Here is a 49,162-nt window from a genome sequence, read left to right as displayed (position 1 = left end):
AATACTTATTATTAATTAAAAGGTACTCTTTTCTTGAACATATGCCTCTTTACGTTACTAGTATGGAGAAGCCACATGTAATACCTGCATTAATTGAATATCATGAAAAACAAACATTTGGTAATAATATAAATATCAGTAGCACCTAACAAGTTTCTTAAACGGAATAAAAAACAGTTGGCTTTGTTCGTGCCTCACAAATTATAGCAAACAATTTTTGTCAGCTTAAGCCGGGCGTTAGCAGTTTTCACATGGAGTTTGTAATTGGAATATTATAGTGAAATAGTTAAACTTCTTGGTGGAACAACAATCGTCCTAGCCGCTTTGTTTGGTTTTATTGGGAAAATCTGGTTAAGTAGAATAATTGAGAGAGATAAAAGTGAATTATCTTTAGAAATTAAGAATCTTGAACAAGAAATCATTACAGCAAATAAACGCTTAGATGCTGAATTACAACACTCAATTTTCGTATCTCAAGTTCAGTTTGACAAAGAATACAAAGTTTATGGTGAGGTGTGGGCTAATTTAGTAGAGCTTAAAATAGCAACACAACAACTCAGACCAATGTTAGACCATATAGATCCAAGTCAAACAGAAGAAGAACGAAAGACTGAACGTTATAAGAACTTCATTGCACCATTTAATGACTTCTCAACCACAATGGAAAAGAATAAACCTTTTTTCTCTTTAACCGTGTACGAAACACTCAGTGCGATTAGAAAAGCTTGCCTCAACGAAGGCATTGAATATAAGCATGGAAAATCGAGTGACCTCAAATATTATCAGAGTGCTGAGAAAAACAGTAAGGAAATAAGTGTTTTAATTGAAGCCGCATGTGACGCTATAAGGTTTAGATTGAATGAGGTTCGAGTCCAATAAATTGCTAAAAAGGCATTTAAACGAAACAAAAACAGTGGGTTACGTTTCGCTTCGCTACACATTTTAACCCACTGTTTTTGTCCGCTTAATGCGGAGTTAGCACTCAGGAGTAAAATTTGAGTAGCGATAAAATTGAATCACTATATAAATATCGTCAGGTCGATGACTTAAGTATTGATGCACTTAAGAAAGGGAAGTTGTGGTATTCAAAGCCAGCAGGGTTGAATGATCCGCACGATGTTGCTCCAAGATGGAAAAAGAATTTTACTGATAAAGAGATTTTAGAAGACTACGTCATGTTACGTGAAAATAATGAATCATCTGAAGGTAAAGGAATTGCTGAAAAGATTAAAAAAATGCTATCAAAAGGTTGGTCGCACGAGCGCGTTCTGAGAAAAATAGACCAAATTTTAATGGCCTTTGATGGGAAAACTCAAAGAGCTATGCTTCAAGACGTACTCTATTATAATGAAACCGTCTTTGCTGGAATAGGCGTTTTAAGTCTATCAGAAGATCCGAAACACCCAGTAATGTGGGGAGCGTATGGCAATTCTCATAAAGGTTTTTGTTTAGGCTTTGAGTATCATGAAACAAATGTTCTTGGGCAATATGCAAATACAATTAATTACATAAATAAAATGCCTAAGCCCAGTATCAGACTTCTTGCTCATGACACTGGTGATGATGCCATTTATCAAATTGCATTTACTAAGTCGTTGGAGTGGGAATATGAGAAAGAGTGGAGAGTTTTAAAGACCGAAGGTAATGGGCTGTATCCGTATCCAGGGAAACTTACAGAAGTGGTTTTAGGGCTAAACATGTCTGAAGAAGATGAAAAAAAGATAAGAAGTGCTGTCGAAGAAAGTGGCTACAAACCTGTTTTCCTCAGATTAAGAAAGTATGTAGATGAATTTGGGTATGAATTAGTGCCTAGTGATGAGTGCTAACAAGTCAATAAACAAGGACCAAATACAGTTGGCTATTTTCGTTCCTCAAATTTTAGCCAACAATATTTTTCCTGTTATTAAGGCGTTAGCATTATAAGGGGGTTAGAATGTCAATCAACAATCTTGAGGTCTTACTAAATAAGACTGGAAATACTATAGATAAACAAAGAAATAAAAACAGAATAAAATTTACCACTAAAGCAAAACTTGAAAAACTTCTTCCTAAAAATGCGGGGCTTTATTGGATAGAAACAAACATGCCTGACGATGAAATTATAAAAAACATCAAATCAACTTCTGACAAAGTCAAAAAAGTCAGAGTGACAAAGCCAGAAGGTTTTGGTTTTTGTAAAGTTCAAGAAGATGGCTGTCGAGTGATTTACAGTGGAACGCAAGCAAATATTAAAAAACGTTTATTTGAGCATTTATTTAACGATGGGAGCAAAGATACAGCTAAGTTAGGATGCAACCTTGAAAGCAAAGAATGCGAAGAATATGAGTGGTTTATTAGTTATCATGAATTAGAAGACACCACCATAAGGTACGCGATAGAATCTTGGTGGAGAATAAATATAGGTTGGCCAAAGTTTTGTATAAGGTAATGCTATAAGGCGTTCAAACGGACAAAAAATACGTTGGCTATTTTTACTCTATTCAATATTTTAGCCAACAATTTTTTGCCGCTTAACGTGGCGTTATATTTTTCGGGAGTCCTGTGCTTTTAACAAAACAATCAGGTTTATTACTTAGAGAGCCAAATTTAGTCAATGCAGACTTAAGTTCTGTTATTGATTGGATGCATAATACCTTAGGAATAAACGTTTCACCGACTCGAATAGCATTTTATAAAAAACATTTAAACTCAAAAGAAAAAATAGAAACGTTAGCGGAATATCGGAAATACATATTAATTCATAAAGAAGTTGATGATTTTTTGCGCGTTTGTAAAGTCTTTAGAGAGTATCCAAATGAAGTTATTTTTGACAAAATAAAAAAAATCGCATCTGGAACTCATTACAGAGAAAAAAATATAGAGTGTAAAGACCCATCACGAAATTATCTATATGAGCTGTCCATAGCCTCAAAATTTATTAAAGCTGGTTTTGAAGTCGATGTTTCTGGTGACTGTGATGTTGTAGTAAAAGCTTACGATAAAACAGTATTCATTGAATGCAAGCGTTTAAAGTCCGAGTCTCAATTAGCTAAAAGGATTAAATACGCCAACAAACAAATTATTAAAAGAATTGGTAGCAGTAAGAAAGATAAAATTGCCTATGTAGCGATTGATGTTACAGATTTAATTATTACTGACGATTGTGTAAAAGTTTATGAAAACGTTGAAGCTTTTGAAAAAGCTACGCAATTAGTACTTAAATCTTTTGCTCTTAAGTATAAAGAGAAAACTAAAGAATCTGTAAACAAACGAGTTTTAGGTGTTATTTTTAGCATCAGTAATATTGGGCTAATTCAATCTCAATCTGAAAATAGAGACCAGATTATTAATTGTCATTCTTTATATGTTGTTGGCTGTGAAAGAACAGAAATAGATTATTTATTTAATAATAATGTATTGAGTCAGCTAGTATAAAGAACGCAATAGAGGACACCCGCATCTTTTTGACTGAGCTTCAAGAGTAACCTATGGTTAAATAAGGCGCTGTTGTATTTGAGTGTTGGTTGCATTTTCTAGTTAATTTCAAAGTGCATATTCAACCCAGGCCTGATCGGAATGTTCTTTATTTTGTGTCATAAATCGAAACCAACTTAGATAATTCTCCAAATAGTCTGTGCCAACACCACAAAATCGCTTAAGCCAAGACTTCCAACGCATCATGTAATTGTTCAAAGTTTGAATGTGATAAACACCTTCAAAATGTTGCAATAGAGGACACCCGCATCTTTTTGACTGAGCTTCAAGAGTAATCTATGGTTAAATGAAAAACATAGATTTCCCTTGGAGGCTTTATGACACAATCCCGCGATATGTTAATTTCACTTGCTGATACCCCTTATTACCATTGTATATCCCGTTGTGTACGTCGTGCTTTTTTGTGTGGTAATGATAAATATTCAGGACAAAGTTTCGAGCACCGTCGCCAGTGGATGATAGATCGCATTCGCCACTTAACGCATGTTTTTTCAATTGAAGTGTGTGCTTATGCCATCATGTCCAATCACTACCACCTTGTTTTATATGTCAATGAAGAGGCATCGTTAACCTGCTCTGATGATGAAATATGTGTGCGTTGGAGTCAAATCTATACGCTTTCACCGCTTGTAGTGCGCTGGCAAAAAGGCGAGTTAACATCAGATATTCAAAAAGAAGCCGCGCTTGAAATTATTGCAAAGTGGCGTAAACGTTTATCGAGTATTTCTTGGTTCATGCGTTGTCTAAATGAATTTATCGCTGTCAAAGCGAATAAAGAAGATAAATGCAAGGGGCGCTTCTGGGAAGGGCGATTCAAATCTCAAGCCTTGCTTGATGAGAACGCATTATTAACCTGCATGGCGTATGTCGATTTGAATCCTATCCGCGCTAAGATGGCATCAAGTGTTGATAAATCGGAATATACCTCTGTTTTTGAACGTATTCATAACAAATCAAATGAAACAGAAAAGAGCCATGAAGTTGAAAATACGCGATTGGTAAAATTCATCGGCGCAGAGCATCAAGATGAAGCACAGGGTATTCATTTTACCTTAATCGATTACCTCGAACTTGTTGATTGGACTGGCCGCATTATTCGCGAAGGTAAGCGAGGTGCAATATCATCACAAGCGCCTGCTTTATTAATATCACTTGGGTTAGATAACGACACCTGGCTGAGTTTAGCCAATGATTTCGGTAAAGAATATCATGGTGCCGTCGGGTCATTGGAAGAACTCGCGTTGTTTGCCTCGCATACGGGTAAAAAGTGGATATCGGGTCAGAACAAGTTACGACAAATTTACCACTGATTTTTTAAGAGTAAGATTTAATAACACACATGATGAGTGCCTCACTTAAGTTTATTGTGCCTATAAATCATCAATCTCATGTATTTTCCTCATTTTATCTTCTCCCTCAATATTTTTAGTGAATAAACAGGCATTTCGTTTGTTGTTATCTATTTCAGAAAGCTATTTTTCATTAATATCGCCGAATCAAGAAAGGGATGTCCTGTTTTACTTCAGAAAGGGATGTCCTTACTTCCGGATTACGTACCAAAGGAGTGTATAATAGCTACCAGTCTGGTGGGAATTGGCAAAAAAAAGTAGCAGTACAAACCGCAGGGTTTGGATTTGGAGCCGCTGGGGCAATGGTACTGGGGGGCGCTGCTGCAAAATTTGTACTTGGTCTCGCATTAGCTTCAACACCACTTGGTTGGGTTATTGTCATTGGCGTAGGATTGTCAGCCGGTTACGCTGCTGGAGTTGCTGGTGACGCTTTCGGTCAAGGAGTTGCAAATAAAGCATATGATGTTGGCTCATTCCTGAATACTTTATAGGTGATATATGCCGGAATTAACACTTATTGATTATTTATATATAGTATCGGTTTGTGCCTTTTTTAATTGGGCAATTGCTACGTTTATTTTTAACCGTATCACAGTGCGTTTTATTGATAAAAGCATAAAGGCTGCCGGTGAAACATGCGCAGAATGGGATAAAGGGGTTGGTATGAGAGTTGTGCTTTATGCGATGACTATTGTGCAAAAAAAAGCACAAGAAGTTTCTTTAATAAACGAAGATTTGGTTAAAAAATATGCGAGAAAAAAAGATACTACATTAGCATGGTATTACTGCCTTTCATCAGTAGCTTTTTTTGCTCTTATGTTTTCTATGTATTTTATTATTGAATAGATCCGAAAATTATTACTCTGCTATATATAAAGAGCTGTATTTCAAGCTAGTGAGGACTGGATTTTAAACGTGAATTTTAAGATCTCAGATAAAATCGATAAGCTAAAAATGAGCAAAGTCCTAATTAGAATAACACTCTAATTGGTAGGTTTCTAAGTCGTAATGTGGGCGAAAGCGACTTAGCTTAGTAAGCAATTTTCGATCATAAAACCAATGAGAGAATATTGAATAGGTTCACTTCACTTCACTTCACTTCAATTCAGTGAACAGAATTTATCTTCCACAACAGCAGCAAACTAGAAAGTAAAAAGGAGCCAAAGGCTCCTTTTTTGATTTTACTGACAGCTGACAGCTCGAAGCTAAAAGCTAACTATCACCCCACATTCAAAGGTATTGCTAACAGACTACTAATACCGATGATTAACATCTGTGTGCCGATAACAGCAAGAATAAGGCCCATTAACCGCGTGACTATAGTTAATCCACCTTCGCCAAGCAGTGATAAGACTTTCGCGCTATAGATAAAGCACAGGAAGGTAACAACACATAATAATGCAAAAACACTAATAACCACAATGATATCCATAATATTACCCGATGAAGAGTAATTCATGGCAGTTGCAATTGTTCCGGGGCCAGCAAGTAGTGGCACGGCAAGCGGAGAAATAGCGATATCAGCATCGGTATTTTGCTCTGGTGAGTGCAATTTTGAGCCATTGCCGTTAAGCATGTGATAACCAATAATAAAAACTAAAATCCCTCCTGTGATACGTAATGCAGGTAAAGTGATTCCAAATAAATGAAAGATCGCTTTACCTAATAATGCAAAAGCACAGATGATAAAAAAGGTGGTGACTAGGGCTTTAGTGGCGATTTTTACTTGTTCAGTATGTGTTCGGTGGCCTGCTAAACCTGCAAAGGCGGCCGTATTTGCTATTGGGTTCATTATCGCAAAAAAGCCTAAGAATACGGTGATAATCTGAGTATAAAGTTCGTTCATGTTTTAGCCTTACTGTTGTTGAAAAGCGTTAAGTTGATTGTTTTATTCGTACGGCAAGCTAGGCCGTCACTGTTATTGCATTGTGCATCAGACAATACACTTTGTCTTGCACATATTAGTGGCTCATAGAGTATTTAAATAACGACTTCCTGCACGCTTGCCTTGATAACACTTATTTTCACTGCCTAATACAAAATCATATATTTAATGCACTGGGTATCACTATTTTTATCTGCCTGTGAACTTGGTAATAACCCCATTAAGTCTTAGAATTATTCTATAGGCTTATTATTAGTAAAAATGGCTGTGTAAAGTGGTTATATGAAGTGCGTTGAAAATGAGGGTGGTTAAGATGTTTGATTCAATCGATGAAAATGCAGATTATTCTAGTGACTTGCTAGGGCAGTGGTCTGAGACACTTAATTTAATTGCAGATATATTTAATATATCCAGCGTGTTAATTATGAAGTTAGACTGCGATAAAATTAAAGTCTTTGCTAAAAACAAAAACGATAAAAATCCTTATCAGATCGGTGATTCCGATGTCTTGCAAGGCTCTGGTTTGTATTGTGAGCGAGTGGTAAAAACCCAAGCGCTACTGGAAGTGAAAAATGCCTTAAAAGATCCTGATTGGGATAAAAATCCTGACATTAAACTTAATCAAATCTATTACCTTGGGGTGCCAATCACCAGTCGTGATGGCGAAGAGTTTGGTACGCTGTGTATACTTGATGATCATGAAAGAACGTTCGACTCAAAATACCACCAATTACTGTTTAATTTAAAAGATAATATCGTTAATCAACTGCATAGCTATGATTTACAACGACAGGTAATGAGCCAACAAAATGTAGATTGTATAGAAAAATTAATCTGTGGTATGGCGCATCAGCTGAATACACCAACGGGTATTTCGATTACAGCGACAAGCACATTAAACACTGTGTTTACTGAGCTTTCAGATAATTTACATCATAAAACGTTAACTCAAAAACAGCTGACTGAATTTGAACAAACAGCCACTTCATGCCTCGATCTGATACAGGTGAATTTAAATAAAACCGCATATTTAGTGGATCGTTTTAAACAAATATCATCACAATTTTCATCTAATATAACAGAGGTTATGATTGATATTTTTCTGCAAGGCATGGTGAATGTTTTTAAAATTCAGTACCCTAATAATGTTAAATTTATACTCAATACACCTGCAAAAATCCACTTAATCACGATTCCACATCTATTACAAAATGCGCTTACTCAGTTGGTTGATAACTCAATTGAACATGGGTTTTTAGGACGTGAATCGGATAATGAAATTGTAATTAACATAGAAAAATTGAACAATGGCATAGACATTACCTATGTAGATAATGGCTGTGGCATCGCTAAAAGTATGGCTTGTGATGTATTCATGCCATTTTCTAGTCTAGAGAAAGGAAGCAATCTAGGGTTAGGTTTAAGTGTGGTTCAAAACATTATTGTTATGCAATTAAAAGGGCAGATTAGTCTGTGCGAACATGAACATGAACATGGGGTCAAATTTAAGATACATTTGCCCAGTTTATCATTCAATGATACAAGTCATTAGCCACAGAAATTATCTGTTAAGTGAGTTAATACAGTAACGCTCACTTTAATAAAATACGTAGCACAGAGCATCAATATAAGCGTTTTTATCCTCTGTATTTGTCATTTCCTCTCTTTCGTTATTTTCAGCTTAATTTCCTAACGCTAATATCCTAAAACTAATCTCCTAACACTAGTCTCCTAACAACAAAGCCCTTAAAAACCCCTTAAATTCACGTAAAAACACTGATTAAATATAAATAAACTTGCCAATAACAGCACATTTATGTGAACTAGATCTCTTTTGTGTGTGTTACTTTGTTGATGTATAAATTTAAATGATATAGATTATCATTCCCATTTGTATTTAACGGAGTAATGATGAAAACAATTAAAATATTAGGTTTACTGGCTTTTGCGACATCAATGACGGTTGCTGCCAATAATGCCATTGTGTTCCCTGGTCCATCAAATACCGCAGTCGAAAATGCACCGGTTGTTTTTCCGGTAGATAAAACACCTGTGCCACTGGTTGGCGGTTACCAAATTGAGAATGGTATTTTAACCTCAAGCACATACAACTGCGGTATTAATATTAGCGATTTGGACATAGAAGCAAAACTGAAGTGGGATGGTGCGACACCACAATTACTGATCGTTGGTACTTATAAAGGCATCATGTGTCGTTCTGGAGTGACTGGCCCAATATCCGTTGATCTGTCAAAATTTATTCAACGCACACCGACTTATATTCTAGATAGACTGGTTGTAGCTAATCACGCGCCACTTAATCTGTAATTATCGACAAGATTGATCTCTCACCTACTGAACTCAGTGGTTATTATTGCTGGGCTCTTTAGGTGTTTTTCCTCTTAACATATAAGAAAAATACATATGAAACTAACCAATTTGATGCTTGTTTCGTCTTTGCTTTCAACGGGGGCATCGGCTTTAGGGATTTGCCAGGTAGGAGACGATCTTAATATCCTTAATAAACAATCATTCGATCATTTAAGTGAAAATAATTACCGCGCGTTTAGTGACGACATTCTTCCTGAAGATCTTTTTCCTGCAGTACCTGATCACTTCTCAAGCCTAAAACCTAGCCTAAGTGAGGCTGCTGACGTTTACGCTCAAACTGCGTCACTAGTTGGAACCGGTCCCTCTGGAGCGTTTGTATTAGAAGCGGAAGAGGCGACGCGTTTACTAACAACGATTGGTCGTACAACTGCTCGAGTGGGCAGTGTTGTGCTTGAAGCCTTAGGTCCGGTGGGAGATGCTGTTGCTGTTGGTTTTTGGGCACAGGATGTCGCCGAAACCTTCCAAGATGAATCTCGTACTTCCTACGACCGTTTTGCAACTGTGATGGAATTGGTTGATTGGTTTGGTGTTTTAAAATTACCGGAGCGCCAAATAGACCGTTATATTCTCAGTCAGCGCTGGGATAACATGGCGGCAGGGAATCATTATAGCTTTACGATTCATGACGATATTGTCTCTCAGCAAGACTTAAGAGATAAAAAACACTGGGCTGAGCTTGCCAATAAACAGCATCAAACTCTGGAATATATTGTTAAAAACTATGCTTCAGATGTCGCGTTAAAATATCAGCTTCATTACCAAGAAGTGGTTAAAGCGCAAACCATTATCACCAATGAGTTACTTAGTGCTGTTGATCAAGAGCGACAGAAAAGCATTCATTTTCAGTTAGCGATTAATAAAGATAATACACGTCTGTTTTCCTCAGATATCACGTCTATTTGTAAGGCTGAAAGTGATGCGTTATTCGCGTTATATCCTGAGTCAGCAGGCAATAATCAACGCCCACCCGAAACCCCTAGCGCACGAATTGCAAAGAATACATTATCAGCGTTGCAGCAGTGCCAGCAAACTGTGCTGAATCAGGCTGTTGTAATACTTGATGACATACGTAACGACCGACAAGTAAACCTTAATCAAGCCGCGTTAAAACAGCTTTATACTCGTACGTTGAATGCCAAAAAGATGATAGCTGAAACCGCTGATAATCATATTCGCATTATAAATAGCAAGTTACAGGATGCGATGAGAAGTGATGGCTTAGCGCTGATTAATAACCTCTTTGATTCTGGTTCCGTCAGCACGGCACATAATTTTTTCAAAGAGCAAGCCAATCGTTATGCAGTTGATGAAATGGCGCGCAGTGTGCTTTATCGACCCGCTACAGCGAGCGAACTACGCTCCAAGGTGATTGTGTTGCAAGACAGTTATCGTCGTTGTTCAAGTTTTGGCATATTAGCGGGTGATCCTAACTTTCGTGGTTGCTTGGTACATACTCGTGTTCCCGCTGAAACGCGTCGATTTGAGCCTTCACAAGATGACATTATTAATAAAATTAAAATGCCATTACGTGAAACTTATTATGCTGTGTTTAATAGTGCGCTAAATACATTAATCAATGAGGGCTGGCATGCAGAGAATGAAGAGCAGTGGCTTGAACAGCAAATTATTGATTTCTCACAACAGCAAAAGAATATTGTTCAGGGGCGAGAAATTAAAGCAAATGTGTATCGTTGGTTATTTGATGCACGAAATCAGTTAGGCAGTGAATGTACAAGTGAAATTCAATGTGCAGGTTGGGCTAAATCCTATTTAGCCAGAGAAAACTTGTCACGCAACTCATCACTTTCTGATATTGCAGCTTGGTTAGCTAATTATAGTGGCCGCGGTGCAAATGTTCATCGTCAGCGTCTTGCAAAATTGGATCAATTAATTGCGCCTGCTTTAGAAAGTGAATGGAAAGCAAAGCAAGCTACGCAGTTTTATAGTTATGCCTATCCTGGCAGTTTTGATTTACAAAAATATGCGCCTCTAATCGCAACAGCCTTACAGGATGCGCCAATTGATGTGACTAATTTATCTGGCCATATGCTCCCTTTAGCCAAAAGTATCGTTAAAGCACGTTTGCTTGAAGCCATTGAATTAGGCAAAGAGAAAGAGGCGGGGTGGTTGATTTCTCAGGTGGGCGATTTACATCGTTACGCCGCCATTGTACACGCTCAGAATACCACGCTTGGGCGCACTTCTGCCGGTATGGATGAATCATCGGTGCTATTTTCTGAGATGCTACCCGCTTATATTCTGCGCTACTTAGTGTCTGATTTAATCCCTGATAATTACGATGCACGTTTGAATAATGCAATCACGGCTTTATATAACCCCACATCTGTTTTAGGGCAAAAAATAACCCAGCTAGTCTCTGCAAATCAGACGCTTAACAGTGCGTTAAATTCAACCTGCACACTCAATTTTAGTCCGCTTAAAGAGGCCTTAGTCAATGTTGCCGCCGATGAGTCTCTTTATTGGTTATCGCCCATTTCTGATTGGTTAGATAATTTAACGCGTCAGCAATTAATGAGCCAAGCCACGATTCGCTGGGCGATGATGAAACAAGCTGAACTGGGCATTGAGTGTCGCTTGAGCACGGCGAATGATCTCAGTGTTTTATAACATGAAGCGGTTAACTATCCTGACGCTATGGTGTTTGTCGACTTTTGCATTGGCGCTACCTTTCGATGCTCTGAAACAACCCACTCGGCCTAAGATGGTGATAGACGAAGTGGCTGCTGATTTTAAGCTGTGGTCGAAAAGTAATGCCAGTTGGAAAAGAAGGTTAATCACCCATACAGAAATGGAAGCGTTGGAGGATTTTTCTATCTCAGGTTATCGCATGGCTAATCAGTATTTACATGCGTCAGAAACTAAAACCTGGGGGCAATCGGGTGAAGAAACCAAAGCTTTTGTGCGCACATTGAAATCTGGCTTGAACAAGATGCCTGTTTATAAGGGGACAACATACCGAGGTACGTGGACCAGTAAGGCGATGATCGAGCAGTTAGAAATTGGCGATATTGTCTACGAATCTGGTTTCTTGTCTACTTCTATCATTCCTGAAGTCGCTAGGGGCTTTACTATTGCACCACCTAATTCAGGTAATAGACTCGCTCGCACCCTGTTTAAAATTAAAACCAATAGGCGCAGTTTTTCAATTGCTTCTCTTTCTGATTACAGCGCAGAGGCGGAAGTGGTTATTGCTCCAAGCAGTTACTTTAAAGTAACTGCGATAGAAAAAGGATCGGCTGCTCATTATATCGCTCTAGAAACGGTATCACCCCGTGCGGTAAGCGCCGGCAGTGATCGCCTATTTAATTTATATTCAGGTGAACGTTTACCTGTTTCTCGTTGGCAACAGGTGTTTTGCCATTAATCAACTTTTTAGGAAATATACGAATGTTTAAAACTATGTTAATTGTCCTTTTCATGTTTATGTCCTTTTCATTACAAGCGGAAGATTTTTCTGAGTTTAAAGGCAGAAGTTTAAGTTTTGATCAGGAGGAGATAATTGCTGATAATTTAATGGATTGGGTTGCTGCCAATCATATTAATGCAGAAAAAAAATTACTTGCTAGCGAATACAATGCGATGAAAGATTATGGCCGCGTTGACCATGATGTGATGAATGAATTTGTAAGAGCGGGTGAACCAACGGATTTCCTGGTACCGTGGATGTACGAGGCGGTTAAAAAGAAAGTAGGAAATTTACGTAAGGCGCTAAATAAATTACCTAATTACAAAGGCACTGTTTATCGTGGTTCATCAATAAAAAATGATTTGTTAAACAAGATAAAGGTCGGTGATATTGTGCATGAGAAAGCTTTTTTATCTACCAGTACAAACTCTAATGTCGCTCGAAATTTTTCTGCTGCCGGTGTCTATCAAGATGTGTCTGCTGCGCAATTTAAAATTGATTTGAAATCATCAGGTCGTGCCATTAATAATTATACGTTTAAGGCTCAAGAAGCAGAAGTGCTTGTAAAACCTGATACTTACTTCCAGGTACAAGCAATTGAGAGGCTATCGGCTGAGAAAAACTTTATCAAGTTAAAGGAGGTGAAAAATCCTGCTCGTCATCTTCAAGCGGACCCAAGAGTTAACATTTATGATAGTTTCAGCGGGGATGAAGTTGCACTACGTTCACGCTCTTCATTGGCCTGCTGGTAATATTATCAGTTAAATATTTTAACTGATTCACTGAAAATCAGGCAAAAAAAAGGAGCCTACAGGCTCCTTTTTTAGATTTTACTGAAAGCTAATCACTACCAGCGATATCTATATTATTGATTATCTAAGAAACGCTCAGCATCTAGTGCTGCCATACAACCCGTTCCTGCAGAAGTAATCGCTTGACGATAAATATGATCGCTCACATCACCGGCTGCAAATACACCTTCGATAGTTGTTTGTGTTGCATTACCCACGCTACCAGTTTGCACTTTAAGGTAACCGTGATTCATGTCTAATTGACCTGTGAATAGGTCTGTATTTGGTTTGTGACCGATTGCGATGAACACACCCATTACTGGTAACTCTTCTGTTTTATCAGACAATGTGTCTTTTAAACGTAAACCAGTTACGCCCATTTCATCACCTAATACTTCATCAAGTGTACGATCTGTATGTAAAATGATATTGCCGTTTTTAACTTTTTCGTTTAAACGGTCTAATAGAATTTTCTCAGAACGGAAACCTGTGCGGCGGTGAATCAAGTGAACTTTTGCTGCGATGTTTGACAGGTAAAGTGCTTCTTCAACAGCAGTATTACCACCACCAACAACAGCCACTTCTTGGTTACGGTAGAAAAATCCATCACAAGTTGCACAAGCAGAAACACCACGGCCTTTAAACGCGTCTTCAGACGGTAGACCTAAGTACTGTGCTGAAGCACCTGTTGCGATGATTAGTGCATCACAAGTATACGTTTTATCACCTTTAAGCGTGAAAGGGCGTTTAGCAAGATCAACTTCATTGATATGGTCAACGATAATTTCAGCATCAAAACGTTCAACGTGTGCTTTCATATCAGCCATTAAACCAGGACCTGTCATATCCGCTGCGCCACCCGGCCAGTTTTCAACTTCAGTTGTTGTTGTTAATTGTCCACCAGGCTGAATGCCCGTTAAAATAACAGGGTTTAAATTCGCACGCGCTGCATAAACTGCTGCTGTGTAACCTGCTGGTCCTGAACCAATGATAATCAATTTGTGGTGTTGTACTTCGCTCATGGAATTTCCTTAAAAATTAATGCTATTAATCGCTGAATAATTATCGTTGTATAATAAGCGGCTTAGGTAAAAAAAACAGTAAAAAAAAACGGATATTTCAATGAAATATCCGTTTGAATTAATAGGCTTTGCCGATTAATGATTTAAAGTGATGTTTTAACTGTCACACTGCTTGCTTGGTTTGTAGCAAAACTACTACCCGCTTGTTGCGCTGACTTAGCAATTGCGCCACGTTCAGTCGCTGCAACGATTGTTAGCTCACGTGTTAGATCAAGTGGCTCACTCACTGTTTTAACGGTTACTGAACGGGCAACACGTGCTTGCGTTACAGTACCAACGGCTTTATGAGAAACCTTAACGTCTGCTTTAGCTTGTACGATTGGTTCAGCAACAGGTGCTGCAACAACCGGTGCTTCAACAACCGGTGCTTCAACAACAGGCGCTTCAACAACCGGTGCTTCAACAACCGGTGCTTCAACAACCGGTGCTTCAACAACAGGCGCTTCAACAACAGGCGCTTCAACAACAGGTGCTTCAACAACAGGTGCTTCAACAACAGGTGCTTCAACAACAGGTGCTTCAACAACAGGTGCTTCAACAACAGGCGTTTCAACAACAGGTGCTTCAACAACAGGTGCTTCTGCAACAGGCGCTTCAACAACAGGTGCTACTGCAACAGGTGCTTCAACAACAGGCGCTTCAACAACAGGTGCTTGCTGCTCAGGAAGAATTTGAGTTGCCTCTTTAATTTCTTCACTGCTTACACTTTCTTTAAGCTGTTCTGCTACTTGATGCGTATCAGTATTAACTTGGATATCGCTAATTTCGTTAGCAATCGGCGCTTCAACAGCTTGCTCTGACTCAGGGTAACGGCTGATAACAGGATCTGCTGTTTGTTCAGTCGTTACTTGATCATTGCTTTGCTTGTCTTTACGTTGACCATTACCACGAAGGTAACGAGAGCGACGACCAGGAATTGCAACAGGAGAATACTCTTCAGTTGAAGCTGCATCTACTTCTGCTTCAGTTTCTGAATCAGATTGTTCAACCTTGTTTACTTTTTTAGGAGCAGGTTTACGACGAGTCGGCTTTTTCTCTTGTACTGGCGTTTCTACTACAGCAGTCTCTTCGCTAACAACAGCGTCTTCAACAGTCACATCAGGTTTGTTTTCAATACGCACTTTTTTACGCATATTTCTGCGTTTACGGCGTACAGCAACAACTTCTTCTTTTTCAGTTACCGTTTGTTCACGTTCTTGTTTAACTGGGCGTGGTGTTTCTTTACGTGTATTACGACGCTCGTTAGTTGCACGCTCAGTTGGTTTTTTATCTTCTTGAACTTCGCTACGTACTTCATTACGGCTTTCATCGCGATTTTCAGGTTTACGATTACGGCTGTTATTATTACGGTTGCGGTTGTTATTGTTACGGTTGCGGTTGTTATTGCGAGGACGTGTTGCTTCCTCTACTTTTTTCTCCGCAGGTTGCTCTTTTGGCTGTTCTTCTTCATCACTAAAGAATGAACCGATAGCTGCAAATAAACGACCAAATAGTGAAGGTTTAACCACTGCTTGGTTTTCTTCTACTTTTTTAGCTGGTTGCTCTTGAACTTTCGCTGTTGCTGTTGCTTTGTTCGGGCTTGAGAAACCGCTTAATACAGGATCAGCTTCTTTTTTGTATTCGTCTTTAACAACATTAGGTACATAAACAGTATGTTGCTTTTCAAGCGCATCGTAGTTGATGTCTTCTTTGCCATCTTTACGTGTACGTTTGATTTCAAAATGCGGTGTTAATAAGTTTGCATTTGGAATAATGTAAACTTCACAGTTATGACGTTTTTCAATTTGAGCAACATCACCACGTTTTTCATTTAACAGGTAAGCAGCCACGGCTACTGGTACTGTTGCTTGAATTTGTACTGTGTTTTCTTTTAGACCTTCTTCTTCAATCAGGCGTAAAATTGCAAGTGCTAACGATTCGTTATCACGAATAGTACCTTGGCCATGACAGCGAGGACATACGCGTGAAGCCGATTCACCTAATGAAGGGCGAATACGTTGGCGTGACATTTCCATTAAACCAAAACGAGAGATACGTCCAAGTTGGATACGCGCTCTATCTTGACGAACAGATTCACGCATGCGGTTTTCAACTTCACGTTGATGACGCGCAGGTGTCATGTCGATAAAATCGATAACAACTAGGCCACCTAAATCACGTAAACGTAATTGGCGAGCAATTTCTTCAGCTGCTTCAAGGTTAGTATTAAACGCAGTTTCTTCGATATCGCCGCCGCGTGTAGCACGTGCCGAGTTAATATCGATAGACGTTAATGCTTCTGTAGGGTCGATAACAATTGAACCACCAGAAGGAAGACGTACTTCACGTTGGAAAGCTGATTCAATTTGGCTTTCAACTTGGTAGTGAGTGAAAAGTGGAATTTCACCTTGGTACAGTTTTAAGCGGTTAACGTAATCTGGGCGAACCATTTCGATGTGGCTTTTTGCTTGCTCGAATGTTTTCGCGTGATCAATAACAATTTCACCAATGTCACGGCGTAAATAATCACGGATAGAACGAACAATAACGTTACTTTCACGGTGAATAAGGAAGGGCGCAGATTTTGTTTCTGACGCTTCTGAGATTGCTTGCCAATGGTTTACAAGAACATTTAAATCCCATTCTAGCTCTTCAGATGTTTTACCAACACCCGCAGTACGTACGATTAAGCCCATACCGTTTGGTAATTTAAGGTGGCTTAATGCTTCTTTAAGTTCTGTACGTTCATCACCTTCGATGCGACGAGAAATACCGCCAGCACGTGGGTTGTTTGGCATCAATACTAAGTAACTACCTGCAAGACTCACAAATGTAGTTAAAGCAGCACCTTTATTACCACGTTCTTCTTTTTCAATTTGAACAATAACTTCTTGTCCTTCCTTGATCACTTCTTTGATGTTTGGACGACCTTTGAAAGAGTATCCAGCTGGGAAGTAAGTACGTGCAATTTCTTTTAATGGTAGGAAACCGTGACGGTCTGCACCGTAATCAACGAATGCGGCTTCAAGGCTTGGTTCAACGCGGGTAATTTTACCTTTGTAGATGTTTGCTTTTTTCTGTTCGTGGCCTGGGCTTTCGATATCTAGATCATACAGTTGTTGACCATCTACGAGGGCAACACGCAACTCTTCTGCTTGAGTTGCATTAATTAACATTCTTTTCATTTTAAGCTCTTTATTATAAATATTTTTATGTTTTTGGTTGTTGGCTATACATTGTTTTTACTTGACCTCGGGTCTGGTTTTGCAGTCTCTCGACTGGAAGTATGCAGAGGTGCATTAAAAAGTAAAAACAGCTTTCATTAATACAGACTTAAATAAGTCTTTTGTTATTAACGATTAAAAGGGCGCAACATTCTATTTTTCATTATTTTAATGTTTCAACTACGAGTTAAGATTGCAACTTTATACAAATGAGGGTGCAATTAAATTTTAACGAGTCGATAACCTGCTAATTCTCTCATTAATTATGTGTCACGCCAATATAAATTTTTAGATATGTCCCCATCAACGCTGAAAATGCGAAGTCAGCGCACAAGCTGAGAAAATACTGTGTAATAAATCAATGATGCGTGTTGATAATTCACCCAGTTTTACTAAGTGATTATTGTTGTATCACCTTGCCTGACAGGCTTCGCGTGTTTTTTATACAACTAGGCTGGCTAGTCGTTACTTTGATAGTAAAAGTAATAACACAGAAGAGGGGAAATAGTGATGTCTGACTTAATAACGCGACTTTTGATGATGTTTCCGCTCAAAAAATCATCATTAATCGCCTTGTTTTAGTACGTGTATTGACACTCAATAAAGCATGTTCAGGTAACAGGGGAATATCGTTTCAACACGTGATAAACTCATTAAATGGAACAAATAAATCACTTAGTACGCATGCTTGAGATTTCTCAAGAAAATGCACAGCAACGAATCGATAATTTTCTTCGTCTACATTTAAAAGGTGTGCCTAAAAGCATGATCTACCGGATCGTGCGTAAAGGCGAGGTACGTGTTAATAAAAAACGTATAAAACCTGATTATAAGCTCAAAGAGGGGGATATTGTGCGTATCCCACCTGTGCGAGTGGCCGCAGAAAATGCCTTACCTTCCCCTAAATTGAATGCGATTGCACAACTCGAATCTCGTATTGTCTATGAAGACGATGCCTTACTCATTCTTAATAAACCTTCTGGACTTGCCGTACACGGCGGCAGTGGGTTAGATTTTGGTGCGATTGAAGGCTTACGTGCCTTACGCCCAGACGCTCGTTTTTTAGAACTGGCGCATCGACTTGATAAAGCCACTTCTGGTTGTTTGTTGATCGCTAAAAAACGCAGTATGTTACGTGCATTGCATGAGCAATTACGTAATAAAACCATGAACAAACAATATCTCGCTTTAGTAAAGGGCAAGTGGGATAAAAAAGATCGCGCAGTGACTGAACCTCTGCTTAAAGATTCACAAAATTCAGTGGTTAAAGTCAGCATTGAAGGTAAAGCTTCTGAAACACGTTTCAAAATTATGCAACGTTATCAAGGTGCTACTTTAGTTGAAGCCTCTCCTGTTACTGGGCGTACGCATCAAATTCGTGTGCATACCGCTTGTAAAGGCCACAACATCGCAGGCGATGATCGTTACGGCGATAAAGAATTTAGTGCTGAAATGAAAAAGCTAGGTTTACAACGTCTGTTTTTACATGCAGCACACATCACTTTTTTCCATCCTGTTTTGGAAGAAAAGATGACTGTCAGTTCACCTCTTTGTCAGCCTTTGTCTGACTTGTTGGAAAAACTACAGAAGAGTTAATATGAAATACAAAGTGATCATATTTGATTGGGATGGCACCTTGATGGATTCAATTGATAAAATCGTCGCCTGTGTAAAAGCAGCCGCCGAAGATTGTCAGTTGATGCCTCCTTCAACACCCGCTATCCGTCATATTATTGGTTTAAGTTTAGATATCGCCATGGCTGAGCTTTTCCCTGAGACGACAGTAGATCAACAGATTGAGGTGGCCAACGCTTATCGCCATCAATATGTTAGCTCTGATCAATATGAAACACCTTTTTACCCTGGTATTAGGTCATGGTTAAATGACTTAAAAGAGCAGGGTTATATGTTAGCTGTTGCAACGGGTAAGGGCCATCATGGCCTGAACCGACTGTTAGAAAAATTTCAATTAACATCGTTTTTTGCTGTTACTTATTGCGCTGATCAAACCGCCTCTAAACCCGACCCCCTCATGCTTAATCGTATTTTAGATGACCTTGGTCTCGATGCCTCACAAGCATTGATGATCGGGGATACCAGTTACGACTTAGAAATGGCCAACAACGCCAACATGGATTGTTTAGGCGTATCTTATGGCGTGCACAGCAAAAACGTTTTAAAGCAATTTAACCCCCTTGCCATTGTTGATGATTTACCGAAGGAGTTTGCACTGCATGTTCAGTGAATATATAAAATTAACCGGTCGTGGCGAAAAAGGCCGCCGTTCGTTAACCCAAACTGAAGCCTATGATGCTTTATCTTCATACCTAAAGGGTGACGCTGAGTTATTACAACTTGCTGTGTTACTGATGTTGCAACGTGTACGTTGTGAAACTAATGAAGAAGCAGCGGGTTATATAGAAGCGTTACGTGAGCGTATTAATCCACAATGGAAATCTTTAAACGCAGATTTAGATTGGCCTTGTTTTGCGGGTAAAAAGCGTCAGCCACCTTGGCTTATCTTAGCGGCTAAAGTATTAGCAGCGCAAGGTACACGTATTGTTTTACATGGATACAACGCAGTAGATGCCATCAAATACCAAGTTGAAACAGCATGTCCATCATTGGGTATTAAACTTGCTCATACACCAGAACAAGCTAAGCAATATCTTGATGAATTTAACATTTGTTATTTACCGTTAGAAAGCTATTGCCCTGAGCTTCTACCATTGCTTGATCTGCGTGAAAAAGTTGGCTTACGTACGCCACTGAATACGGTTGCACGTAGTTTAAATCCAACACAAGCACCTTATGCGATTCATGGCGTTTTTCATAAAAGCTATGAAAAACTACATGCACAAGCTGCTCTATTAACATCGGAAACAAACATGATCGCCTTTAAAGGCGAGGGTGGCGAAAGCGAAATAAACCCACGTGTGAGTACTGATATTTGTGGCGTGCAAACTATTGCAGGTAAAACGACGTATTTTGAACAGGAATGGCCCACTTTCTTAAATGAGGCAAGTGGCGCACATACTGAAGTGTCTGCTGAGTACCTTAAAAAGGTTTGGCAAGGTGAAACACAAGATACTTATGGTGATGCTGCGGTAATTTGTACTATTGCTGTTGTCTTAAAGCAGTTTGAACCGGCTAAATCACAAAGCGATTGCTTGTTGTTAGCTGAGCAGTATTGGTTGCAACGTAACCGAGACGCTTAATTTTTATCATTCTGTAGACATAAAAAAACGATGCTATAAGCATCGTTTTTTTTGGTCTTAATTTTCAAATATCGCTATAAAATATTAAACCATTACCTTTTTAAGCAATGACTATTTAGGAATCTTACGAATTTGCACAATGATGCCTATTAAAGGATGATCAAGGTAATGTACTTCTTCACTGCGTAAACGGCGGTTTTGATCAAACAATATCTCTTTGATGACTGTCTGTTGTTCAATGTTTTTTACCGTCGCATTGTCAGTGACGGCTTCACCTTGTGTTGCAATCTGCACGCCGTTTTCATCATCAATTAACTCAACCACTTCTTCTGGCATAACCACATCTTCAGTCACTTCTTTACGGATAATTAGCTGACTATCAATGTAAAGATAATGATTTAAATACACTTTAAAGTTACCGTCAATTGCCCATTTGTCTTTGAGTACAGCAGGCATTAATATTTCAGTGGCGTCATCATTAAGCACTTCAGTATTGTCTGTTGTAACAGCGTCATCTTTTGCTAGAGTCTCTGGCTGATTTTCATTTTTCAGTGCTTGCTGACGTTTTTGGATATTAAGCGCAAGGTTTTCACCGGCAAAGAAATGAATCGGTTTTGATGCCTGAGGGCCTTTAACCGGCATGCGCCAAGCCATATGAAAAACCGGGTTAAAACTTGCGTGTTTTTCTAATTTTTCACGTTGCTTGGTTAGCTGTAAGTGCGAGCTATCTAAACGTCTAAAACTGTTACCTTGCGAATCAAATACAGAGCCATTGATCACGGTCGGATTACGTTTAGATAAACACGGCTCACCTTGCACACAGGTGCTTGTTTTAATCGGCGCTAATAAACTAATGCTATTTTCAGTATTAACCTCGATTTCCTGTGATGAAAGGTGCTCTTTGAGGTCTTGAATATCTGTATTACGTTCAAATACTAATAGCTCTACTTCGAACCAGCGTTGCTCTGCATGTACTGAAAGTGTGAAAACACTTAAAAATAATGCGACTAATGTTCTGTAATTCAACGTCTTATCCTTTTATTAAATGATCTTTAAAACTATTAAGTAATTGCGTGATCCAATTTATACGCGTGCGGCTATCTTCTAGATCCGCGCTAAACTTGAGCTTCGTAGGTCCGTCTAGTTTAAAGGTATTTCCTTGTTTTTGCAGTAAAGAAACGAGGAACATCGGATCTACGGGGGTATTGTCTGTAAATTGTACGTTACCACCATTGGCATGTGCTTCAAGTCGCTTAATGCCAAGCGGTGTACAGCGCTGTTTAACTTCGGTGACTTGAATCAGGTTTTTGGCCGCTGCTGGCAGTAAACCAAATCGGTCGATCATCTCAACTTGTAGCTCTTTTAATGCGTGTTTATCTTTGCTGTTGGCAATGCGTTTATACAGAGATAAACGTAAATTCACATCATGAATATAATCACTCGGAATTAATGCTGGAATACGTAGTTCGACTTCTGCCTGACTTGATAACAGATGTTCAAGGCTTGGCTCTCGTCCACTTTGTAGTGCCGTAACCGCTTGATTTAACATTTCCATATAGAGGTTATAACCAATACTTGAAATTTGACCTGATTGATCATCACCTAATAGTTCACCTGCACCACGAATTTCTAAATCGTGCGTTGCTAGTGTGAAACCGGCGCCTAAGGTATCTAATGATTCTATTGCTTGCAGACGTTTTTGAGCATCTTTAGTCATGAGTTTTTTAGGCGGTGTCAGTAAATAAGCATAAGCTTGGTGGTGCGAACGACCAACACGGCCACGCAGTTGATGTAACTGCGCTAAACCCAAATGATCCGCACGGTTAATAAGAATAGTATTGGCGCTAGGGATATCGATACCGGTTTCTATAATCGTGGTACACACTAATACATTTTGACGCTGGTGATAAAAGTCACTCATCACTTTTTCAAGTTGATGTTCATTCATCTGTCCATGTGCAACTGATACTTTGGCTTGTGGCAATAAGGTTTGAATGTCTTCAGCTGCTTTTTCAATGGTTTGTACATTGTTATGTAAAAAGTAAACTTGACCACCACGCATAATTTCACGTGTGATGGCATCACTGACTATTTGATCTGTTTTTTGTTGAACAAAGGTTTTTACTGCTAAGCGTTTCGCCGGCGGAGTCGCGATAATAGACAGATCACGCATGCCATTCATGGACATATTTAAGGTACGTGGAATAGGTGTTGCGGTTAATGTCAGAATATCAATTTGAGCGCGTAGGGCTTTAATTTTTTCTTTTTGGCGAACACCAAAGCGATGTTCTTCATCGATGATCAGTAAGCCTAAATCGGCAAACTTAAGGGATGTGCTTAATAGTTTGTGCGTGCCAATTAAAATATCGACTTTGCCCGCTTCGGTATCCGCTAAAATTTGTTTCTGCTCTTTGGCGGTTTTAAAACGTGACAGTACTTCAATACGCACTGGCCAGTTGGCAAACCTATCTTTAAAGTTTTCAACATGTTGCTGTGCAAGTAAGGTCGTTGGTACGAGTAATGCCACTTGGCGGGTATTGTCTGTTGCTAAAAAGGCGGCGCGCATTGCCACTTCTGTTTTACCAAAACCTACATCACCACAGACTAATCTATCCATTGGTTGTGTTGAGCACATATTACTAATAACCGCGTTAATAGACAGTGCTTGGTCGTGTGTTTCTTCAAAAGGGAAGTCATTCTTAAACAATGCGTAATTGTTTTTATTCAGTTTGTAGCTATGACCTATTTTAGCGGCACGCTGTGCATACACTTCTAATAACTCGGCGGCTACATCACGGACTTTTTCTGCAGCCCGTTTTTTAGCTTTCTGCCATGTTTCTGTACCCAGTTTACTCAGTGGTGCGTTATCAACATCGTGGCCACTGTAACGACTGATAAGGTGTAAAGCGCTCACTGGCACATAAAGTTTATCACCACGTAAGTATTCAAGTGTGAAAAATTCGGTAAGGTTTCCCGCTGTTTCAATGGTTTGTAATCCCAAATAACGTCCCACACCGTAATCGATATGGACAACAGGTTGTCCTACTTTTAATTCCGCTAAATTGGCAACGAGGTTATCGCTACTGTAGTTTTCATCGGTGCTTTCACTGCGGCGTCGGCTTTGCGTTACTTTAAAACCGAGTAATTCATTTTCGGTGATAAACGCAAAATTACTTTCACTGATGATAAAACTGTTTTCAACTTGGCTGATAGTGATACCAAGTTTCGATTTTGATTTGTTAAAATCATCGATGTTTTTGAATTCTGGTAAGGTTAATTTCAGTGGTGCGAGTAATTCAACTAAAGATTCTTTACGACCCGCAGATTGCACACTAAACAGTACTTTCCCGGTAAAGTCGCGAATAAACTCTTCGATACCTGCTAGCGGCTGTTTCTTTTTATGCTCAACTTGTATGTTATCAATTAGCGAGATATCAAAGTTTAATCGGCCTGCTTTGTCACTTGATAAAGGCGTTGGCTGTAGATAATAACGTGGCCACTGATTTATTTTCTCGAAACATTGTTCATGACGTAGGTATAACTCATTGGGTGTTAATAATGGGCGCAGTAAATCGATACTACGATCGTTATAACGTGTTTCTAACGTCTGCCAAAAATCCAATGTGGCTTGATTGATATCACCAACAATCGCTAATTTTGCATTACTCGGCAGGTAATCAAAAAGCGTCGTTGTTTGCTCAAAAAACAGCGGTAAATAATACTCAATACCCGCGGGTAAATTATATTGTGTTATTTCACTAAAGATTGAGTCTTTACTGGTTGAAAGCGATGAGGTAAATTTTTCTGAAAACTTGGTTTTGAAGCGTTTGATGGCTTCACTGTCCGTTGCAAACTCGTGGGCAGGTAATAATTTTATTTCATCAATCGCGCTTAATGAACGCTGACTTTCACTATTAAACGGACGAATTGAATCAATTTCGTCATCAAAAAAGTCCAGACGGTAAGGGCTGTCACTGCCCATTGGGAAAATATCCAGTATTGAGCCTCTGGCGCAAAACTCACCGTGGTCCATTACTTGATCAACGGCGTAATAACCCGCTTCTTCTAAATCAGCCCGTAATGTTTGTAATTCGATGACCTGGCCACTTTTAATGATCAAGGTATGCTGTTTTAAATAACTTTTGGGTGCAAGTCGTAATAACAAGGTACTAATAGGAACAATCAAAATACCTTGCTTTATAGAAGGCAATTTAAAGAGGGTTTCGATTCTTGTTGAGATGATATCTTGATGCGGTGAAAAATGGTCATAAGGTAATGTTTCCCAATCTGGGAAACTAATGAGTTCAATCTCATCATCAACAAAGTAACTGAGTTCTTGGCGTAGCTTTAATGCGCTTGGGGTATCGCTGGTAATAAGAATAAGAGGCGCTTTTTGTTGCTTAGCACATTCACTAATGGTTAATGCAAGGCTACTACCTTGAAGGTTAGCCAGAACGAGTCGGTCATTTTTGTTTTTTAGCGCAGGGATGTTTAAAAGCAGATTATTTTTCATTTTATTATCTTTTTATCTTATTTTTTAAATTGTTACAGTGAAGTACGTTGCTGAGCACGTGCTTTTAGTTGCTTTGATTGAACATGAAGCGTGGCACGAATTAATAACTCTCTATCTTCTTCGCGAATTTGTTGGTAGTGGAGTTCAACAATGTCATCGTTAATCGCAGTTACCTGCGCATAGCAGTAAATCGCAGCAGACTCTTCTGGAATAAAAATCTTAAGGCGTACGTTCTGATCCAGGCTAAAAGGCGTGGCCTGTTGTTTTAGGTAACACGCGCCAGCACTAAAAGAGGTACTTTGAAAATGGAAGTCTTTATTATCTTGTTGGCTTAATACATAAGATAACAGGGTATTAATCTTCAGGTTTTGTGCCTGTAAATAACCCCACAGTGCTTGAGTCGTTTCGTTGTTTAATTTAAGTGGCTGTAAACTGTGAGAGTCAATGTTCGCTAAGTCGCTGGCCATACGAAAGGGGGCAGGAATTTCAGATTCGAAATTGGCTTCATCGGGAATTAATTGATCACTGCCGAGTACCTCAACATTAAGGCTAAGCTGATGTTCGACGATAAAGTATTGATTATTTGACATGATTAATCCTAATTCCTGAGATGATATTGTATATAGCCAGGCAGCTTCAAAATGCAAAGTCAGCAAAGCATCTTGAGGTGACATGGGTATAAATGCGACTTTCCCTTCTACGTATAATGTACAATTGACACGTTTTTTCAGAAGGGCAATTGCAATATCCCTCGTACTCACAATAGCCTGATTTTAATATCGGGGTTGGTAACCAGTATAAAGATACATTAGAATGCAGATTAATAAAAATAAATGTAATAAAAACAGGACCTTTATGTTTTACCCACTCAGCTTATTTATTGGTTTACGTTATACAAAGTCCAAACGTAATAACAAATTTGTCTCCTTTGTTTCTCTCTTCTCCACAGGGGGTATTACCCTTGGTGTGCTAGCTCTGATCACTGTTTTGTCTGTGATGAACGGCTTTGAAGGTGAATTGAAATCACGTATTTTGGGTGCCGTGCCGCAGGCGGTCTTGAGTAATGACACTCAAACCATTAATCATTGGCAAGAAAAACTAGCCCCACTTTTGACGATTGAGAAAGTAAAAAGTGTCGAGCCTGTTGTTACCAGCGAAGCCATCATACAAAGCGCGAAGCATCTGCAAGGTATTACTTTTGAAGGTATCTACCCTGAGTATTATGCCAGTGAGATAATCGCATCAAACATTTATTCCGGTCGTTTGGACGATTTAACCTCACGCTCTTATAACATTATTATTGGCAGTTCTTTAGCGCGCACATTAAGTGTCAGTGTTGGTGATAAGGTACGTATTATTTCTGCCCGTGGTACACGTTTTACACCGCTTGGACAGCTTCCTAGTCAGCGTAACTTTACTGTATCTGGTTTATTTGAAGTGGGCTCGGATGTTGATAAATACTTAGTGCTCATGCACGCACAGGATGCCGCTCGTTTAATACGTATTAATCAGGATCAAGTCACTGGGTTACGTTTTGCCTTTGATGATCCCTTTGATGTATTGAGTTGGACACCGCCGGTATTATCCGCAGGTGAAACGATAACCGATTGGCGACGTACGCATGGTGAGTTATTTGCCGCCGTCAGAATGGAAAAAAATATGATATGGCTGTTGCTGTGTCTGATTATTGCCGTGGCTGCCTTTAATATATTGTCATCATCGGTGATGGTGGTCAGCGATAAAAGTGCTGAAGTCGCCATTTTAAAAACACTGGGTATAAACGGCAGCACCTTAAATCTCATCTTTATTATTCAAGGCGCCTGGAGCGGTATTATTGGCGCGTTAATTGGCACCGGTTTAGGATTGTTATTAAGTACCTATATTAATGAAGTGATGAGTTTTCTTGGCTTACATTTATTAGCCAATGCATCGGGAGGCGCACGTTTATTGCCTGTTGTGCATCAACCCTCGCAAATACTCATTATTATGTTTGGTGCGATGTTTTTAAGTTTACTCGCGACACTTTATCCCGCTTATCGTGCAGGAAAAGTCAGCCCCGTCGAAGCGTTAAGGTATGAATAATATTATGCAGCAAGATATGCCATTAGATACAAAAACTGAAACAGCGACAAAGACCTTACTGACTTGTTCTGATCTTGGTAAAACCTACCAAGATGGAAAATTGACTAATACGGTATTAGAACAAGTGAATTTAACGGTAAATGAAGGGGAGCTGTTAGCGATTGTTGGGAGCTCTGGATCAGGTAAAAGTACCTTGTTACATTTGCTCGGTACGTTAGATAAACCTTCAACAGGCACGGTGAGTTACCACGAAGAAGATATTCATCAGTTAAGTGATAAAAAACAAGCCGCGTGGCGAAATCAGCAACTTGGATTTGTTTATCAGTTTCATCACTTGTTATCTGAATTCAGCGCGCTTGAAAATGTAGCGATGCCGTTATTGATTGCAGGTATGAAAATCAAACAGGCGACATTAAAAGCGACCCAAATGTTGCAGCGTGTTGGACTTGAACACCGCATTACCCACAGACCCTCTGAGCTTTCGGGTGGTGAGCGTCAACGTGTTGCTATTGCGCGTGCGTTAATTAATGATCCTAAATTGGTATTAGCTGATGAGCCAACGGGCAATTTAGATGCCACCAGTGCAGAAAGCATTTATCAATTAATAAAAACATTGAACAGTGAGCTCGGTACCGCATTTGTTGTGGTGACACATGATCAACATTTAGCCAATAAACTAGATAGGCAGTTGTTAATGGTCAGTGGCATTTTACAGGGACAAAACTAATGTTTCGCCCGTTATCTTTATTTATTGGTTTACGTTATAGCCGCGCCAAACATAAGAACAGTTTTGTTTCTTTTATCTCTATCGCATCCATTTTAGGGATTTCACTGGGGGTGATGGTCTTAATTGTGGGTCTTTCAACCATGAATGGCTTTGAAAAGGCACTGCGTGACCAGCTACTCTCGGTTATTCCTCATGCTGAATTAGAAATGGTTAAAGGAACATTTAACGATATTGAAGGTAGCTTAGCCAAGGTAAAAGCGAATCCGCAGGTACTCGGCGCGACGCCTTATATTGCTTTAAGTGGATTATTACAAAAAGACACTAAGATGAAGGCACTGCAGATACGTGCCATCGCGCCAGAAACAGAAGATCAGGTGACTGATATTGGCCAATACATCAAGCAAGGTGGATGGGCGTTATTGCAACCTGGAGAGCGTCAAATTATTCTCGGTAAAAATGTCGCTACGCAGTTAGGCGTGAGCGTTGGTCAATCGTTAAAGTTACTCTTACCACAGCCGAGCAAAGGTAATAAACTAAAAGCACCCAGAGTTGTCTCGTTGAAGCTAGCTGGCCTTTTTGAAATGGGCGGGCAAGTCGATAGCACATTGGGTTTTATGCATATCGAAGATGCACAGGAGATATTAAACTTAAGCAGTGCTAATGCGATTGCATTTAAAGTGGATGATATTTTAGACGCCCAACGTATTGCGCGCGAAGTCGGTTATAGCTTAACGGACTACCTCTATATAAAAAGTTGGATCACCAGCCAAGGTTATCTCTATCAAGATATTCAAATGGTTAAGTCGCTGATGTATGTGATTTTACTTTTGGTGGTTGCGGTAGCTTGTTTTAATATCGTCTCTACCTTAGTGATGGCGGTTAATGAAAAACGCAGTGACATTGCTATTTTGAAAACAATGGGGGCATCTAATTGGAGCTTACGTTTTATCTTTATTGTCCAAGGTGCGTTTAATGGCTTAGTCGGTAGTCTTATTGGCGCGATTGCAGGTTGTTATGTGGCATTAAATTTAACCGCGATGATTAAATTATTAGAAGGACTGATTGGCCATAAAGTGCTCTCGGGTGATATTTACTTTATTGATTTTCTTCCCTCTGATTTAGATTACCAACAGGCATTAGTTGTTACCCTGTCGGCATTCATCATGAGTGTCTTAGCGACGATTTATCCAGCATGGCGTGCAAGTACCATTCAACCAGCACAAGAACTTGGTTATTCTCATTAAATTATGCTTAAGTTTTTAAAACGCCTCAAGTGAAATCAAATTTTGGTAGATTTTCTCTGCCATTTTTTGATAACCCGCTGCATTAGGATGAATTATGTCACTGTGCAGTGCGGGTTGACTAAGAATGTCTGATATCAGGTCATTATCTAAAGGCACATTCATTTTTGTCGCCACTTGCTGATACTGTTTTAACGGGGTTAATAATAAGTTAGTTTGTGGCACGGCAATTAATAACACTTGAATATCACGCTCCTGTGCCAGTTTGATCATCGCTTCAAGATTACCCGCCATTTTAGTCAAATCTCGCTTCGGTAACATATCGTTTGCGCCGTGGCAGAGTAATAACAGTTGTGGCTGATGCAAATCCAACAACGCCTCTAAGCGCATCAAACCTTCGCGACTAAGCTCACCATTAATGCCTGCATTAATCACTGTTAAATCGCTGAGTTCACTTAATACAGCAGGATAACTGTGCTCTGTGGGTGCCCCGTAACCGAATGTCAGGCTATCACCAAAAGCGAGTGTCGGTGACGATAGGTTTAGCTTATCTAGTTTAGGGCCCTCAGAGCACGCAAATAGGCTGTATAATAAAGGTAATACAAAGAGTTTGTTCATAGAGATCTCTATACCCGTCATCATTCAAGTTGCAAAGTTCAGCAAGTGATGAGGTGAACAGATTTTAGGCTGGAAGTTGAAGGTCTAACTGGTTCAATCAATACTTCCTAACAACGAAGGTGTTTGCCTCATCGCTCGCCCTACGGGTCACTAGCTCGGAAACCAATTCTGCGTTGCAACATTTGATAAGGGCTAGCCATTGTCATCATGTTGCGTCTTGCCTTGGTACCCGAGCTAGCGACTGAACAAAGCACCTTGATTGGTAACGGGTATAATATAAATCATAGGCACAAAAAAGCGCACCTAAAGTGCGCTTAATAATATTAATAATTTAACCGGTAACGGTTTAATCATTAACGACTAGTCATCTAAGATATTAAGCAGTGTTAATAAATGGATGAATAAGTTAAACAGGTTTAAATATAAAGAAACCGTTGCACGAATGTAGTTTGTTTCGCCACCATTGATGATACGGCTAGTATCAAACAAGATGAATCCAGACATGATAAGTACAACAACACTGCTAATCAGCACTTGCATCATTGGAATCTGTAGGAAAATGTTTGCAATCATCGCGATAACAACAACAATCATACCCGTCATTAAGAAACCACCCATAAATGAGAAGTCTTTTTTAGAGCTTAATGCATAAGCTGAAAGAGCAAAGAAAATAAGTGCTGTAGAGCCTAGTGCTTGCATAATTAATGCAGAGCCATTTTCCATTGCAAGATAATGGTTAAGCATGTTGCCCAGTGATGCACCCATCACACCTGTGAACATGAATACCCAGAAAAGCCCTTTACTTGTATCAGCTGTTTTTGAAACTACAAACAGTAAACCAAAACCAACTAGCATTAAAACAAGTGAGGCGATGCCACCAATGTTCATCATAGTTGCAATCGTTGCTGTTAGTGCTGAGAAAGCAAGTGTCATACCCAACAAAATATAAGTGTTTTTAAGCACTTTATTAATTGAAATTGAAGGACTACTTGTATGCGTTTTTGTAAATTGTGAGTTCATTGTATCTCCTAGAAAATAATAGTATTAACAACTCTTATAATACGCAGTTTGGGTGGAAAGACAATTTATTATTGAGCTGTTAAAAAACTGTCAATTAAACAACATGTTTTATAAAGTTATGCGCTTAGCAACATAATAATTAGTTTATTAAGAAGTATAGCAAGTTATTGTATAAAATAAGATAATTGTTGAATATTAAGCATTTAAAGGGAAATGATGATGAAAAGGATTTGTTCTGTTTTAATTTTTATATTGATAAGTAGCTTTACGTTTGCTGAGACTGAAACAAAACGTGATGAACTGATAATTGTAATTCCGGGGGATGTAAAGAGAGACTATGAGCTTTTCTTAGATGGCCGTAACCCAATAGAAATTACTGATTATAGTGGCCTAGAATCACGACGAGACGTGGTTGAGGTGATATTAATTCAACAGGCACTCGTACTAGGAGGTATTAGCGACCCAATTCGTTTTATTGTTGCTTCATCTCATGCTCGTATTATCAAACAGGTGCATTCAGGCACAGCACTCATGAGCGGTAATTCTATTTGGTACGATCTTTTAAATGATCGCGATCTGTTATACGTTTCTGAAGCGGTGATAGAAAAGGGCCAATTTGAAGCGGGTTTATACACCATACTTGAAAATCAAAAAACGTTAAGTGCCAAATCATTATTGGATGTACGCTCGTTAACCGCTGTCTCGAGTAAAGCCTGGATCATTGATTGGCAAACACTCAATTCAATGAAAATGAGTTCATTGATAAATACAGTTAAATGGTCATCCATGGTCAAGATGGTGGCGAAAGGGCGTGCTGATTTCTTGCTTGCTCCTTTCCAGCCAAGTAAAGACATGTCATTTTCACCTGAAGGCGTTCACCTTGTCCCTGTCCAAAACATTAAAATAGGTTTGCAAGGAACAAGACATTTTGCAGTGTCTAAGCGTCATCCTAAAGGCAAAGAGGCTATCAAAGCCTTAGACGCAGGTATTCTGTTACTTAAGGAGCAAGGGATAATTAACAAGGCTTACAGTGAATCTGGATTTTTTAATGAAGCAGTAAAAGATTGGAAGAAAATTATTTAGCTAGTAAGAACAACTATATTATGTCCTTCTATTAAGTTAATGAATTGAAGTTAGATAGGTAAAAAGGGTAAGTTTAGATGCACGTTTTAACAAGTGAGGTTGATTAGTTAATTAGCGGAATTGCTATTACTTGGTGATGAATTTACAGCGGATACAAAAAAGGCGCACTATCTAGATAGTGCGCCTTTTTTAGTTTCTGGTTTTAAAAAAGGGCTTATTTAGCGCCTTCAATGATACCAACAAACTCTTCAACCATAAGTGCAGCACCACCAACTAAACCACCGTCGATGTCAGCTTGTGCAAATAGCTCTTTAGCAGATGCTGCTTTAACGCTGCCGCCGTAAAGGATTTGAACTTTCTCTGCAACAACTTCGCTTTGTGCTTTAAGCCAGTTACGGATATGAGCGTGAACTTCTTGAGCTTGCTCAGAAGTTGCAACTTTACCAGTACCGATAGCCCAAACAGGTTCGTATGCGATAACACAGTTTTCAAGTGCATCAATACCAGCTAGGTCGATAACAGCTTTAAGTTGTGTTTCAACAACTGTAGTTGTTACGTTTGATTCACGTTCTTCAAGTGTTTCACCGATACAAAGTACTGGCACTAAACCATGTGCTTGGATAGCAACGAATTTAGCTGCAACAACTGCATCTGTTTCGTTGTGGTATTGACGACGCTCAGAGTGACCTACTAAGCTGTATTTAGCGCCAAACTCTTTAACCATTACAGGAGAAGTCTCACCAGTGTATGCGCCAGCAACGTTTGTGCTTACGTCTTGTGCACCAATTTCAATGCTGTTGTTTGCTGTTAAAGCAGCAACTTGCTCAATGAAAATAGCTGGCGGACATACTGCTACTTCAACGTTAGTTGCTGAATCAGCAGCCGCTTCTAGACCTTTAATAAGTGCAGAAACAGATTCTTTTGTTCCGTTTAATTTCCAGTTACCCATTACAAGAGGTGTTCTCATGGTGTTCTCCATTTTATTTAAGTTAAATTGTTAAAACTGCGTTGATTATAAATGACTATTTGCTTAAACCTATTACTTTTTTACCTTTTCTGTAATTAAATTACAGAAAAGAACAAAAAAATGATTTAAGACAACCTTAAGTTAGTTCTTTAATCACTAAACTTTCATGCTGTTGGTAAAACTGTTCATCGATAGATTGTTCCGGCGCTTGTTGATGAGTGAGTTCTTGCTTGTCAAAAGCAATATCACCCCCATCAATAACACCTGAATGACTATCTATCGATTTGAAATCAAACTGTTTTGTATCAGCAAGGTGAGAGGGAACAATGTTTTGCATCGCAGTAAACATGGACTCTAAACGACCAGGGAATCTTTCGTCCCAATCATTAAGCATCTCTTTTGTCACTTGGCGTTGTAGGTTGGGTTGTGTGCCACAGAGGTTACACGGAATAATCGGGTAATTTTTTAGTATTGCGTAGCGTTCAATGTCTTTTTCTTTACAGTATGCAAGCGGACGGATAACAACATGTTCACCATTATCAGAGACTAACTTGGCAGGCATTGATTTTAGCTTGCCGCCAAAAAACATATTAAGCATCATAGTGGCTAACATATCATCACGATGATGGCCTAGTGCAATCTTAGTGGCGCCAAGTTCTTTTGCAGTACGGTACAAGATGCCACGGCGTAAGCGTGAACATAAACTACAGGTTGTTTTACCTTCAGGTATTTTATCTTTTACGATGCTGTAAGTATCTTCTTCAACAATCTTGTATTCAATACCTAGCGAATCAAGATATTCAGGTAAAATGTGTTCAGGAAAACCCGGTTGTTTTTGATCTAAGTTAATCGCAATAATGTCAAAATGAATAGGGGCCGCAGCGCGTAATTCGATCAATATATCCAGCATAGTATAACTGTCTTTGCCACCTGAGAGACAAACCATGATACGATCGCCATCTTCAATCATATTGTAATCAGCAATCGCTTGGCCGGTTAAGCGACGTAAATTCTTGTTAAGTTTTTTAATGGTAAATTGCTGTTTTGGAGAAAGAGTGTCAGACATGCGCAAACCTGCTAGTAATAAAAGGCGCATTGTACAAAAAGTTGTTACCAGATGCAAAAAAGCCCTGTTAATAACAGGGCTAGAAGAGCGCTCAAAAAGAGGAGGGGGTCTTTATAAAGGGCTAGGTCGTGCAATTAAGAATCCCTGCACACCATCTATGTACATGTTTTCTAATATTTGCTTTTGTTCTAAGTGCTCAATACCTTCTGCGATAACACGACAATCCATTCGATGTGCAACATCTATGATCATACGAACAAACTGCTGATTAGCGCTATCTCGTTCAATATTACTGACTAAGCTTGCATCAATTTTAACAAAGTCTGGTTTTAATTCTTTAAACAATCTAAATGAACCAATACCTTTACCAAAATTACAAATCGCAGAGCGTGAACCGGTACGTTTTAACATATCAAAAACACGTTTACTGGCGACTAAATTACTATCCAGCACGACTTCTTGCATTTCAAATATTAAAGACGCCGCAATATTAGGCTCACGTAATAAAAGTCGTTCAAGCCAAACAATAAAGCTACTGTTTTGAATAGCCGCGCTAGTGATGTTGACACCCCAACGTGTACTGCCATCTGTTTTATGACGACACTGGCTGACTACTGTTTCGAGAATCAGTTGCTCAAGTTTAACACTCAGATCAACACGTTGTGCCATTGCAAAGACAGTGTCAGTCGGGATCATACTGTTATTTTCACCAATAAACCGTGTGAAAATCTCTTGATAACCTTTCATGTTGCGGTGTATTGCTTGAATAGGTTGATGTAATAACATGAGGGCACGTTTAGCAATGATTTCCTCAATGATACTACGCCAATGTTGTTGGCCAAATTGATTGTCATCGCTATCTTGTTGCTGAAATGCCCAGTTATTAATGCCTTCTGTTTGTGCTTTCGCTAAGGCCATATCAGTGCGCGCTAAGACTTGTTCAGGAAGTTGTCCTGAAATAATCGAGGACATACCACTATAAGCGATGCTATCGAGTTTATTGAGGGCTTGGTATTGGTCGAATTGCATTTTTAATTTTTTAGCTACCGTTTGTGCATCACTAACGCTCATTTCACGTGAGATAAGTGCAAAATCAGAGCCACTAATACGGTACAAAGAGGTAGCAGGGTAACGTTCTGTTACTTTGCTGATGATGTTCGCAATACTAACGATGTACTCATCACCATGTTGGAAACCACGTTGTGAGTTAATGGTATTTAGCTCACTGGCGCGAATGATAGAAAGAATCGCGTGTTGCTGATTTTCTTCATTGCTCAAAATGTCAGTTAACTCTTTACGGAATGCATGACGGTTATTAAGACCTGTCAGGTGATCCATATTAACTTGATGCGCTAATTGTAATATTTGCTTTTCTTGGTTTTGTAATGCGCGGTGAAATAGACGTTTCTGTTCATGTAATTGCTCAGACACTTTACTAAAAGGGGTAACGCCTTCACTTTCATCGGTAATCTCTTTGATTAACGTTTTTTCTATTTTTTTGAATAGTCGGTAATAGAGTGTATTGATGGTTAACGACAACAAAATAAGCACACTATAAAGCACAAATAAGACTTGCTTGATAAGCTCAATCAGACGTGTGTTTTTAGTTTTATACTCAACAATTTGTGCGCCCTTAGGAGAAGTAAAAGTGGTTACTTTTATTTCACCTAAATAAGCATCAATAATACTGAGTTGTTTGTTTTCATAGAGTAGTGGCGCATTAAGGTCATTATGCGTGATTTTGATGAAATCGAATAAATTTTGGTCAACAAGCTTTTGTAGTGCTTTAGCATCGAGTAAACCGCTATTAGCTTCTACATGTACTTTTTTTACCGTTAATTCTTGCTGTTGTATTAGCAATGCATTAAAGGTCATTTTACATGCAATGGTGGCGACAACTGCAAAAAGCAAAACTATCAAGTTGCTAATCCATAAGCTTTTCTTATATTCATTCATCCAAAATCTACTCCTTGATTTGAGGCTTTTTTACGTATTTTATATGTTTTACATTGTTGTGGGCAAAATAACAAACGGCTTTGACGATAGATGTCTGATCTCATGACATAAAATGTAAAAAGATAAAATATATCCTATTTAAAGCTTATTTTCTATAGTCAGGTTGATGACTTTGTAATAAGTGTTTTGTTTTCTTAGATTTAGGGGAACTATAGACTGTCTCCGTTTCATCATTTTCAACTATTTCGCCGTTATGCATCACAATGATGTGGTCACTTATATGGCGTACTAAGCTCATATTGTGAGCAACCATTATATAACTCACACCTTTTTTTTCTTGTATGTTTAACAATAGGTTAACTAGCTTAAAACGCAATGAAATATCTAATCCTGCAAGTATTTCATCCGCAATAATGATATCTGGATTCAGTACCATTGCTCGCGCTAATGCCACCTGATGTTGCTGCACACTGGACAACATATTTGGATAAAAGGCAAGATAGTCGGGTAATAGGCCGACCAAATTTAAGGTTTCTTTTATTTGTTTATCACGCTCGATTGCCATTAAATTACTGTTTAATTTGAGAGGCGCTGCGAGAATTCTACCTATGGTCGCTTTCGGGTTAAGGGAATCACTCGGTGCATGAAATAACATACGAATTGATTTACAGCGTTCTTGCAAACTCAGTTTACTCAGTGGTTTCCCGTGCAGGTAGATTTCACCACTGCTCTGGGTACGCAAGCCGGCAATGGTTTGTACTAAAGTACTTTTTCCTGAGCCACTTTCGCCTATGATCGACAATGTTTTACCCTGTTCTAAGGTAAAGTTAATATCTTTATAAGCATTATGTAGGCTGGATGTAAAAATACCATTACTACGTCGGTATTTTTTAGACAGATCGTTAATACTAAGCAATGTTGACATATTATTTTTCACCTAGTGTTGGAAAGTGGCATCGAATAATATGACCTTTATAGTTAACGGCTTCAGGATTCATCACGCAGGTTCGTTGTGCTTTAGGGCAACGCGGACCAAGGCGACAACCAATGGGTAGTTGGTTTGCAGGTGGAATGCTGCCGGGCAAAGTATATAACTGACTTTTATGATCGACTTCTTCATCAAAGGCGAGAATAGTTTTGATCATGGCCTGTGTATAAGGATGCATTGGGCTTTTAAGTATCTGTTTATAACTGCCAGATTCAACGGTTTGGCCACAGTAAATCAGTGAAATATAATCCGATAAGTTACTGATGCTACCAAAGTTATTACTGAGCAATAAGATAGTTGTATTGTGTAATTGGTTTAATTTGTATAACAAACGGAATATCTGTGCCTGTGTCACGGCTTCCATTGAGGTTGTGGGTTCATCAGCAATGAGCAAGCGAGGGTTATTCGCAATGGCCATGGCGATCATGACTTTCTGACAAATACCTTCAGATAATTCATGTGGGAAACTGTTGACCACGACTTTGTCATTTTGAATACCTACTTTATGCAATAGCTCTTTAATCGCCAGATAATGTGCCGACTTAGAGGCCATTCTCTTTATGAAACGTTTCTTAGCGATTTTATTGGGCAGTACTTCGCGCATTTGATCAAAAATGCGTTTACTTGGGTCAAGATAAGAGCGTGGGTTTTGGAAAATAATTGAAATTTCTTTACCCATTATTTTACGACGTTCTCGAAACGATAATTTATTTAAGTCGGTGCAGCCCAAAAACATTCGGTCTGCTGTCACAATCCAATTTTCATTGTGTAAACCTAAGATTGCTTTTGCAATCAAGCTTTTTCCTGAACCTGATTCGCCGACAAGGCCATGAATAGACCCATCAACAATGTTGAGCGTTGCTTTATCGATCACTCGAATTTTGCCCTGAGCGGTAATAATATCAATACTTAAATTACGAATATCAAGCAATGCCATTATTCTTCTCCTTCGATAACAGAGTGGCGAATACCTTCTGAAAATATATTAAAAACAATGATAATGAGAAAAATAGCGATGCCAGGGAAGAGCGCTAAATAGGGAGATAGGTAAACAAGCTCTAAACTTTTTGAAATAAGATAACCGAGCTCTACTTGCTCTGAATTTGCGCCAAAACCTAAAAAACCCAGTGTTGTAATTTCTAATATTGCCATGGTGAACACGCGGTTTAAGAGTGTGGTCAGTGGCTCAATAATATTGGGGAAAATACCATAACGTAATAACCGTAAGTTTGTTGCTCCATCAAGGCGTAAGGCAATAACATGTTGTTTATTAAGTTCATTTTCAATGCAGATATAAATGCCACGAATAAACTGGGGCAGTAATGACAACGACACGGCCAGTAAACTATTTTCGTAACTCACGCCAAATAATATAATCAAAATTATCGCGGTTAACAAAGTGGGTATGGTTAATAGGGCATCAAGAAAATGATGCATGATACTCGCTTTTACGCCTTTCATTAATGAGGCTGTTGCCCCAATAATCAATCCTAAAATTGAAATTGAAAAAGTAATCAGCAAGGCACCTAATAAAGTTAACTGCATACCTTTTAACAAACGCGATAAGGTATCTCGACCAAGATCGTCGGTGCCCAAAATATGATTCACGCTTGCGCCATCTACCCAGTAGGGCGGTAATAAGCGCATTTCCGGATGCTGTAAGGTATGTGAGTAAGGTAATATAGAATCCGCAAATATACTCACTATTATCAAGAAAAACACTGCCCACATGGCGATAACTGTTATATTTTTACTTTTAAAAATTGACCAGATATATTGCAGCGGAGATTGAATTTTTTGTTCGTTAAATTCATTATTGATCAGCATATAATGACTTCCGTTTGATTGGTGAGATGATCACTAAAAGTAGATCAATCAGTATACTTTTTATCAAGATAAAGCCTGAAATAATTAAGATTGCAGAGGGTAACACGAGATAATCTTCCTGCTGAATACTGGCAAATAACCACATACCCGCACCTTGATATGAGAAGACGATTTCTATCGCCATTGAAAAGGAAATAATAGTGCTTATTTGTAAACGTAGCTGGTAGATAATAGGCGGCAGGGCATTTTTTAAAACATGTCTGAAGACGATTTGTCGACGGGTTAAACCTTTGGTTAAGGCCGCTTTAATATAATTGCTTTTCATCACCATGGTAATGGCATGACGTGTTAAACGAATGATTTCCGAGATAAGAAAAATGGCCAGTACCGAGGAGGGTAAAATAATATGCGCCATATGATTTATAAAAGCGTCAAACTGGTATTGCTCTGTCACTAATAAGCTATCGATGAAAAGAAACCCGGTAACAACAGGCACTTCAAAAAGGGGGCTGATATTGCCATCAATAGGCATCATCCAACCGATTGCATTAGGTAAAACAGTAAAGATAATCGCCACCCAAAAAACAGGTAGTGCTAAACCAATGAGTGCGATACTCATGATAGTATAATCTAGCCCGTTGTTGCGCTCTAGTCCTGCAAAAACACCTAATGGTATTCCTATCACACTGGCGATTAAAAAGGCAAATAGACACAATTCTAAGGTTGAAGCAAAGGCCACTAACCCGGTGCGAAAGATAGGCTCATTATTGGTAATTGAAAGGCCAAAATCACCCTGACCAATTGACACTAAGTAATCTAGGTAATGTGTCAATATATTACCTTCAATCTGTGTGTGCACGGTCCAGTGTTCAAGAGAAAAGGCAATGACTGTCAGAATTAACGCGGTGATACACAAAAGGTAAACACGGCGAAGTAGAAAATTAACCATATTACTGAGTTTCTTCCTTATTGATTACATTGCCTTTTTTCACGAACTGGAAATTAATGCCGGTTAGTGAATTCACCTGTAAATTTGATATGTATTTATTAAAGACATCAAAGCGAAGCATATGTGCAATGGGCTGATAAATGCGCTGTGCTTGAATATATTCTTGTAATTGGTAATAGTTTTTGACACGTTGAATGAAGTTAACTTCTAATAATGTCGTATCTAAGAGGGATTGTACCTGCGCATCACACCATTGGCTTGTATTTCCCTCTAATGGGCTGGCATTACAACTCAACAGTGGACGAAATAGGTTGTCAGGATCTTTAATGTAGGGATTCTTACCGGTTAAATAAATATCATAATCCCCGTGGCTTAACACTTGGTTAAGCTCTGTTGCGTTTAATAAAACAATGACACTTTTAACCCCTATCTCAGCCCAGTTAGCTTGAATGAGCTCAGCGGTTTTGTAAAAGTTAGGATTGAAAATAGAGTTTTTAGCGGGCGCAAGAATACGTATTGTGCGACTAAAATCAAAATGATTTTTCTTTAATTCAACCAGACTTTCTTGTGGCGTATAAGTGGCTTTTGAAATACGCGGATTGTAGGCCCAAGAATGATCAGGCAATAAATTTTGTGTGCTCATGGCGGTTTCAAAAAACACCGCGCTGAGAATAGTTTTAAGATCAATGGCTTCGCTGAGTGCATGACGAATGGCGACATCATTGAAGGGGGCCTTTTTACTGTTTAACGCAATCAGCGAGATATTACCTGTGGGTTTGCTGCTTAAGGCAACCTTTGGGTTTTTACTAATCTGGTCGACTTGGCTAGATGCTGGATTTGTCATGATGTCACACTCACCCGATAACAGTTTGGCATAACGCTTACTGCTGTTGGGGGTGATATCGAAGATAAGGTTGTTGATATTAGCAGGTGCTTGCCAAGGCGTACGATGTGCTTGGTAACGAATAACGCGGTTATTAGTGATGCTTTTGAATTGATATGGACCTGTGCCAATGGGGGAATAATCTATTTTTTCAGGGTGGCCTGCGAGCAATAACTGCTGCCCATATTCTTGTGAATGAATCACAGCGTAGTGTGCCGCAAGATTTGCTAACAGTGTTGCATTGGGTTTATTTAATAAAAAACGTAGGGTGTATTGATCGATTTTAATAATATCACCGACTAAACCTGAGAAAGGGCGATTATACAGTTCGTTATTGATGGCGTTATTAATAGAATAAAAAGGGTGGTCTTGGGACAGCATACGTTTAAAGCTAAAGATAATATCGTCTGCATTGAGCTGTCGTGAGGGTTTGAAATATGCAGTGTGATGGAAGTTTATATCTTTACGCAGATAGAAAGTATATTCGGTTTTAGCATCATTCACTTCCCAGTGACTGGCAATGTCGGCACTAAAGCGTTGACTAATAGGGTCTACTTTTACTAGACGATTATATAATTGGTGTGTCGTGGCATCCAAGGTCGCTACATCATGACTTATTTGCGGATTGAAAGACTTAGGCGCCTTAGCTGCACAGTAAATTAAACTGTCGGTCATTGTCGATTCTGTTTGATAACAAGCAGACAATAAAAAGAGGCTGAAATAAATAGGTATATAGCGCATTGTCAAATGAGGCTTCCGTGAGTATATGTGCGTATTAGAGCAATATTCTGCTAAACAATTAATTAAGTTGATCAATAACTTGAAGATTGATCGATATTTTCTTCTTTCTGGCTACTTTCTACCCGTTGCATCACTTTATGTGTGAGTTGTAATGCAATCAAGCCAAAGGCAACACTGCCAAATGCTTGCCCGTATAAAATACCAGGAGCGCCATAATATATAGCACCAATGGTAACAAAAGGAACGGTGCCTAGTGTCATTTTTGCAATATTTAAAACGGTAGCATATTTGGCGTAACCGAGGTTGTTTAAAAATGCCATTGCCACAAATGTGATACCGGTAAAAATGAAAGTGATTGCGATATGCTGACAGAAAATCCGGATAATATGTGCGCTTTCATTTTTTGCACTAAATAGATTGACGATACTTTCTTGCCCTAGTGATAAAAGTAATGAAATGACCAAGCAATAGCCACTAATAAATTTCAATGCTTCGACTAATACTTGACGTACCCGAACAAAATCACCTGCTCCGTAATTTTGACCAATAATGGGACCAATCGCACCTGAAACCGCAAACATCATACCAAATGCAACGGGGATAACACGGCCAATAATAGCCCAGCCGGCAATGTATTCGGATCCAAATTGAGCGACTTCGTAGGTAACGTAGATATTACCGAGTGGTGTGGCGATCTGAGTTAACATGGCAGGAAATGCGATGTGGCTGATGATGTTCATGTCCATCGGCAGTTTCTTAAATTTCGGTAAACAGATCATCTTATATTTATAGGCGACATAAAATAGGCTCAGAAATAATGCACTAAAACGGGCAATAACGGAAGCAATCGCTGCCCCTTGTAGGTCCATTCCTAATACAAAAATAAAAATAGGATCAAGCAAAGCATTAACAATGCCCGAAAGTAACGTTGCATACATAGCATGTTTTGCATTACCTATGCTACGCAAGGTCGCATTCATTTGCATCGTTAATGCTAAAATGGGCAGAGAAGGCGTAATAATACGTAGGTAGGTTATCGATTCTGAGAGTTCTTCACCTTTTGCCCCGATTACTGATAACAATTGTGGCGCATAAATCCAGACAAGTAATGCAATAAAGCTGGTAAAGAATAATGCGAAGAGGGAAATGTGGGCGACATATTGACGTGCTAAATCACGTTTTTTTTGCCCTATATGTTTGGAAACGATGGCACTATTCGTTGTTGATAATCCTAGACTGATTGCCGTGGTAAAAAAAATGATCGCACTCGCATAACCAATGGCGGCCGTGTAAGCGCTATTTTGCAATAAACTAATAAAGTAGATATCTACAAGATCCACCATGAAAATGGCTGATAAACCAACCGCATTGGTGGCTGACATGGTGATCACATGTTTAGAGATAGAACCTTGTAAAAATCGTGCTTGGTGTTGCATTGACTACCTTATACCGATTGGATTAAGTCTGTGATCTAAATGTTAGGCAGATAAAAACACTTGATTCTTGGCAAATTTGGGGTGACGGGGTATTCCCATCACCTCAAATTTCGCAAAGAAATCAGTCATTTTAAGCAGTAAAATAGATCACTTATTTATTCCGACTGGTATTAAACGTACATCTGTGCAAACTTGTCTAATAATTGCACTTCAGTCTCTACATTATTCGGGTCGACAATAATACAGTTTATCGGGCACACCGCAATACAGGTTGGCTTTTCATAATGCCCAACACATTCAGTGCAACGAGTCGCATCAATTTCGTATATCTCAGCGCCAAAAGTAATCGCTTCATTTGGACACTCCGGATCGCACATATCACAATTGATGCAATTGTCTTTTATTAATAATGCCATGTTATTGCTTATGCGGGTTGCGAGTATCAGCACCATTTTTCAAATTACGCATTAATAAGCCGTGGCTAAGGTCGATTTCTTTAGGTACTGGCATATATAAAACATGACCAGATCCTGGTGCAACATCAACAAGCTCACCTTTGCGGTTTTGTAACTGCTCAAGTTTAAAATTGATATTACCCTGAGGTGTCATTAATTCTAATGCATCACCAACCAAAAATTTATTTTTAACCGTGACTTCTGCAAGACCATGTTCATTACGGCCGGTCATTTCACCCACAAATTGTTGTGTTTCACTGATTGAGTAACCGTAATCATAATTTTGGTGTTGATCATGCTGTGTATGACGATTTAAGAAACCTTCAGTGTAACCACGGTGTGCAAGGTTTTCTAAAGTGCCCATGAGTTTAGGATCAAAAGGTTTGCCAGAAATAGCATCATCCATCGCTTTACGGTAAACCTGCGCAGTACGCGCGCAATAATAGAAACTTTTGGTACGACCTTCGATTTTAAATGAGTTAACACCAATCTCTAATAGTCGTTCTACATGTTGAATCGCACGTAGATCTTTTGAGTTCATAATATAAGTGCCGTGTTCATCTTCAAAGGCAGGCATATATTCACCAGGACGTCCTTCTTCTTGTAGAAGGTACATTTGATCGGTCGGTTGACCCGTGCCTAGTGTCGGTTCAGGCGTATGAATAGCAACAATGTCACCATTTTCATTTTCTTTTGCTTCATGTGCATCATATTTCCAACGGCATGAGTTTGTGCATGCGCCTTGGTTAGGATCGCGTTTGTTAATATAACCCGATAATAAACAACGACCAGAATAGGCCATGCATAATGCGCCATGAACAAAAACTTCGATTTCAATGTCCGGGCAATGTTGACGAATTTCTTCTATTTCATCTAATGAAAGCTCACGTGACAAAATGACACGTTTAATACCCTGCGTTTCCCAAAACTTAACACTTGCCCAGTTGACCGCATTAGCTTGCACACTTAAATGGATGGTCATTTCAGGGAATGCTTCACGCACCATCATAATTAAACCGGGATCAGACATAATCAATGCGTCGGGTTTTAAGTCTACAACGGGTTTCATATCACGAATGAAGGTTTTTAACTTAGAGTTGTGTGGTTGAATGTTGCACACAACAAATAACTGTTTACCCTGTGCATGTGCTTCATTTATACCAATTTGTAATTTCTCTAAATTAAATTCATTATTACGCACACGTAACGAATAACGAGGTTGTCCAGCATAAACGGCATCGGCGCCGTAAGCAAATGCGTAACGCATATTTTTTAGTGTGCCGGCGGGGGAAAGGAGTTCTGGTTTCATCTATTTATCTCTTTAGGCGCAAGTTTTACGGGGATATAGGGTATTTTGTGAAACAAATGTTACGCTTTTTCGAAACAAAGACAAAGGATTGTGATATTGATCACTTGAAAGTTGTTTTAAATCAATTTATTGGTGCTTGTGGCATGCTTAAGCCATTAAAAAAGCAGGGAAAGTTAAATTAAGTTTCCTATTTCATCAACGCATCACTATAATGTGGCAATATTTCGTTAATTAAAAATTACTTTTCGCCGGCAGACGGCATCAATCATTTAGGTTTTACATGGAAATCACAGAAAAATTTACAAACAACAAACAGATTATTGCTTTCTTAACAGAGCAGTTCCCATTATGTTTTACCGCTGGAAGTAGCGACGCAAAACCACTTAAAATTGGTTTGTTTCAAGAGCTTGCAATCCGTTTAGAAAATGAAACTCGTGTTAGTAAAACACAGCTTCGTGGCGCATTACGTCAATATACCTTGAGTTGGCGTTACCTTCACTGCGTAAAACAAACAGTGAAACGTATTGATCTTGATGGTGTTGAAGGCGATGAAGTTTCTGAAGAACACGCTGAACATGCATTAAAAACATTAAAAGAAAGCAAAGAAAAAGCATTTGCTAATAAAAAGAAAGCAAGCAACAGCGAAGAAAAGCCAAAACGTGCACCTAAGAAAGTAAACGTGCCAACTCGTGCTAAAAAAGCGGCGCCTAAAAAAGAAGTTGTTGAAGACTTAAGTAACTATAAAGAAGCAACTCACGCTGAACTTACAGTTAACCAAGCGGTCAAAGTTTTATTGGGTAAAGCACCTGTTTCAGGTGTTGTTGTGGAAATCATGAAGGATGATGTTCAAGTACAACTAAACTCAGGTATGACTGTAAAAGTTAAAGCTAAGCATTTAATCGTATAAAAAGGTATTTTAATGAATAAATTTTTTCGCCACTCTCTCTTAATAGCCAGCACGTTTTATGCTGGGTTTGTTTTTTCTTCTCCTGCAAGTTTTGATGTCAATGATATTCCACAACTCGCGCAACAAGAACAACATGCGAAAGTGGTGAAAAGAGTGAGTGACTTATACAGTCGCTCACATTATAAATTTATTCCCCTTGATGACGGGTTATCACAAAAAGTATTTGAACGTTATATTGAGCAACTTGATTACAACAAACAAATATTTTTACAAAGTGATATTGATGAATTGAAAGTACATCAATTTTCTTTTGACGATAGCCTGAAATCAGGGTTAATTGATCCTGCCTACATTATTTACCAACTCAATCTGACACGTCGTTATGAACGTTTTTCATATGCATTATCATTATTAAAAACAGAAATAAAATTTGACGTCGCAGATAGCTATCAATTTGATCGTAGTGAATCAGAGTGGCTTAAAACACCCGCTGAGCTCGATAAAGTGTGGCAACAAAAAGTAAAGTCTGATGCTTTGTCTCTTAAATTAGCCGGTAAAGAATGGCCAGAAATTAAAGAGCAATTAAGCAAACGTTATAACAGTGCGATTAAACATCTCACGCAGACTGAAAGTGAAGATGTATTTCAGACCTTTATGAATGCTTATTCACATATGATTGAACCTCATACAAGTTACCTTTCTCCACGTAATGCAAAACGTTTTAAAATGGAGATGAATCTTTCATTAGAAGGTATTGGCGCTGTATTACAACTTGAAGATGATTACACGATTGTACGTAGTCTTGTTCCTGGTGGTCCTGCTGAGCGCTCTAAGCAAATATCGAAAGATGATAAGATCGTGGGTGTTGGTCAAGATGGTGAAAAAATCATTGATATCATCGGCTGGCGTTTAGACGATATTGTTGACCTTATTAAAGGCCCTAAAGGGACTAAAGTTCAACTTCAGATTCAATCTGGAAAATCTGGCGACAAAAACCGTACCGTTATTATCGTACGTGAAAAAATTCACCTTGAAGACAGAGAAGCAAAATCAACGGTTGAAGAGATTAATGGCAAGAAAATAGGTGTCATTACCATCCCAAGTTTTTATGTAAAACTCAGTGAAGATATCGACAAAGAAATCACTAAGCTTAAAAAAGAGAAAGTTGAAGGCATCATTATAGATCTACGTAACAATGGTGGTGGTTCACTTTCAGAAGCAACGTTATCAACGGGTTTATTTATAGGCAAAGGCCCTGTAGTACAAGTCCGAGATAGCCGTAACAAAATTGAAGTACACCGCGATGTGAATGAAACGGTAAGTTATGATGGTCCGTTAACGGTATTGGTTAATCGTTATAGCGCGTCAGCATCAGAAATCTTTGCTGCAGCCCTACAAGACTATGGCCGTGCGGTTATTATTGGCGAACAAACATTTGGTAAAGGGACGGTACAACAGCATCGCCGTATCTCTCGTTTTTACGATGAAGATGCAGAAGTGATTGGCTCAGTACAATATACCATTGCTAAGTTCTACCGAATTGATGGTGGCAGCACACAACATAAAGGTGTTATCCCTGATATTCTTTTCCCAACCGCTATCGAGCACCAAGATACTGGCGAAAGTTTAGAGAAGAATGCATTACCTTGGGATAATATTAAATCAGCTAAATACAAAGAGTTGACTGATTTAGAGTCGAGCATTAACAAACTGACAAAAATTCATAATAAACGTATCCAAAGTGAAATTGAATTCACCTATCTTGCAAACGATATTAAAGAGTATCGTGCCGAGAAAGACGATACTTCTATTACGCTCATCGAAAAAGAACGTATTAAAACCCGTGAAGATAAAGAGCAGCGTGCTTTAGTACGTAATAATGAGCGTTTAAAACGTGCCGGTTTAGATGAAGTTAAATCAATTGATGATTTACCTGATGATTTTGAACCCATTGATGCGTTTCTATTAGAAGCGGCTGCCATTACATTAGATTATTCGAAACTCTAATATGACTTCTTTCAAAAAAACCGACTAAATATAGTCGGTTTTTTTTTATCTTTAAAAGCGTTCCCAATGTATACACCCTGGCTAAAAAATTATCCTGAACATATTGCACATCAGATTGATGAGACAGAGCATCAGTCGCTTGTGGATCTTTATGAAAAGAGCTTCAACTGTTTTGCCGCTCAACCTGCTTTCGTTAATATGGATAAAAAACTTAGCTACAAGCAATTGGGTAAACGATCTCAACGTATTGCGACTTATCTGCAGCAAAGCCTAAAATTAAAGCAGGGGGCTCGCGTCGCGATTATGATGCCAAACCTCTTACAATACCCCATTGTCTTATTAGGTATCTTACGCGCCGGTATGGTGGTGATTAATATTAATCCTCTCTATACCGCGACTGAATTACAACATCAACTAAACGACTCGGGTGCCGAGGCTATTTTTATCGTTGCAAACTTTGCAAGTACATTAGAAGAGATTGTTAAAGAGACACACATCGACCATGTGATATTAACGGAAGTCGCGGATGAGTTAACGCTCATTAAGCGTAATGTCCTCAATTTTGTTATTAGTCGTATTAAAAAAATGGTGCCTAAATTTAAACTGCCTGACGCGCACTATTATAGAGAAGCTTTAGCCTTAGGCGCTCAAGGGCACTATATTCGCCCTGTTATTAAACAACAAGATATCGCGTTTTTGCAATATACCGGAGGCACAACGGGGCCTTCCAAGGGCGCGGTATTAACCCATGCTAATATGCTCGCTAGCTTGCAACAAGCTGAAGCATTTTTTGGACATGAGATTATAGAGAAAAAAGAGACCATTGTTACTGCGTTGCCGCTTTATCACGCATTTGCATTAACGGTTAATGCCTGTTCTTTATGAAAAAAGGCTGTCGTAATATCCTTGTTACTAATCCACGTGATATCAGTGCTTTTATTAACACCCTCAACAAACATTCTTTTCAGTACTTTACCGGGTTGAATACGCTATTTAATGCTCTGTTAGAAAATCCGCTGTTCAAAACAGTTGATTTTAGCCAATTAAAAATAACCTTAGCAGGCGGTATGGCGACACAGCAAGCAACTGCCAATCAATGGCATAAAATTACCGGTTGTACCATTTTAGAGGGTTATGGGCTCACAGAATGAGCCCCGATGGTAAGTGTTAATTTAGCCTGCGCTAAGGTGTTTAATCGCAGTATTGGTTTACCTCTGCCAAGCACTCTGGTGCGTTTGCGAGAAGAAAACGGAGACTTAATTGAACGTTGTGAACTGCCTGGAGAAATTGAGATAAAAGGGCCACAGCTAATGTCAGGGTATTGGGGGAATAAAGAAGAAACGACTCGGGTGCTGCAGGATGGTTGGTTGAAAAGTGGCGACATTGGGCAATTTGATAAACAGGGTTTTTTACACTTAGTTGACCGTAAAAAAGATATGATATTAGTCTCGGGTTTTAATGTTTATCCTAGCGAAATTGAAGGCGTTATTGCTAAAATAGCGGGGATATCAGAGGGTGTTGCCATTGCGGTTGATGATAAAAAAACAGGGGAGAGGGTAAAATTGTT

Annotated in this window: 43 protein-coding genes and 2 pseudogenes; 25 read left to right on the top strand and 20 right to left on the bottom strand. The window is 39.0% G+C overall.

Going from position 1 to position 49,162, the window contains the following annotated elements; translation table 11 throughout:
• Nucleotides 1-264 precede the first annotated feature (264 nt).
• From CXF74_RS11230 to CXF74_RS11215, 4 genes are all read left to right on the top strand, one after another.
• Nucleotides 265-879 (top strand): hypothetical protein, encoded by a 615-nt coding sequence (locus CXF74_RS11230; RefSeq protein WP_101082535.1) that lies wholly within the window; start codon nt 265-267, stop codon nt 877-879.
• Between the two features lie 116 nt (nt 880-995).
• Nucleotides 996-1,826, top strand: coding sequence for a DUF2971 domain-containing protein (locus CXF74_RS11225; RefSeq protein ID WP_101082534.1), 831 nt, complete (start codon nt 996-998; stop codon nt 1,824-1,826).
• Nucleotides 1,827-1,933: 107 nt separating this feature from the next.
• Nucleotides 1,934-2,428 (top strand): hypothetical protein, encoded by a 495-nt coding sequence (locus tag CXF74_RS11220; protein ID WP_101082533.1) that lies wholly within the window; start codon nt 1,934-1,936, stop codon nt 2,426-2,428.
• A gap of 113 nt (nt 2,429-2,541) precedes the next feature.
• On the top strand, nt 2,542-3,414 hold the full coding sequence (locus tag CXF74_RS11215) for a hypothetical protein (RefSeq protein ID WP_101082532.1): 873 nt from the start codon (nt 2,542-2,544) through the stop codon (nt 3,412-3,414).
• A 108-nt stretch (nt 3,415-3,522) separates the two neighbouring features.
• On the opposite strand, the pseudogene CXF74_RS22525 reads toward CXF74_RS11215, so the two are convergent.
• Nucleotides 3,523-3,696, bottom strand: a pseudogene (locus CXF74_RS22525) (IS1595-like element ISMrsp1 family transposase); the annotation flags it as partial.
• A 95-nt stretch (nt 3,697-3,791) separates the two neighbouring features.
• Between CXF74_RS22525 and CXF74_RS11210 the strand changes: the two are divergent.
• The 3 genes from CXF74_RS11210 to CXF74_RS11200 all read left to right on the top strand — a co-directional run bounded on the left by CXF74_RS11210 (nt 3,792) and on the right by CXF74_RS11200 (nt 5,669).
• Entirely contained in the window at nt 3,792-4,784 is a 993-nt protein-coding gene (locus CXF74_RS11210) for a transposase (protein WP_101082531.1), read from the top strand.
• Nucleotides 4,785-5,038: 254 nt separating this feature from the next.
• Complete coding sequence (locus CXF74_RS11205) at nt 5,039-5,314, top strand: hypothetical protein (protein WP_101082530.1); 276 nt, start codon at nt 5,039-5,041, stop codon at nt 5,312-5,314.
• Nucleotides 5,315-5,321: 7 nt separating this feature from the next.
• Nucleotides 5,322-5,669, top strand: coding sequence for a hypothetical protein (locus tag CXF74_RS11200; RefSeq protein ID WP_101082529.1), 348 nt, complete (start codon nt 5,322-5,324; stop codon nt 5,667-5,669).
• Between the two features lie 373 nt (nt 5,670-6,042).
• Here CXF74_RS11200 and CXF74_RS11195 read toward each other — a convergent pair whose 3' ends face one another.
• A complete protein-coding gene (locus CXF74_RS11195) occupies nt 6,043-6,669 on the bottom strand; it encodes a MarC family protein (protein WP_101082528.1) in 627 nt (208 codons plus the stop codon).
• 352 nt (nt 6,670-7,021) lie between these two features.
• Between CXF74_RS11195 and CXF74_RS11190 the strand changes: the two genes are divergently transcribed.
• From CXF74_RS11190 to CXF74_RS11170, 5 genes are all read left to right on the top strand, one after another.
• Nucleotides 7,022-8,260, top strand: a complete 1,239-nt coding sequence (locus CXF74_RS11190) for a GAF domain-containing sensor histidine kinase (protein ID WP_157822388.1) — start codon at nt 7,022-7,024, stop codon at nt 8,258-8,260.
• Between the two features lie 359 nt (nt 8,261-8,619).
• Entirely contained in the window at nt 8,620-9,036 is a 417-nt protein-coding gene (locus CXF74_RS11185) for a hypothetical protein (RefSeq protein WP_101082526.1), read from the top strand.
• A gap of 96 nt (nt 9,037-9,132) precedes the next feature.
• Complete coding sequence (locus tag CXF74_RS11180) at nt 9,133-11,727, top strand: hypothetical protein (protein ID WP_101082525.1); 2,595 nt, start codon at nt 9,133-9,135, stop codon at nt 11,725-11,727.
• A gap of 1 nt (nt 11,728) precedes the next feature.
• Nucleotides 11,729-12,484, top strand: a complete 756-nt coding sequence (locus tag CXF74_RS11175; RefSeq protein ID WP_101082538.1) for an ADP-ribosyltransferase — start codon at nt 11,729-11,731, stop codon at nt 12,482-12,484.
• Complete coding sequence (locus CXF74_RS11170) at nt 12,475-13,278, top strand: ADP-ribosyltransferase (protein ID WP_198552837.1); 804 nt, start codon at nt 12,475-12,477, stop codon at nt 13,276-13,278. Before CXF74_RS11175 ends, CXF74_RS11170 begins: the two co-directional genes overlap by 10 nt.
• 113 nt (nt 13,279-13,391) lie before the next feature.
• Here CXF74_RS11170 and trxB read toward each other — a convergent pair whose 3' ends face one another.
• Nucleotides 13,392-14,339: a thioredoxin-disulfide reductase gene (trxB, locus tag CXF74_RS11165; protein WP_101082523.1), complete on the bottom strand. Its 948-nt coding sequence runs from the start codon at nt 14,337-14,339 to the stop codon at nt 13,392-13,394.
• A 143-nt stretch (nt 14,340-14,482) separates the two neighbouring features.
• Nucleotides 14,483-17,563 (bottom strand): ribonuclease E, encoded by a 3,081-nt coding sequence (gene rne, locus CXF74_RS11160; protein ID WP_101082522.1) that lies wholly within the window; start codon nt 17,561-17,563, stop codon nt 14,483-14,485.
• Nucleotides 17,564-18,259: 696 nt separating this feature from the next.
• On the opposite strand from rne, the gene rluC reads away from it, so the two are divergent.
• The 3 genes from rluC to CXF74_RS11145 are packed head-to-tail and all read left to right on the top strand — an operon-like array spanning nt 18,260 to nt 20,820.
• Entirely contained in the window at nt 18,260-19,198 is a 939-nt protein-coding gene (rluC, locus tag CXF74_RS11155; protein WP_101082521.1) for a 23S rRNA pseudouridine(955/2504/2580) synthase RluC, read from the top strand.
• Between the two features lies 1 nt (nt 19,199).
• The gene (locus CXF74_RS11150; protein ID WP_101082520.1) at nt 19,200-19,847 is read left to right on the top strand and encodes an HAD-IIIA family hydrolase; all 648 of its coding nucleotides are present in this window, start codon (nt 19,200-19,202) and stop codon (nt 19,845-19,847) included.
• Entirely contained in the window at nt 19,837-20,820 is a 984-nt protein-coding gene (locus tag CXF74_RS11145; RefSeq protein WP_101082519.1) for a glycosyl transferase family protein, read from the top strand. Before CXF74_RS11150 ends, CXF74_RS11145 begins: the two co-directional genes overlap by 11 nt.
• 111 nt (nt 20,821-20,931) lie before the next feature.
• On the opposite strand, the gene CXF74_RS11140 is transcribed toward CXF74_RS11145, so the two are convergent.
• Genes CXF74_RS11140 through CXF74_RS11130 form a run of 3 tightly spaced genes read right to left on the bottom strand, consistent with a single transcriptional unit; the run spans nt 20,932 to nt 25,923 of the window.
• Complete coding sequence (locus CXF74_RS11140; RefSeq protein WP_101082518.1) at nt 20,932-21,846, bottom strand: peptidoglycan binding protein CsiV; 915 nt, start codon at nt 21,844-21,846, stop codon at nt 20,932-20,934.
• Between the two features lie 4 nt (nt 21,847-21,850).
• Nucleotides 21,851-25,333 (bottom strand): transcription-repair coupling factor, encoded by a 3,483-nt coding sequence (gene mfd, locus CXF74_RS11135; protein ID WP_101082517.1) that lies wholly within the window; start codon nt 25,331-25,333, stop codon nt 21,851-21,853.
• A gap of 32 nt (nt 25,334-25,365) precedes the next feature.
• The gene (locus CXF74_RS11130) at nt 25,366-25,923 is read right to left on the bottom strand and encodes a PilZ domain-containing protein (RefSeq protein ID WP_101082516.1); all 558 of its coding nucleotides are present in this window, start codon (nt 25,921-25,923) and stop codon (nt 25,366-25,368) included.
• A 265-nt stretch (nt 25,924-26,188) separates the two neighbouring features.
• Here CXF74_RS11130 and CXF74_RS11125 point away from each other — a divergent pair, with 265 nt between their 5' ends.
• The 3 genes from CXF74_RS11125 to lolE are packed head-to-tail and all read left to right on the top strand — an operon-like array spanning nt 26,189 to nt 29,386.
• Complete coding sequence (locus tag CXF74_RS11125; protein ID WP_101082537.1) at nt 26,189-27,415, top strand: lipoprotein-releasing ABC transporter permease subunit; 1,227 nt, start codon at nt 26,189-26,191, stop codon at nt 27,413-27,415.
• Nucleotides 27,416-27,431: 16 nt separating this feature from the next.
• On the top strand, nt 27,432-28,142 hold the full coding sequence (gene lolD / locus CXF74_RS11120) for a lipoprotein-releasing ABC transporter ATP-binding protein LolD (protein WP_101082536.1): 711 nt from the start codon (nt 27,432-27,434) through the stop codon (nt 28,140-28,142).
• Complete coding sequence (gene lolE, locus CXF74_RS11115; RefSeq protein ID WP_101082515.1) at nt 28,142-29,386, top strand: lipoprotein-releasing ABC transporter permease subunit LolE; 1,245 nt, start codon at nt 28,142-28,144, stop codon at nt 29,384-29,386. The genes lolD and lolE overlap by 1 nt, the downstream gene beginning before the upstream one ends.
• A 15-nt stretch (nt 29,387-29,401) precedes the next feature.
• On the opposite strand, the gene CXF74_RS11110 is transcribed toward lolE, so the two are convergent.
• Both CXF74_RS11110 and CXF74_RS11100 read right to left on the bottom strand, forming a co-directional pair.
• The gene (locus tag CXF74_RS11110; protein WP_101082514.1) at nt 29,402-30,001 is read right to left on the bottom strand and encodes a GDSL-type esterase/lipase family protein; all 600 of its coding nucleotides are present in this window, start codon (nt 29,999-30,001) and stop codon (nt 29,402-29,404) included.
• A 360-nt stretch (nt 30,002-30,361) separates the two neighbouring features.
• Nucleotides 30,362-31,021, bottom strand: a complete 660-nt coding sequence (locus CXF74_RS11100; RefSeq protein ID WP_101082513.1) for a Bax inhibitor-1/YccA family protein — start codon at nt 31,019-31,021, stop codon at nt 30,362-30,364.
• A 219-nt stretch (nt 31,022-31,240) separates the two neighbouring features.
• Between CXF74_RS11100 and CXF74_RS11095 the strand changes: the two genes are divergently transcribed.
• A complete protein-coding gene (locus tag CXF74_RS11095) occupies nt 31,241-32,104 on the top strand; it encodes a hypothetical protein (RefSeq protein ID WP_101082512.1) in 864 nt (287 codons plus the stop codon).
• Between the two features lie 214 nt (nt 32,105-32,318).
• Here the strand turns inward: CXF74_RS11095 and tpiA are convergent, their stop codons facing one another.
• From tpiA to trhP, 11 genes are all read right to left on the bottom strand, one after another.
• On the bottom strand, nt 32,319-33,071 hold the full coding sequence (gene tpiA, locus CXF74_RS11090; protein ID WP_101082511.1) for a triose-phosphate isomerase: 753 nt from the start codon (nt 33,069-33,071) through the stop codon (nt 32,319-32,321).
• Between the two features lie 136 nt (nt 33,072-33,207).
• Complete coding sequence (gene ttcA / locus CXF74_RS11085; protein ID WP_101082510.1) at nt 33,208-34,137, bottom strand: tRNA 2-thiocytidine(32) synthetase TtcA; 930 nt, start codon at nt 34,135-34,137, stop codon at nt 33,208-33,210.
• Nucleotides 34,138-34,248: 111 nt separating this feature from the next.
• Nucleotides 34,249-36,093, bottom strand: a complete 1,845-nt coding sequence (locus CXF74_RS11080) for an EAL domain-containing protein (RefSeq protein ID WP_101082509.1) — start codon at nt 36,091-36,093, stop codon at nt 34,249-34,251.
• A gap of 145 nt (nt 36,094-36,238) precedes the next feature.
• Nucleotides 36,239-37,018: an ATP-binding cassette domain-containing protein gene (locus CXF74_RS11075; RefSeq protein ID WP_101082508.1), complete on the bottom strand. Its 780-nt coding sequence runs from the start codon at nt 37,016-37,018 to the stop codon at nt 36,239-36,241.
• A gap of 1 nt (nt 37,019) precedes the next feature.
• On the bottom strand, nt 37,020-38,018 hold the full coding sequence (locus tag CXF74_RS11070; RefSeq protein ID WP_101082507.1) for an oligopeptide/dipeptide ABC transporter ATP-binding protein: 999 nt from the start codon (nt 38,016-38,018) through the stop codon (nt 37,020-37,022).
• Nucleotides 38,018-38,908: an ABC transporter permease subunit gene (locus tag CXF74_RS11065; RefSeq protein WP_101082506.1), complete on the bottom strand. Its 891-nt coding sequence runs from the start codon at nt 38,906-38,908 to the stop codon at nt 38,018-38,020. Before CXF74_RS11065 ends, CXF74_RS11070 begins: the two co-directional genes overlap by 1 nt.
• Entirely contained in the window at nt 38,895-39,857 is a 963-nt protein-coding gene (locus tag CXF74_RS11060; protein WP_101082505.1) for an ABC transporter permease subunit, read from the bottom strand. The genes CXF74_RS11065 and CXF74_RS11060 overlap by 14 nt, the downstream gene beginning before the upstream one ends.
• Before the next feature lies 1 nt (nt 39,858).
• A complete protein-coding gene (locus tag CXF74_RS11055; RefSeq protein WP_232772502.1) occupies nt 39,859-41,415 on the bottom strand; it encodes an ABC transporter substrate-binding protein in 1,557 nt (518 codons plus the stop codon).
• 137 nt (nt 41,416-41,552) lie between these two features.
• Nucleotides 41,553-42,917 carry an MATE family efflux transporter gene (locus tag CXF74_RS11050; RefSeq protein ID WP_101082503.1) on the bottom strand — a complete coding sequence of 455 codons (1,365 nt, stop codon included), beginning with the start codon at nt 42,915-42,917 and terminating at the stop codon, nt 41,553-41,555.
• 170 nt (nt 42,918-43,087) lie between these two features.
• The gene (locus CXF74_RS11045) at nt 43,088-43,333 is read right to left on the bottom strand and encodes a YfhL family 4Fe-4S dicluster ferredoxin (RefSeq protein WP_101082502.1); all 246 of its coding nucleotides are present in this window, start codon (nt 43,331-43,333) and stop codon (nt 43,088-43,090) included.
• 1 nt (nt 43,334) lies between these two features.
• On the bottom strand, nt 43,335-44,681 hold the full coding sequence (trhP, locus tag CXF74_RS11040; protein WP_101082501.1) for a prephenate-dependent tRNA uridine(34) hydroxylase TrhP: 1,347 nt from the start codon (nt 44,679-44,681) through the stop codon (nt 43,335-43,337).
• Between the two features lie 47 nt (nt 44,682-44,728).
• Here trhP and CXF74_RS22860 point away from each other — a divergent pair, with 47 nt between their 5' ends.
• From CXF74_RS22860 to CXF74_RS23005, 6 genes and pseudogenes are all read left to right on the top strand, one after another.
• Entirely contained in the window at nt 44,729-44,863 is a 135-nt protein-coding gene (locus CXF74_RS22860) for a hypothetical protein (RefSeq protein WP_269800767.1), read from the top strand.
• A gap of 98 nt (nt 44,864-44,961) precedes the next feature.
• Nucleotides 44,962-45,588, top strand: a complete 627-nt coding sequence (gene proQ / locus CXF74_RS11035) for an RNA chaperone ProQ (protein WP_101082500.1) — start codon at nt 44,962-44,964, stop codon at nt 45,586-45,588.
• Nucleotides 45,589-45,600: 12 nt separating this feature from the next.
• Nucleotides 45,601-47,595: a carboxy terminal-processing peptidase gene (gene prc / locus CXF74_RS11030; protein WP_101082499.1), complete on the top strand. Its 1,995-nt coding sequence runs from the start codon at nt 45,601-45,603 to the stop codon at nt 47,593-47,595.
• A 66-nt stretch (nt 47,596-47,661) separates the two neighbouring features.
• A complete protein-coding gene (locus CXF74_RS22855) occupies nt 47,662-48,480 on the top strand; it encodes an AMP-binding protein (RefSeq protein WP_101082498.1) in 819 nt (272 codons plus the stop codon).
• Nucleotides 48,477-48,746: an AMP-binding protein gene (locus CXF74_RS23010; RefSeq protein ID WP_101082497.1), complete on the top strand. Its 270-nt coding sequence runs from the start codon at nt 48,477-48,479 to the stop codon at nt 48,744-48,746. Before CXF74_RS22855 ends, CXF74_RS23010 begins: the two co-directional genes overlap by 4 nt.
• A gap of 6 nt (nt 48,747-48,752) precedes the next feature.
• Nucleotides 48,753-49,162 (top strand): annotated as a pseudogene (locus tag CXF74_RS23005) (AMP-binding protein); the annotation flags it as partial.

Origin of the sequence: Psychromonas sp. Urea-02u-13 (assembly GCF_002835995.1) — a bacterium.
Lineage (GTDB): Bacteria > Pseudomonadota > Gammaproteobacteria > Enterobacterales > Psychromonadaceae > Psychromonas.
Note: the sequence above shows the minus strand (reverse complement) of the source record. Positions and strands in the feature narration are given on the sequence as shown.

What these genes read in the sequence shown, in the direction of transcription:
- CXF74_RS23010 (WP_101082497.1), top strand. Translation starts at nt 48,477, where the DNA reads ATGAAAAAAGGCTGTCGTAATATCCTTGTTACTAATCCACGTGATATC.
- CXF74_RS22855 (WP_101082498.1), top strand. Translation starts at nt 47,662, where the DNA reads ATGTATACACCCTGGCTAAAAAATTATCCTGAACATATTGCACATCAG.
- CXF74_RS11075 (WP_101082508.1), bottom strand. Translation starts at nt 37,018, where the DNA reads ATGTCAACATTGCTTAGTATTAACGATCTGTCTAAAAAATACCGACGT.
- proQ (WP_101082500.1), top strand. Translation starts at nt 44,962, where the DNA reads ATGGAAATCACAGAAAAATTTACAAACAACAAACAGATTATTGCTTTC.
- CXF74_RS11060 (WP_101082505.1), bottom strand. Translation starts at nt 39,857, where the DNA reads ATGGTTAATTTTCTACTTCGCCGTGTTTACCTTTTGTGTATCACCGCG.
- CXF74_RS11190 (WP_157822388.1), top strand. Translation starts at nt 7,022, where the DNA reads ATGTTTGATTCAATCGATGAAAATGCAGATTATTCTAGTGACTTGCTA.
- CXF74_RS11100 (WP_101082513.1), bottom strand. Translation starts at nt 31,021, where the DNA reads ATGAACTCACAATTTACAAAAACGCATACAAGTAGTCCTTCAATTTCA.
- CXF74_RS11220 (WP_101082533.1), top strand. Translation starts at nt 1,934, where the DNA reads ATGTCAATCAACAATCTTGAGGTCTTACTAAATAAGACTGGAAATACT.
- rluC (WP_101082521.1), top strand. Translation starts at nt 18,260, where the DNA reads ATGGAACAAATAAATCACTTAGTACGCATGCTTGAGATTTCTCAAGAA.
- trxB (WP_101082523.1), bottom strand. Translation starts at nt 14,339, where the DNA reads ATGAGCGAAGTACAACACCACAAATTGATTATCATTGGTTCAGGACCA.
- lolE (WP_101082515.1), top strand. Translation starts at nt 28,142, where the DNA reads ATGTTTCGCCCGTTATCTTTATTTATTGGTTTACGTTATAGCCGCGCC.
- CXF74_RS11055 (WP_232772502.1), bottom strand. Translation starts at nt 41,415, where the DNA reads ATGACCGACAGTTTAATTTACTGTGCAGCTAAGGCGCCTAAGTCTTTC.
- CXF74_RS11180 (WP_101082525.1), top strand. Translation starts at nt 9,133, where the DNA reads ATGAAACTAACCAATTTGATGCTTGTTTCGTCTTTGCTTTCAACGGGG.
- CXF74_RS11050 (WP_101082503.1), bottom strand. Translation starts at nt 42,917, where the DNA reads ATGCAACACCAAGCACGATTTTTACAAGGTTCTATCTCTAAACATGTG.
- CXF74_RS11065 (WP_101082506.1), bottom strand. Translation starts at nt 38,908, where the DNA reads ATGCTGATCAATAATGAATTTAACGAACAAAAAATTCAATCTCCGCTG.
- CXF74_RS11150 (WP_101082520.1), top strand. Translation starts at nt 19,200, where the DNA reads ATGAAATACAAAGTGATCATATTTGATTGGGATGGCACCTTGATGGAT.
- tpiA (WP_101082511.1), bottom strand. Translation starts at nt 33,071, where the DNA reads ATGAGAACACCTCTTGTAATGGGTAACTGGAAATTAAACGGAACAAAA.
- ttcA (WP_101082510.1), bottom strand. Translation starts at nt 34,137, where the DNA reads ATGTCTGACACTCTTTCTCCAAAACAGCAATTTACCATTAAAAAACTT.
- prc (WP_101082499.1), top strand. Translation starts at nt 45,601, where the DNA reads ATGAATAAATTTTTTCGCCACTCTCTCTTAATAGCCAGCACGTTTTAT.
- CXF74_RS11210 (WP_101082531.1), top strand. Translation starts at nt 3,792, where the DNA reads ATGACACAATCCCGCGATATGTTAATTTCACTTGCTGATACCCCTTAT.
- CXF74_RS11070 (WP_101082507.1), bottom strand. Translation starts at nt 38,018, where the DNA reads ATGGCATTGCTTGATATTCGTAATTTAAGTATTGATATTATTACCGCT.
- CXF74_RS11045 (WP_101082502.1), bottom strand. Translation starts at nt 43,333, where the DNA reads ATGGCATTATTAATAAAAGACAATTGCATCAATTGTGATATGTGCGAT.
- CXF74_RS11095 (WP_101082512.1), top strand. Translation starts at nt 31,241, where the DNA reads ATGAAAAGGATTTGTTCTGTTTTAATTTTTATATTGATAAGTAGCTTT.
- lolD (WP_101082536.1), top strand. Translation starts at nt 27,432, where the DNA reads ATGCCATTAGATACAAAAACTGAAACAGCGACAAAGACCTTACTGACT.
- CXF74_RS11195 (WP_101082528.1), bottom strand. Translation starts at nt 6,669, where the DNA reads ATGAACGAACTTTATACTCAGATTATCACCGTATTCTTAGGCTTTTTT.
- CXF74_RS11130 (WP_101082516.1), bottom strand. Translation starts at nt 25,923, where the DNA reads ATGTCAAATAATCAATACTTTATCGTCGAACATCAGCTTAGCCTTAAT.
- mfd (WP_101082517.1), bottom strand. Translation starts at nt 25,333, where the DNA reads ATGAAAAATAATCTGCTTTTAAACATCCCTGCGCTAAAAAACAAAAAT.
- trhP (WP_101082501.1), bottom strand. Translation starts at nt 44,681, where the DNA reads ATGAAACCAGAACTCCTTTCCCCCGCCGGCACACTAAAAAATATGCGT.
- CXF74_RS11200 (WP_101082529.1), top strand. Translation starts at nt 5,322, where the DNA reads ATGCCGGAATTAACACTTATTGATTATTTATATATAGTATCGGTTTGT.
- CXF74_RS11110 (WP_101082514.1), bottom strand. Translation starts at nt 30,001, where the DNA reads ATGAACAAACTCTTTGTATTACCTTTATTATACAGCCTATTTGCGTGC.
- CXF74_RS11185 (WP_101082526.1), top strand. Translation starts at nt 8,620, where the DNA reads ATGAAAACAATTAAAATATTAGGTTTACTGGCTTTTGCGACATCAATG.
- CXF74_RS11145 (WP_101082519.1), top strand. Translation starts at nt 19,837, where the DNA reads ATGTTCAGTGAATATATAAAATTAACCGGTCGTGGCGAAAAAGGCCGC.
- rne (WP_101082522.1), bottom strand. Translation starts at nt 17,563, where the DNA reads ATGAAAAGAATGTTAATTAATGCAACTCAAGCAGAAGAGTTGCGTGTT.
- CXF74_RS11080 (WP_101082509.1), bottom strand. Translation starts at nt 36,093, where the DNA reads ATGAATGAATATAAGAAAAGCTTATGGATTAGCAACTTGATAGTTTTG.
- CXF74_RS11175 (WP_101082538.1), top strand. Translation starts at nt 11,729, where the DNA reads ATGAAGCGGTTAACTATCCTGACGCTATGGTGTTTGTCGACTTTTGCA.
- CXF74_RS11125 (WP_101082537.1), top strand. Translation starts at nt 26,189, where the DNA reads ATGTTTTACCCACTCAGCTTATTTATTGGTTTACGTTATACAAAGTCC.